The following is a 57,671-nucleotide window of genomic DNA, read 5'->3' as shown; positions in this document are numbered from 1 at the left end:
CCGATGGTCTTGCCGGCCAGCGCGTCCAGCGTGGCGGGCGCGTTCGCGTCATTGCGGGTCACGAGCACGGAGGTCAGGTCGCAGTCGCTGTCGCGCATGGCGATCGCGCGCACCTGCTGGCCGCGTGCGCGGGCCATGCGCTCGGCCCGTACCCAGGCCAGCGGCGAATTCCAGGCCAGCGCGATACTGCCGTCGAACTGGGCTTCCACCTGGCGCTCATAGTTGGAATACAGGATGTAATCGAATTCGAAGCCGTTGCGGCGGAAGTATTCCTTGAAGCCTTCCCAGATCGTCACGACTTTCGGTGCGTAGGCGACGGCGCCCATCATCAATGGTTTGGTCATCGCGTTCTCCTTAACCGAAGACCGGCATGCCGCAGACGGCCTTGCCGATAAAGTCGAACAGCACATCGGAGGTTGGTGCCATCACGGATGCGGCGCGCGCATCGCGGAAGTAGCGCTCCACGCCCAGGTCCTTGCGGAAGGCGGCGCCGCCGCACACGCGCATGGCCGTATCGCTCACTTCCAGCGCCGCTTCGGCAGCCGCCGCTTTCACTTGCATCACGCGCAGCATGGCGTCGGGCCGGCCCTGGGCCAGCGCGCTCACGGTGTCGTCGCGCAGGGTGCGCACCATGTCGGCCTGGATGCGGGCGCGGGCAAGGTAGGCGCGGATGGTGGGCAGGTCGGCCAGCGCGCTGTTGATGTGTTCCAGCTTGCTGGCGCTGACGTGGCCGCAGGCCGTTTCCAGCACGGCGTCCATCAGGCCCACCGAGCACGAGGCGATCAGCGTGGCGAACACGGGCAGGACGGCGCCGATCATGATGTCGAAGCCGCCGCCGTCCGCGCCCAGCAGGGCCGAGCGCGACACGCGCACACTTTTTGCCGTCAGCGGCGAGGAGCGGTTGCCGCGCAGGCCCAGGCCATCGAACTGCTTGACTTCGCTCAGGCCGGCGGCCTTGCTGTCGACCAGCCACAGCGAGCTGGCGCCTTCGGCGGCCATGGGGCCGGTGGACCAGACGTAGGAGTCAGCTTCGCCGGCCGAGGTGACCATGGTCTTGCTGCCGTCGAGCAGGACGGCGTCGCCATCGGCGCGGGCCGTGCCGACGGGCGCCCAGAAGTGGCTGCGCGAGCCCGTGTCGGACCAGGCCAGGGTGCTCAGGTGGCGGCCGGCGGCGATGTCGCGGCGCACGGCATCGCTGCCCGTTTTTTCCAGCACGGTGGTGGCGCAGTAGTGCATGCAGATCACCATGGCCGTTGACGGGCAGGCCTTGGCGATGCGTTCGACCACTTGCGCCGCCTCGGCCAGGCCCAGCCCCATGCCGCCGACGGTGGTGGCGCTGATCAGGCCCAGCAGGCCGGCTTCGCCCAGCGCGCGCACGGCGGCGCGGGGAAAGGCGGCCTCACGGTCGGTGGCTGGCGCCGCCGGGGCGATGGTGTTCTGGACGATGGCGTCGAGTTGGTGCAGGTAGGTCATGGCATCCCTTGTTTGAAATCGATGGGACGCTGCAGCGCGGCGGAGGGGAACAGGCAGGAGCGGCGACGGGCTGTCGCCCGCGCGAACGCGGATGGGCGGACGGAATCCGCGCATGGATGGCGCACCTCTGATATGTTCTGCTCGACCTGCTTGCTGACAGCGCTTGGAAACGGTACATGCCATCGTGTTCGTCGCTCGCACCAGCCACGCGCGGGCCGTCGGACCCGCTACAGTTCAGTCGAACATGCAAGCGGCGTTACGGCGGACCGGTTTGGAACAAATACGATGGTGCGCGCAGTGTAGCAGAGGCGGGGCGCCTGTTGCAAAGTCAGCAGTAGGGTGGCGGGGTGTTCGCCGGCGCGCGATGCGCCGGTCCTGGTGCGTGGGCGGCGCGGGCGCCATGACACTTCAGTTACACCTCAATAAAGCGCATCTTGAAATAGCGGCCCTTGATGGCGCCGAAGTCGCCGCCCAGCGGGCTGCCCTTGCTGAGCCGCTCGAACGCCTGGTAGGCGATGCGGCGATCCAGCGCCACGTAGGTCTGGAACTCGAACACGTTGATCTTGCCCACCTGTTCCTTGAGCAGGCCGGCGTCGCCCGTCAGCGCGCCCAGCAAGTCGCCGGGGCGCAGCTTGTCCTTCTTGCCGCCCTGGATCACCAGCGTCATCATGGGCGCCGGCTCGGCCACCGCGTATTCGTCTTCCTTCAGTTCGTCCAGCTTGTGCCATTCGACGGGCGCGTTCTGGTACTCCTCGATCAGCTTGACCCATTTCTTTTCATTGGGCGCGCACAGCGTCAGGGCCAGGCCTTGCTCGCCGCCACGACCCGTGCGGCCAACGCGGTGGATGTGCACTTCCGTGTCCTTGGACACGTCCACGTTGATGACCGCTTCCAGGTTGGGGATGTCCAGGCCGCGCGCCGCCACGTCGGTGGCCACCAGTACAGAACAGCTACGGTTGGCGAACAGTACCAGTATCTCGTCGCGCTCGCGCTGTTCCAGTTCGCCGTACAGTGCGAGGGCGGTGAAGCCCTGGGCTCGCAGCGCGTCGGCCAGTTCGCGGCACTGGACCTTGGTGTTGCAGAAGGCGATCGTGGAGACGGGCTGGAAATGGTTGAGCAGCCGCGCCACGGCCTGGTTGCGCTCATCGAAGCCGATTTCGTAGAAGCGCTGCTCGATCTGGCTGTTGTCGTGCTGGGCCTCGACCGTCACTTCCAGCGGATCGATCAGGAACGAGGCTGTGGCGTGGCGGATGTCGTCCGGGTAGGTGGCCGAGAACAGCAAGGTCTGGCGCCGGGTGGGGCAGGCGCTGACGATGTTGGCGATTTCGTCGTAGAAGCCCATGTCCGTCATGCGGTCGGCCTCGTCCAGCACCAGCGTCTGCACCTTGGACAGGTCCAGCGTGGCGCGGCCCAGGTGGTCGCGGATACGTCCCGGCGTGCCCACCACGATGTGGGCGCCATGTTCGAGCGAGGCGATCTGCGGGCGCATGGGCGCACCGCCCGTCAGCACCAGCACCTTCACGTTGCCCATGGCGCGCGCCAGCCGGCGCAGCTCATTGGCCACCTGGTCGGCCAGTTCGCGCGTGGGGCACAGCACCAGCGCCTGGGTGGCGAACCAGGCGGGGTTGAGCTTTTGCAGGATGCCGAGGCCGAAGGCCGCCGTCTTGCCGCTGCCGGTCTTGGCCTGGGCGATCAAGTCGCGCCCCTCCAGCACGGCCGGCAGGCTCTGGGCCTGGATCGCCGTCATCTGGTGGTAGCCCAGGGTGTCGAGGTTGGATAGCAGGGCGGGCGTCAGCGGCAGGCTGGAAAAGGAAGTCGAAGTCATGGTGGCGGAACGGATCAGGATGGCGGGGTGGGCACAGTCTAACAGGCTAACGCGGCGTTGAGCCACTGTGCGATGGATGCATCCGCGTGCGGGCGGATGCGCAAGGGTGGCTAATCGGGTGCCCAGATGGGCAGGCCGGTCAGGTCCAGTTTGTCGTCGCGGGTCCACAGGGGCAGGCCGGTGGTGTCGGTCGGTTCCAGCAGTTCAAGCTGCACTTGCTGGAGCGTGGCGCGCCTGGGGCGCGGACCGAGCGGGCGCTTGGGCTCCGGTTCGAGCGGCGCGGCGGGGCTGAAGCCGGGCAGGTCGAGCGTCGCGTTATCTTTTTTATCTCTCATGTCAAAACCTCATGCCCACCGCGCGCGCCTGCGCGGGCGATGGAGCGGCCCTGGTTGCGAACCGCTTGAACGGTGCGGCGCCTGAACGTGCGCCGCCAAAAATAAAAGCCCGGCTGCGGCAGTCGGGCTCAGTAAATAGCGCGTGCAGTGTATCACAAACCGTCAACCCTGGGGCGGGCCGGCCCGCCTGGGCGGGCGGCCGTGGCGGCGCGCGGGCCGGGAATCAGCGGAAGCTGAGCGCCGCCGTCAGGTCGCCCGGTGGCAGCGCGCCGCGCGCCCGGAAGGCGGCGTTGCGGGCAGCCAGGCCTTCCAGCAGCGGCAGGTCGTGCAGGCGCGTGATCAGGCGCAGGATGGAGGTGGTGTCGTAGAAGTTGTGGTCGACCTGGCCCTTCTTCGCATATGGCGAGACGACGATGGCCGGCACGCGCGAACCGGGGCCCCAGCGGTCGCCCTTGGGTGGAGCCACGTTATCCCACCAGCCGCCGTTCTCGTCGAAGGTGATCACCACCACCATGTCCTTCCATTGCGGGGACTTCTTCAGGTGCTCGATCACGTTGGCGACGTGCTGGTCGCCCGATTCCACGTCCGAATACCCGGCGTGCAGGTTCAGGTTACCTTGCGGCTTGTAGAAGGCCACGGCCGGCAGCTTGCCGGCCACCACGTCGGCCAGGAATTTGTTCGAGATGGGGCTGTCGCCCATGCCGCCGTCGCGCAGGTGTTCGGCGCGCGCGGTGGTGCCGGGCGCGAACTGCTTGAAGTAGTTGAACGGCTGGTGGTGATACTGGAAGTTCGGCTTGGCGCCGCCGCCGCGCGCATCCAGCGCGGCCTGGAACGCGCCGCCGTACCAGGCCCAGCTCACCGACTTGGCCGACAGCAGGTCGCCGATGGTCTGGTAGGTTTGCGGCGGCAGCGTGTTGGCGTCGGCCGGATCGGCCAGCAGCGGATCGCCGCCGGGCGCGGGGCGGATGTAGCTGGGCTGATAGGGCGGGGCCATGGTGTTGACGGCGTAGCCGTCGGGCGTGATGGCGCCATCGTTGACGAACTTGGGCGGGCCATCCAGCGCGCCGGGGCAGTCGGGCGCCACCGCCAGGCGCACGCCTTGGGGTCCGTCCGCCAGTACAGCGATTTTCTTCTTCGCCGCTGTATCGGCCGCGTTGAAATACTCGGGCGTGCGGCCGCTGATCAGGAACTGGTGGTTCAGGTAGGAGCCGCCGAATGCGGCCATGAAGAAGTTGTCGCACAGGGTGTATTGTTCCGCGATCTTCCACAGGCCCAGGTTCTTGTTCGTCTCGCCGTAGTAGCCCATCACCAGGCCGCCGGCGTTGCCCCAGGCCGCGAAGCCGTCGTTCTTGCCGCCGTTGATCTGCATCTGGTTGTGGTAGAACAGGTGCCACAGGTCGCGCGTGATGACCGCTTCTGGCAGCGGCTGGCCTTCCGCGTCCACCAGCTTGAACGGGCCATTGGGCAGGTCCTTGATCTGGTCTTCCTTGATCGCATAGTGCTTGCCGCCGATGTCCTGGCTGTTGGGCACCATGCCGCCCCAGACCTTGGGCAGCACGGGCAGCACGGCGCCGTTGCGGTCTTTTTGCAGGCACGCTTCCGGCGCCACGGCCGACAGCGGCGCCTGCGTGCCGGGGAAGTTCGCGAACAGGTTGTTGAAGCTGCGGTTTTCCAGATAGATCACCACCACGTTCTTGACGTGGGCCTTCAGTTTGGCGTCCAGCGAGCCTTTCACGGTCTTGTGGGCGGGCGCCGCCTCCGACAGTTCGGGCAGGGCGCTGGCCAGGCCCACGGCTGTCGCGGCCTGGAACATGCGCCGGCGCGAAGGATTGGCCGGAAGGTCGTCGGCTGGTTGGTGCTGGTCTTCTGGTTTGTCGTTCACGCGCTGCTCCTTGGTGAGGTCCGGATGGAAAATTACAGTAGGCGCAATTGTGACAGTTTGCCCAGAAAGTGCAATGCGGGCCGGCTTGGGATCGCCGCTACCTGGCTGGTGGCGGCGGGAAGTCGAGCAGGCCGCGCTGGTAAGTCTCGCGCACTTCCGAAAACGGCAGGTGGGCGCTGGTGTAGAGCACGGCCGTGTGTTCGAACAGGGCCGATGGCAAGTCCAGTGCCGTCGCCTGCGCGGCGGGCAGGGGGACCTGGCCGGTTTCCCATTTGTCCGGCAGCGGCGACCACAATGTGCTGGCGGCGAGGGTGCGGCGGTAGGGCGCCAGCGGCAGCACGGCCTTGCCGAACGGGGTATCCGTCTCGTCGAGCAGGCGATTCATGGCCGGCGTCAAGCGTTCGGGCACGTACCAGTTGTCCGCTTCGGACAGCAGATGCCCGCCACAGTACAGTTGGACCCGGCGATACCTGATGGGCGTGTCGGCGGCCACCTGCAGGCGCGCGCGCTGTTCGGCGCTGGCGGTTTTGGTGACGCCGCGCAGCAGGTGGGCCGTCACCTTGGGCGTGGCGCTCATGGCATGGTCGGCGCACCATTTTTCCAGCGTCAGGGTGGCGCTGGTGCTGGCCAGGATGTTGGCGTTGATGGTCTGGACCAGGGCCTGGACCTGCAGGCGGGACTGATAGTTGTCCGGCCAGGCGATGGCATCGGCGGCATGTAGCGAGCTAGATGCGGCCAGCGCAGCGATCCAGGCCGTGAACGAGGGGAGGGGGTGTTTTGCGGTCAAGCGCATGGGATGCTCCATCGACGGCCAGAAACGTAAAAGCCGCTGATTCTTTTGCAAGAATCAACGGCTTCGAATGTGGTTGCGGGGACAGGATTTGAACCTGTGACCTTCGGGTTATGAGCCCGACGAGCTGCCAGACTGCTCCACCCCGCGTCTGTGTGCCAGCATTATATAGAGGCTTGCTGCATTGCGCAAGTGCTCGAATAAGATGGGCTTATGCTTATACGCTATCCTTAAGTGGCGCTTATAGGAAGCAAGGCGCGAGGCAAGGCGCGAGGCAAGGCGCGAAGCACGGCGCGAGGCAAGGCGGCTCCCCGGCCAGGCGTCAGGCGGCGCCCAGGCGCCAGAGCGACGTCACCTCGGCCGCGCGGGCCGCGTGCAGCGGGTCGCTGGCGTCGGACGCGCGCGGATGCACGGGCTTGACGTCGTGGCGGCCCAGCACTTTGAGGCCGGCGGCGGCGATCCAGTCCAGTAATTGCTGGCGTGGCCGCAGGCCCAGGTGCTCGGCCAGGTCCGACAGGATCAGCCAACCTTCGCCGCCGGGCGCCAGATGGGCCGCCAGCCCGTCCAGGAAACCGCGCAGCATGCGGCTGTCCGGATCGTAGACGGCGTATTCGATCGATGAACTGGGACGGGCCGGTACCCACGGTGGATTACACACCACGAGCGGCGCGCGGCCTTCGGGGAACAGGTCGGCCTCGACCAGTTCCACCTGCTGGTCCAGGTCCAGCCGCGCCAGGTTCTCGCGCGCGCAGCTCAGGGCACGGCGGTCCTGGTCGGTGGCGACCACGCGGGCCACGCCCCGCCTGGCCAGTACGGCCGACAGCACGCCCGTGCCCACGCCGATGTCGAACGCCAGGCTGGCGCCGGCCGGCAGCGGCGTGTCGGCCACCAGCTGCACGTATTCGCCGCGCACCGGCGAGAACACGCCGTAGTGCGGGTGGATGCGCGCGCCCAATGCCGGGATCTCGACGCCGGTGCGGCGCCATTCGTGCGCGCCGATCAGGCCTAGCAGCTCGCGCAGCGAGGCAATGAACGGTTCCTCGCCACGGCCATAGGCTTCATTGCAGGCCAGCTTGACGTCCGGCGCGCGGCGCAGCGGGATGCTGTAGTCGGCGTCGAACGGGATCAGCAGCATGGCCAGGGTGCGGGCCCGCTGCGACTGCGCCTGGCGGTGCAGGTGGAATGCCTCGGTGGGCGTGGCGGGCACTTTCGGCGCTTTGGCCTTCTTGCCGCCCTTGCCGTGCTTGTGGTCGGCGCGCCGCGCCAGCGCTTGCAGCAGCTGACGCGCGTTCTGGAAGTCGCCGCGCCACAGCAGGGCCGTGCCCTCGCACGCCAGGCGGTAAGCCACGTCGGCATTGGTGCGGTCGTCGGCGATGACGACGCGCTTGGGCGGGGGCATGCCGGCCTCCGAACGCCAACGGGCCGTTTGTTCGGCGCCGTTCTCCTGCCAGTGGATGTGCTGGATAGTGGCGGTCATGGCGCCACCTGCTGGCGTTGCGGGGAGCGTGGAGCGGAGCAATGGAAAAGCATCTTGGGGCAATCGGTATGGTGGATATGGACTGCGCCGCCTCATGGAAGGGGCTGGCGCTGCCGCGACGGGCCGGCCAGTCCGCTGGGCAGCGGCGGTGGCGCGAATGTGGCCGCTATTATACGTGGCGGCGTGGCTTGCCCGGCGGGCGCGCCCACAACCGATGCCGCACTGGCGCGGCTTCGCGCGCCAGCGTGCGCCGGCGGTGGGCAGGGGGATCAGGCGGCCAGCGCGGCGCTGGCAGGGGAGTCGGCGCTGGCCGCATCGGTGGCGCGCGCGGCGGCTCCGGTGTCGGCACTGGCGGCGGGTGCGCCGGCCGTGGTGCTGGCCGGCGTGGCCGTGTCGGCCGGTGCGGCCACCGCTGGCGATGTGGCCACACCCGGCTGAGCCGGTTCGCCGGCGGCGGGCGCCGTGCCGTAAGCGTCCGCCACGGACTTGGCGCGCGCCTCCGCGCCGTTGGGCGGTGCGTAGGTATCCTTGTGCTTGCTGTCGACCAGGCTCAGCAGACGCAACGACAGGCTGCGCAAGGTGGTGCGGTCGATATTGTTGCCATCGCCCTTGTCGCCGGCGCCAGGATTGACGGACAGGCTCGATTGCAGGTTGCGTCCGATCAGCTGGAACAGGTCGGCCAGCGTGCCGGGGAAGTCCACGTTGGGGAACTGCACCGTCGGCAAGCCGCTGGTGTCGCCGTGACTGGTTTGTCCCTTGCCGCTGGTTGTGCCGGTGCTGCCCTGGGCGCCGCCGGCGTCCTGTGCGGCAGCTGTACTTGAACTGTGCTGCCCCGCCAGCGCCGTGTACTGGTCGCTGTACTGGACTTCGATCTCGAAGTCGAACTTGCGGCCATCGGCCGTCGTGATCGTGCCTTTGCCCAGGAAGTGGGTGCTGTCCGTCAGTTGCACGCCCGCCGCATCGGTGCTGCCATTGGGGCCGGTGCTGTGCTGCACTGCCGCGCTCACAGTCGATTGGGCATCCAGGCTGACGGAGTCGAACGAGATGGCCGCGCCCTTGCCGGCATCGCCAAACAGGTTCTGGGCGAAGCTGCCCAGCAGGCTTTGCGCCAGGTCCACCGTGGAATTGCCGAGTGAGGACAGGCGCTTTTCCAGGTCCACGCCACTGTTGGACAGGGAGATGGCGTTGTCGCCGCCCGCAGCCTTGGACGCCGGGGCATTGGCCGGCCGCGCATCGGCCTGCGCGAGTGCGGCAGGATATGCTTGCGCCGGCAACGTGCGGGCGCCGAGTGCGGAAATGGTAGACATGGCAGTTTCCTGAGGATGGTACTTAAGATAACGACCCCGGAATCAAAAACTTGAGGTCATTTTTGCAATCAGTGGTGATGCGACCAGCTGCCATCGGGCGAGGCCAGGTACGATTGCACCGCTTCCTTCTGGCCCGTGGCGTGGCGTTTGACCTCGCCGCACTGGCAGATGCCCTGGTAGGGCTGGATGTGCGAGCAGGCCGACACTTTTTGCAGGAAGACCTGGACCGATTTGCCGCATTTGGCGCATTTGAACGTGAGGGTGCGGGGAGCTTTGAGCATGATCTGGATGAATCGCGGACAAAGGGGCGATTCTACCATCAGGCCACGATATCGAGCCGGGGCAGGGCCTGGGGGGCAATATCATAGGCACGCCGCAGCGATGCAGCCGATGGCGGCTGTTGCAGCGGCGCCACTTGCGCGCCGTCGGCGATCCCAGGCACCAGCGGCCGCCCGGTCGCGGGCGCCGATACCGCCGGCGCCGCACCCTGCACCTGTGCCGCCGGCGCCTGGGCGGTCGGTGCCGGCGCCGGAGTGGCCCCGTTGTCCTGGCCTGCACCTCTGGTCAGGCGCGGGCTGGCCTCCGGTTCACGGGCGGCCCGCGCCTGTTGCGCCGCCTCGACGGCCAGTTCGGCCCTGGCCTGCTGTTCCATTTGCTGCGCCTGCGCGGCCACGGCGCGGTCGGGGCCGGACGGGTCGGCCGGCGCCAGCGCGGCGGCCTCGATGGTGCGGGCGCGGGTGATGGTTTCCCCGGGCGTGCGTCCGGGCGAGGTGTCGATGTGGACTTCGCCGCCGATGGCGTAATCGACGCCGTTGGGGCCGCGCTGGTAGGTGTAGGCCGCGCCCGAGACGGCCAGCCCGCCGGCGGCGGCCAAATGGGCCTGTTCGTGCTGGCGCACTTCCGTGTCGCGCGTCTTGAGCCGGTCGATCAGGGCCAGCGCCTGCGGCGTCAGGGTGGTGCTGCTGGAGGTGGTGGTGGAGGCGGAGGTGGAAGATGTGCGGCCGTCCGCCGCACGGTCGCCTGGGGCGCCGGCGCGCGCGTCGCCGTGGGCTTGGGGGCCGGCGGCGTTGGGCGCGCCCGGCAGTGCCACCGGCGGTGTGGCGCTTGCACTGGCGGGGATGGCGGCGGTGCTCATGGCGGTGGGGCGGATTTGCGCTGGACGGCGAATTTGTCTGAATAATAGCAAATCCGGCATCGCCCCGCTGTAGCAATTGGTTGCAATTGAAGGGCGCCGGCGGCGCGGCGCGCGTCAACTGAACGGAAGCCGTCGCGTTGAAGGTGTGTCCGGCGATGCGCGACGCGTCGCCGCCCCAGACTCACCGCCAAGAGGTCACGCCATGGAGCAGTGCAAGCAGCCGAGCAAGGAATCTGTCCGACAGTGGTTGCAAAACCAGATCGTGGAGCGCCGTCCGCCGCCCGACCCCCAGCAGATCCGGCGCGAACTGGGGTGGGACCTGATCAGGATGGCGCGCCCCGCCAACGCACGCGAACGCTGAATCCCTTAGAGGCTGGTTCAACATGATCGTGGCGAGGCGCTGCAACGAAGCCACGGGCTTTTTGAAACGGTCTCCTATTGCACGGTGACGGCACTCTTGCCCCCGGCCGATGGCTGGACCAGGATCTTGGTGGCGATACGGTCCGTCATTTCCTGCACGTGCGAGATGACGCCGACCTTGCGTCCCATCGATTGCAGGCCGTCCAGCGCATCCATCGCCACTCGCAGCGTTTCCGCGTCCAGGCTGCCGAAGCCCTCGTCGATGAACAGCGATTCCACCCGCACCCGGTTGGACGACAATGACGCCAGCCCCAGCGCCAGCGCCAGCGACACGAGGAACGATTCGCCGCCCGACAGCGAATGCACGGAGCGCATTTCGCCCCCCATGTCCTGGTCGCGCACGAGCAGGCCGAGCGACGGGGTGGCCGGATTGACGACCCGTCCGAGCTGGTAGCGGCGTGCCAGCTGCCTGAGATGGGCGTTGGCGTAGCCGAGCAACACCTTCAGCGTGAATTGCTGCGCGTAGTTGCGGAACTTCTTGCCATCGGCCGAGCCTATCAACTCGTTCATGCGTGCCCAGCGCTGTTCGGTCGCTTCCTGCGCCGCGATTTCCGCCAGCATGGCCTGGGCCTGGCGGCGTTTCGCATTGTCCTGCTCCAGCGCGAGGCGCAGCGCGATGGCCACCTCGTCGGCCTCGGCGTGGCGGGCGGCCAGCGCCTGCAGCCGAAGCGCGATGCCCGCGGCCGGGTCGTCCACCGGCGCCGCGTCTCCGGTTTCACCAGTGTGCAGCGCTGCATGCCGCGGGTCGGCTCCTGGCGCGGGGGCCGCGGCCTCGTCTTCCGGCAGCGCCGCCAGCTCGTCCGGTGCCGGCGGCGCGGCGCGCAGGTGTTGGGCGCGCTGCTGCTGGCGTTCACGCAGGACGGCGGCGGCGTCGCCGGCCGCGCTGTCGAGCGCTTGCAAGGCGGCCCGTTCGGCGTGGATGTATGGCGCCGTGTGCTGCAGCAGGGCGTGCAATTGCGCCGCGTCGGTGAGCGGCGTGTCGGGCTGGCGCTGGTTATAGGCGTGCCGCCACTGCTCGAAGCTGTCGGCGGCCGCCTGCGCGGCTTGGCGCAGCCCGGCCAGGCTCGCCTGGGCTTGCACCAACGCCTCGTCCAGGCGCGCCGCGTGGTGCGCCGCCTGTTGACCATGTTCTTGCTGGGCCGCGACGTGGTCGCGGGCGGCGTCGATGGCTGCCTGCAGCGTGGCTTCGATCTCGCGCACTTGCTTGCCGTCCCACAGCGCCATGCGCGCCTCCTGCGCCGCACGCAGCGCGGCGTCCGCATCACTGAAGGACTGGCGGGCCGCCGCCGCATCCGGGGCCGTCTTGTCCTGCGCGGTCATCAGTGCTTGCAGTTCGACGCCGGTGGTGGCCAGCGCGGCGGCGCGCTGCTCGCTCGCCTCGTGTTGCGCCAGCCAGTTGCGGCTCTCGGCCTTGCGTGCCTCGTAAAAGCGGGCCGGCCCGCTGCGCCAGTCGTCGCGCCAGTCCTCGGCCGGGATGTCGCCACCGCTGAAGGCAGGGTTCAGGTCGTCGAGCAGCGCGGCCAGTTGCAGCGCCACCTCGATGCGCTGCTCGTCCAGCGCCTTGAGTTCGGCCGATATGGCGGCCAGCGCCGCCTGGGCGGCGCCAGCCTGCTCCTGCAGCCGCGTGCATTCCGCGCCGGCCTGGTCACACGCCAGTTGCGCCTGGTCGCGTGCGGCGGCGGCGGCGCGCATGGCGGCCTCCTGGCGTTCGATCTGCTGCAGTTCGCCGCGCGCGGCGGCCAGTTGCGCCTCGAACCATGCACCGCGCTGCGCGTCGTCGGGCAGCCGGTGGTCCGGCGTGGCGTCGCGGACCAGGGCGTGGTCGCGCCAGGCCGCTTCGGCCAGTTGCAGCGCGTCGTGGACGCCGCGGGTCTCGGCCGCGATGGCGCCCAGTTGTTCGATGCAGGACTGGACGCCGGCGCGCTGGCTGGTCTGCTCGTTGGCGTTGGCCATCATCTGCTCGCGGCAGTGCACCACCTCCAGCCGCAGCCCCGCCAGCATGGCTTGCAGGGCGCCGTCGTCATGGCGGTAGGGATGCTCATTGGCGCCGCAGACGGGGCAAGGGGTGTCGTCCTCCAGCGTGGCGCGCAGCTTTTCCACGCTTTCAGCGCAAGCCGCTTCGGCCAGTTTCAACGACCGTTCGGCCTGGGCGAAGGCGGCCATGATACCCACGTGTTCCTGGCGCGCTTGCGCCAGTTGGGCTTCCGCCGTAGTCTTGGCCTGGTGCAGCTGGGCCGCCTGCGCGTCCAGCTGGTCGCTGCGGCGCCGGCGCGTGTCGAGCTCCAGCCACAGCTTCTCCGCGCCCGCCAGCAGGTCGCGCCGTTGTTCCAGCTGGCTGCGGCGTTGCGGCAGGTGCGCGTCCGAGCAGGCGGCCAGCGCGCGGATGGCTTCCTGGCGGCGCACTTCCAGCGCCTGCATGGCGGCCGTTGCCGCGGCCAGCCGCGCGCCGGCCTGCTCCTGCTGCTCGCGCTGGGCCTGGGCTGCCCGCTGCGCCCGCGCCAGTTCGCGCGCCAGCTTTTCCGCTTGCGATGCCGCCTGGCCGGCCTGCACGAACAGCACGTCCCAGCGCTCCCACGAGGTGGCCAGCGTTTGCCATTGCTGGTGCTGTTGCAGCCATGCGGCGGCGCTCTCCTGCGCCGCTTGCAGCTTGCGGCGCTGTTCCAGCCTGTCGCGCAGCGCGGCACTGGCCTGCGCGTCGGCCGCGTCGGCCTTGTCGCGCTGGCTGGCGGCCTGGCGATAGGCCGGCATCATGGCTTCGATGCGCGCATCGAGCGCCTTGGCCTGGTCCAGTTGCGGCGTGGCGGCGCGGCGGGCTTGTTCCGCTTCCAAAAGCTGCGCCGCGGCCCGCGCCAGCGCGTCCGCGGCATGCTGCTGCGCCAGCCGCGCCTGGGCCGCCTGCTCCGTGCGGGCCGCGATCGCCGCTTCGGTGCGGGCGATCTCGCCGGCGATGCGCGTCATCTCGTCGGCCAGTGGACGCGCGGCCTGCACCGCTTCGATCCGGGCCAGTGCGGCGCGGCGTGGCCCCGCCGCCTCCACTTCGGCCGCGCTGGCTTGCCAGGCTTGCTGCGCCTGGTGTTCGGCCGCGCGCAACTGGTCGGCCTGCTGGTGCCAGCGCAGTTGCTGTTCCAGCGCGGCCTTGTGCTGGCCCAGTTGCGCCAGCGTGGACTGGGCGCTGGCGTAGCGCTGTTCGTGGGCGGCCCGTTCGTCGGCGCTGAGCGGCTTCTGGTCCGCCAGGCGCAGGTTCAGCTGCTGCAGCCTCGCTTGTTCCAGTTTGGCCCGTTCGAAGGCGCGGATCGAGATGTCGCTGTAGATGGTGCTGCCGGTGAGGGTTTCCAGCAGTTCGCCCCGTTCGTTGTCTTCCGCCTTCAGGAACGTGGAGAACTCGTTCTGGGCCAGCAGCACGGCGCGCGTGAACTGGTCGAACGACAGGCCGATGCGCGCCTCGATGGCGGCCTTGACTTCGGTCTTGGTGCCGCCCACCGGCTGCAGGGCCGGCAGCAGATGCAAGCTCATGGCCGTCGGTTGCAGCGCGCCTTCGGCCCGGGTGCGCGAGCGCCGCACGCTCCACCTGGCGCGGTAGCTGGCGCCGTCGTTGCCGACGAAATCGACTTCCGCATAGCCTTCGGCGGTGCCGCGCCGCAGCAGGTTGCGCGGGTCCTGGGTGGAGATGGTCTCGGCGCCTACGTCCGGCAGCACGCTGCGGCCCTGCACCTTGAGCAGGCGCGGGGTGGCGTCGTACAGGGCCAGGCACAGGGCGTCGAGCAGGGTGCTCTTGCCGGCGCCGGTGGGGCCGCTGATGGCGAACAGGCCTGAGGAAGCCAGTGGTTCGGCCTCGAAGTCGACCTGGAATTCGCCGGCCAGCGAGGCCAGGTTCTTGCCTCGGATTTTCAGTATCTTCATGGTGTGTGTGGCGTCAGGCGCCGGGCAGCATCAGTTCGGCGAACGCGCTCAGTTGGTCGGCGGGGGCGTCGTTGCCGAATTTTTGCGCATACAGGCGCTTGAAAATATCGTCCGGCTTGAGCTGGGCCAACTGCTCCAGCGTCATCGCGTTATCGGGTTGGCCTGGTTGGCGTACCGGGCTGGAGGTTTCGATCTTCGCCAGCCGTACGGCCTTGCCTTCGAGGGCGGCTTCGATGCGCGCGCGCAGGCCCGGTTCGGGCGCCTCCAGCAACACCCGCACTTCCAGCAAGGGCTGTGCGTGCGGTTCGGCGGGCGCGGGCGCCAGCGCGGCCAGTTCTTCCAGCACATGCGCCAGCGGCGCCGGCCTGGCGGGCACGCGCAGCAGCGGCACGGCGCGTGGCGCGGGCAGCGGCGTGATCGCGCCGGCCTGTTCACCCTCCATCTCGATCAGCAGGACCTGGTGTTGGTAGCCCGTCTCCGCGAACGACAGCGGAATCGGGCTGCCGCAGTAGCGGATGTGGCGCTGCTTGCCGACCGCCTGCGCCAGGTGCAAGTGCCCGAGCGCGGCGTAGGCGATGGTGGGGCCGAAGATCCCGGCCGGCAGCATCTCCGTGCCGCCGATGACGATGCGGCGCTCCGACTGGTCCGACATCTGGCCATCGACCATGTGGCAGTGGCCCATGGCCACGATGGCTTGTCCCGGCTGGCGGCGTGCCTCGGCCAGCGCCAGCGCCTGCTGGTAGAGCAGGGCGATGCCGGCCAGGTAGGGATCGCCCGCCGGTGCTTGCGGTTCCTGTTCCGGTTCCTGTTCCGATGGCGCGTCGGCGCCGCTGGCCGTCGTCCCGGAAGCGGGCGCCGCGCGCGGCACGTCGCCCGGACGCAGGAAGGGCACGGCCAGGCACCACGCCCGCACGGCGCCGTCGCGGTCCGTCAGCGGCAGCACCAGCTGTTCCAGGTCGATCTCCCCGTCCGCGCCGCGCCGCACCTGGCCCACCACGCGCGTGCCATGCGTCTCGAGCAGCGGACCGGGCGCCTCCAGCCGCCCCGGCGAATCGTGGTTGCCGGCGATGACGATCAGGTTCAGGTGCGGCACCCGTTCGCTGGCCTGGCGCAGGAAGCGGTACAACTGGTGCTGCGAGGCGGCCGATGGGTTGGCGTTGTCGAACACGTCGCCGGCGATCAGCAGCGCGTCGACCTGCCGGGCGACGATGGTGTCGAGCAGCCAGTCCAGGAAGCACTGGTGTTCGTAGGCGCGGTCGAAGTTATGGAGTGACTGGCCCAGATGCCAGTCGGAAGTGTGCAGCAGACGCATGAAGATAGCTTGGCGCGGGCGGTAAAGCGCACAATATAGCGCAAGACGGGCCGCCGCGGTTTGATGCAGTCGTCATCGCTGCCGCGCGGCAGCGCATTCAGGCCGCGTGCACCACGGGCTGCGGCGGCCCGGCGCGGAAGGTGTTGCGGCCGGCCTGCTTGGCCTCGTACAGCAGCACGTCGGCCCGGTTGAGCAGCTCGGCCGGGGTCATGTCCTCGTCGCTGTAGAAGGTCAGGCCGATGCTGGCCGAGACGCTGACCACCGTGCCATCGAGGTTGAACGGGGCCTGCATGGCGCTGACGATCTTCCCGGCCAGCATGGCCGCGTCCTCGGTGCGGCTGACGCGCTCCATGATGATGGTGAATTCGTCGCCGCCCAGGCGGGCGATGGTGTCGCTGGCGCGCATGGTGTGGGTCAGGCGCGCCGAGAACGACTTGAGCAGGGCGTCGCCCACGCTGTGGCCGTAGGTGTCGTTGACGGGCTTGAAACGGTCGATGTCCATGTACATCACGGCCATCATGCTGGCGTTCTCGCGGCAGGCGGCCATCGCGTCGTGCAGCTTTTGCAGGAAGCCGGCGCGGTTGGTCAGGCCCGTCAGGGCGTCGATCTGCGACAGCTTGAGCAGGCGCTGCTTCTCGCGCTTTTGCGCCGTGATGTCCTGGCGCATGACGTGAAAGCCGATCACGGTGATGCCGTCCACGTCGTGCTGCGGGATATACACCACCTCGAAGGTGCGCTCGTAGCCGTGGCTGTTGTCTTCCTCCTCGAACGACAGCGTCTCGCCGCACAGCACGCGGCGGATGTAGGGTGCCAGGAAGGCATAGCGTTCCTCGCCTACCGTCTCGCGCACGGTCTTGCCCTGCACGTGCAGGCCGGCGTGGTTGAATTCGCGCTCGTAGGCGATGTTGTGGAAGCGGTAGACCTCCTCGAAATCAAGGTAGGCGATCATGGCCGGCAGCGTGTCGGCGATGGTGCGCAGCCGCGCCTCGCTTTCGCGCAGCGCCATCACCGACTTGCGCATCAGCGTGATGTCGTCCAGCGTGCCGACGTAGCCATACAGCCTGCCGTCCACCGTCATGGCCGCCACCTTGAACGAGATCCAGATGATCTCGCCATCCGGACGCAGGCAGCGTACCGTGTCCTGGAACGGCTCGCGGGTCTCGGCCATGTGTTGCAGCGAGGCGGTCAGTTCCTGGCGGTCGTTCGGGTGGACGGCGTCGAGCCAGGCGTCGCCCAGCGCCTGTTCGCGGGTCAGGCCGGTGATGGCCTCGAAGGTCCGGTTGACATAGGTGCAGTGGCCGGTGCGGTCGGCCCGTATCAGCCCCAGCGGCGAGGCGTCGTTGACGGCCGCCAGCTCGGCCTGGTTCTTGCGCATCGCCAGTTCGCTTTCCTTGCGGGCCGTGATGTCGCGCGTGGTCACGGCCACGCCGTTATCGATGGCGACGATCTGGTGCCGCAGCCAGCGCGGTGGGCCGGGCAGGAAGTCCGCTTCGAATTCCTCCTCCAGTGGCAGCCCCGTTTGCAGCACGCGCAGGTATTTTTCCAGGAAGCCCCGTTCGCGCAGGGCGGGCACGATGTCGAGCACGCGCTGGCCCAGCAGCGCGTCGCGGCTGTGGCCCAGCAACTGCGCGCCGCGCTCGTTCAAGTCGGCGAAGGTGAAGTTGACGATGGGGTGCGGCTTGGCGTGGGCGCGGCAGGCGCGCAGCAGATAGACCGCATCCAGGCTGGCGTTGGCGGCCGCGCGCAGCATCAGCTGGGCCTCGCTCACCTGGCGCGCACTGCGGCGCAGGCGTTGCGCCTGCTGCATCAGCAGGCCGACGAACAGCAGCACCAGCAGCGAGGCCACGGTGCAGGCGCCGTAATAGACGTTGCGCTGGTGGGTGAAGCGCGCCAGCGCCGCGCGCGCGGTGATGCCCACCACGGCCGTCAGGCCGTAGCGTGGCAGGTCGCGATAGCTGTAGATGCGCGCCACGGCGTCGAACGGATGCCTGAGCAGCAGCTCCTCGGCGTTGTCGGACGCCGGGCTGAAGTCGAGCGTGTCGCTGATGATCAGGCGTTCCTCCACCCGGCCCGTGGACAGCCCGTTGTCGCGGCTCACCAGCAGCACGGCACCCTGGTCCTCCACGTTGAGGCGGTCGTAATCGTCCACGAAGATGGCCGGATCGATCATGACCAGGAACACACCGGCGAAGCTGCCGTCGCGCGCGTTCAGGCGCCGTGACAGCTGGATCTGCCACTTCTTGGTGGCCGGCTGCACCACCGGCGTCGTCACCAGCGTGGTGTCCGCGGGGGTGGCCGCATGGGTGCGGAAAGACGCTTGCTGGCCGATGTCTGGCGCGAAATAGCCATGCATGCTGTCGATCACGTTGCCGCGCGCGTCGAGCAGGGCCATGGGCAATTCCAGCCGGGTTGGCAGCAGCGAATCGAGCAGGCCGTTGGGGCGGCTGAATTCGGCCAGCCGCAGGGCGCCCCCCGTTTCCTCGTATTTGAGCTTGAACAGCTGGGTGGCGTGGTCGGTCTGGCGCAGCAGGTGGTTGGCGTGTTCGGCCAGCGTGCGCGCCAGCGACTGGCTGTGCAGCACCGCCTCGCCATGCGCGTTGCGGCGTTCCTGGCCCACCTGGTACACCACGGCCGTCCACATGGCGGCCAGCAGCGCCAGCGCAAACACCGGTAGCAGTATCCAGCGATACAGGCGGCGCAGGAAGCGCAGGGCAGGGCTGAAGGCGATCCGTGTCATTGAGTGTTCTGCATTCCCCGCATCGGAGGCGGCATACCGCAGGCAGGCGGTCTTCAGGACGATGTCGCTTATTCTGCACGGATTTTTCCCCCTTGGGTGACGCGCACGGGAAAATAATGTGACGTGAGGCATCACTTTGGTGGCACAAAAAATACAGGCAATGTTGATTTCTTTATTAGAATAGGCGTTCCGCGCACCGCGCCGGGGCCGCGCGGCCGCCGGCCCACACCTGAGGAAGCAGGATTTGACCGTACCGACGTTGACACTGGCCGGCGCCCGCGCGCTGCACCTGGCCGCCCAGGGCTTGTTGCAGCCACGCCGCCGCAAGGCCGTGCAGGCCGACGTGCTGGCCGCCATCCGCCAGATGGGTGTGCTGCAGATCGACACCATCCACGTGGTCGCGCGCAGTCCCTACCTGGTGCTGTGGAGCCGGCTGGGCGACTATCCCCAGGCATGGCTGGAACAGGCGCTGGCGCGCGGCGAACTGTTTGAATACTGGGCGCACGAAGCCTGCTTTGTACCGGTAGAGGACTATGGACTGTACCGGCACAGGATGATCGATCCCGGTTCCATGGGCTGGAAGTATTCGGAGACGTGGATGCGCGAGCGGCGCGCCGACGTCGACGCCGTGCTGGAGCACATCCGCGCCCACGGGCCGGTGCGCTCGGCCGATTTCGAGCGCACGGATGGCCAGGCGGGCGGCTGGTGGGGCTGGAAGCCGGAAAAGCGCTCGCTGGAAGTGCTGTTCACGGCCGGGGTGCTGATGATCGCGCGCCGCCACAACTTCCAGCGCGTGTATGACCTGGCCGAACGGGTATTGCCGGGCTGGGACGACAGCCACATGCCATCCATGGACCAGACCCGGCGCACGCTGGTGCTGAAGGCCGTCAAGGCACTGGGCCTGGCCCGCGCGGGCTGGATCAGCGACTACTTCCGCACCCGTCCGCCGCGGCTGGACCCGCAAGCGCTGGTGGCCGACGGCGCGTTGTTGCAGGCGCGCGTGGCCGGCTGGGACGACCCCGTGTACGTGCACCCGGACCACGCCGGCCTGCTCGAGGCGGCCGCCGCCGGCGCGCTGGCGCCCACCTTGACCACCATCCTGTCACCGTTTGACCCGGTGGTGTGGGACCGCCGCCGCGCCCAGGAACTGTTCGGCTTTGACTACCGGCTCGAATGCTACACGCCGGCCCAACAGCGCCGCTATGGCTACTTTACCTTGCCCATCCTGCGCCGGGGCGCGTTGGTGGGGCGGGTGGATGCCAAGGCGCACCGCCGCGCCGGCATCTTCGAGCTCAAATCGCTGGCGCTGGAGCCGGACGCGCGCCTGAGCGAGCGCTTCGTGCGCGACGTGGCCGCCGCCCTGCAGCGCTGTGGGCTCTGGCACGGCTGTCCGTGCGTGCAAGTGAACGCCACTGTACCGGCACACTTCGCGCCATTGTTACGGGCCCAACTGAACCTCACCAACCAAGCACAGAAAGACGCATCCGCATGATATTGCCCGCCGCCCCCGCCAGCCTGATCGGCCCCGACGGCCAGCCCCTGTTTGGCCGCTACGCGGGCCAGGTCGAGCAGTTCGACTGGCCCCGGCTGGCGGCGCCCCATGCCCGTAACGCCCTGTGGCGCCGTTTCCACCACAAGCGCTGGCACTACGTGGCGCTGGGGACGGAGCACATCTTCTGCGCCGTCGCCATTGTCGACGTGGGCTGGACCAGCACCGCCTTCGCCTACGCCTTCGACCGCGATGACGGCGACATGCTGGCCAATTTCTCGCAGGACGGCTTGCCCGGCCTGTCGGCCACGCTGGCCAACAACGCGGCCGGCGCCAGCCGCTTCAGGACACGCCGCAGCGACATCGCCATCGACAGCCCGCAACCGGGCCGCTACCGCCTCGCGCTGCGCTGCGACTACCTGGAGATCGACGCCGAATTCGGCCCTGGGACGGCGCCGCTGTTGCTGGCCTGCGGCGCCGTGGACAAGGGTTCCGTGCACGCCACCCAGAAATCGACCGCCATGCCCGTCACGGGCCAGGTGCGCACCTTCCGCGACGAGTACGACCTGGCCGGCGGCGTGGCCAGCTTCGACTATTCCAACGGCTTGCTGGCGCGCGAGACGGCCTGGCGCTGGGCTTCGGGCCATGACCTGGAAGTGGGCTTCAACCTGCAGGCCGGCTATTTCGGCGCCAACGAGAACGCGCTGTGGCTGGACGGCCAGCTGCACGCCTTGGGTCCGGCCCATTTCCTGTACGATAACAGCGATCCGCTGTCGCGCTGGCATATCTTCACCGAGGACGACCAGCTGGAACTGTTCTTCACGCCGGAAGGAGCGCGGCGCGAGAACAAGAACCTGGTGGTGGCGGCCAGCCGCTACCTGCAGCCGATCGGCACCTTCAGCGGCTGGGTGCGCACGGCGCCCGATGCCCCCAAGCGCATGGTCAACCAGCTGGTCGGCGTGACGGAAGACCACAGTTCGCGCTGGTAGCCCGGCGCGCGGCATTTGTTTCAGCATCAGCATCAGCGGCGGTAACAGCATAGCGCGGCGCGAGCCGGTAAGGATCAGGCATGAGCATCAAGCACCTCAAGCATTTGTTCGCACCGGCCTCGGTGGCCGTGATCGGCGCATCCGACAAGCCACAGCGCATCGGCACCCGGGTGCTGGCCAACCTGGTTGACGGCGGCTACGGCGGCGCGCTGTGGCCCGTCAACCCGCGCCACGACCGCCTGCACGACCTGCGCTGCTACGGCAAGGTGGGGGCGCTGCCGTCCCCGCCGGAGCTGGCCATCCTGTGCACGCCGCCGGCCTCCATTGCCGGCCTGATCGCCGACCTGGGCGCGCGCGGCACCCGCGCCGCCATCGTGATGACGGCCGGGCTGGAGGCCCATCGCGCCGGCGCACGCAGCGTGCGCCAGGCCATGCTGGAGGCGGCGCGGCCGCACCGGATGCGCATCCTCGGCCCCGGCAGCGTGGGCCTGCAGGTGCCGGCGCAGGGCCTGAACGCCAGCTTCACCCACCTGGCGGCGGCCCTCGGCAAGCTGGCCTTCGTATCGCAGTCGGGCGCGCTGGGCACGGCCGTGCTGGACTGGGCCAGCCTGCGCGGTATCGGCTTTTCCACCTTTGTCGCCATGGGCGAGGGCGCCGACGTGGACTTTGGCGACCTGCTCGATTACCTGGCGGCCGACAATGACACGGCCGCCATCCTGCTGTGCGTGGAGCGCATCAGCTGCGCGCGCAAGTTCATGTCGGCTGGCCGGCTGGCCGCGCGCGGCAAGCCCGTGATCGTGCTCAAGGTGGGGCGCGACCCGCAACCGGAGGCCGAGCTGGCGTTCGATGCGGCCATCCGCCGCGCCGGCATGTTGCGCGTGTATTCGACGGAAGACCTGTTCGATGCCGTCGAAACGCTGGCCCGCGCGCGCCAGCAGCGCGGTGAACGGCTGGCCGTGCTGACCAACGGCGGCGGCCTGGGGCTGATCGCGGCCGACGCCCTGCAGACGGGCGGCGCCACGCTGGCGAACCTGTCGCCGGAGACCGCGGAGCGGCTGCGCCAGTTGCAGGCGCCCCAGTCCAACCCGCTCGACCTGCTGGCCGACGCGCCCGTGGAGCGCTACAGCGGCGCCGTCGCCGCGCTGCTGCAGGAGCCGCAGGCGGACGCCTTGCTGTTCCTGCACGCGCCCACGGCCATGGTGCCCAGCGCCCTGATCGCCGAGGCACTGGCGCCGCAACTGAAGGCGGCCAGCCGCAACGTGCTTTCGTGCTGGCTGGGCGGACGTTCCGTGGCCGCGGCCCGCCAGGTGTTCAGCGACGCCGGCCTGCCCACCTACGACACGCCGGAAAAGGCCGTGCATGGCTTCCTGCAGATCGTCCAATACCGCCGCAACCAGGACTTGCTGATGGAAGTGCCGGCCCGGGTGCCGGCCGCCGCCGCGCCCCAGCGGGCGGCGGCCCAGGCGCTGGTGTCGGCCGCGCTGGCGGCCGGCCACACGGCGCTCGACGCGCGCGACACCTGCGCGCTGCTGGCCGCCTACGGCATCCCGATGGCCGCCACGGAATTCGCGGCCGACGCGGAACAGGCGCTGGCGGCCGCGCGCCGCATCGGCTATCCGGTCGCCCTCAAGGCCGGCGCGCACGACATCGGCCGCAAGGCCGACGTGGGCGGCGTGGTGCTGGACCTGGAGGACGACGCCATGCTGCACGCGGCCGCCTGCGCCATGCGCGAGCGGGTGCGGCGGCTGCGGCCGGCGGCCGGTCCCGGCTTCGCCGTGCAGCAGATGGCGCGCCGGCCGCAGGCGCAGGAGCTGGCGATCCGGGTCCGGGTCGATGGCGTGTTCGGTCCCGTGATCCTGTTCGGCCAGGGCGGCCCGGCGGCCGAGGTGGCCGAGATGGCGGATGATCGCGTGGCCGGCCTGCCGCCGCTGAACATGGTGCTGGCGCGCGACATGGTGGGCCGCACCCGGATGGCGCGCCTGCTGGCCGGCTACGGCGACCACGCGCCGGCCGACCTGGAGGCCATCGGCCGGGTGCTGGTGCAGGTGGCCGAGATGGTGGCCGACCTGCCGGAGCTGGCCGAGCTGGAAATCAACCCGCTGCTGGCCGACGCGAATGGCGTGCTGGCGCTGGACGCCGACATCCGGCTGGCGCCGCCGCGCGCCACCGATTCCATGGCGATCCGCCCCTATCCGCAGGCGCTGGAACAGGAACTGGCATGGCAGGGCCGCACCATCGTGCTGCGCCCGATCCGGCCCGAGGACGCACCCCAGCATCTGGCGTTCTTCCGCGCGCTGGCGCCGGACGACGTGCGGCTGCGCTTTTTCTCGGCCATGCGCGAGTTGCCGCCGTCGCAGCTGGCGCGCCTGACCCAGATCGATTACGACCGCGCCATGGCCTTCATCGCCACCGGCTACGGCGCCGATGGCCAGCCTGAAACGCTGGGCGTGGTGCGGGCCGTGGTCGATGCGGACAACCAGAGCGCGGAATTTGCCATCATCGTGCGTTCCGACCTCAAGGGCCTGGGCCTGGGCCGTATCCTGTTCCAGAAGCTGGTGGACTATTTCCGCGACCGGGGCACGGCTGAATTGAGCGGCGAGGCGTTGTCGGAAAACCACGGTGTGCAGGACCTGGTGCGCCATTTCGGCGGCGCGGTGCTGCCCCATGCGGAGGCGGGCATGGTCAACTTGCGCCTGCCGTTGCAGACAGTCAACTAATGCGGCGCAGCATTTGATATTGCACAAGACGGCGCTGTCGGAATTCTTTACACTGGTAGTTCCTCGCTTGACGCTGCCGCCCCCAAGAGCGGTTCCGCGAGACAATAATTCCGAGACAATCATCGCCCGTGCCAGCGCCACGCGGGTGCCGGCCAGCCGGGGGACACATATGTTAACGGCCACATACACGCTGGTTGCTCTGTCCGTGGAGCAAGCCAAGGTGCGGATCAGCCTGCAGTCATTCCAGCACCACGTGCGCGCCACGTTGTTGCAGCAAAATTGCCTTACTATTGGACAACTCGAATATGCCTGCGAGATGCTCAACCGCCTGTACCAGACCTGCAACTGGCGCAAGACGGAAATGTACCTGATTCCCGCGATCCGCCAGGCCACGGAGCGGGCCGACCAGCTGATCGAGGAACTGAACCGCCTGAACCAGTCGGCGCTGGCCGAAATCCGCGCCATGCAGGCCCGCATGGGGGACCTGGCCGAGGGCAACCAGGCCCAGGTCAGCCAGATCTGCGACAGCGTGGACGCCTTCTGCGCGGCCCTGCTGCAGCGGCTGGAGAAGGAGGAGCAGGAGCTGTTCGCCATCGCCCGCAGCGCGATCGGGGGCGACGCCTGGTTTGCCATCGCCAACCAGTTCCTGCTGCACGACGCCAAACTCGAGGAAGTGCGGCGCGGCAAGCAACCGGCGCCGGCCACCGACACCGTTGCCGCTGGCGCCGACCGGCCCGACGACGGCATCGCCATCCCGTCCCTGGCGGTCCTGCCGCTGCCCGGCATGGACGCGGAACAGACCTTGCGGCCCCTGTTGCGGCAGGCGCCGGAGCGCCGCATGCGCCAGCGCGTGCGCGCCGGATAGGGCGCCGCCAGAGCAAAATCTGTCCGCTTTGCTATCATGGTGGTTTTAGCCCCCACCAGATAGCAAAGCCCACCATGTTCGAATTCCTCTTTAAGCGTGCGGGCGACAAGCCGGACGCCGCCGCCGCGGCCATGGCCGCCGCCGAGCCGAGCGCCGCCGCCGCCCAGAGCGCCGCCCGCCGCGACGAGCAGACCGCGCGCGCGCGCGCCCTGAACGGCGACGAAGCGGCCGCCGTCGAACTGATCTTGCACAGCGAATTTGCCGGCGTGCGCCTGGCCGCCGCCGAACACGTGCATTCTCAGCCCCAGTTGGAACAAGTGCTGCACGCCATGCGCAACACGGACCGCCGTGTCGCCAAACTGATGCAAGGCCGGCTCGACGCCATCCGCTACCAGCGCGCCGAGCAGGAGAAGGCCCAGGCCTGCATCGCCAGCGCCCAGCGCTTGTTGCAAGACGATAAACTCACCCCCAACCAGGTGGCCGAACTGGACCGTCAGTGGACCGTCACGGCCGCCGGCCCCGAGCTGGCCGCCACCTTCGACGGCGTGCGCGCCGCCCTGGCCCAGCGCCTGGAAGCCCAGGTCACCTTGCAGCGCGCCGTGATCGACGCGCTGGCCGAATTGCGCCGCTTGCCGGCCGCCGCCCTGGCGCCGGCCGAGGCGGGCGCCGCGCTGGCCCGGCTGACGGCGGCCCAGGCCACTTTCCTGGCCTCACCCGAACTAGCATCGTTGCCGCGTCATTTGCTGAGCGACTACAGCGCCGCGCTGGCACAGGCCGGCGCCGCGCTGGCCGAACTGGAACAGCACCAGGCCGCCGTCGCCGCCCGCCAGCAGGCGCTGGCCGCCTGGCAGGCGGCCGATCCGGCCACGCTGGACGCCGAGCAGATCCGCCGCGACTGGCGCGCCTTGCCGGCCGTCCCGGCCGGCGAGCTGGCCACGGCCCTGCAGGCCGGGCTGGAGGCCGTGCTGGCCCGTTTGCCGGCGCCGCCCGAAGCCGTGGCGCAGCCGGCCCGCAAGCCGGCCAGGGAAGGCACCAAGGACGCGAACAAGGAAGTGAACAAGGACGCACCGAAGCAGGTCGGCCAGCAATTCCTCGACACGCTGGCCGCGATGGAAGCGGCGCTCGAGCAAGGCTTGCTGCACGCGGCCTCCGAGCACGACAAATGGCTCAAGGAACACAAGGGCGGCCGCCTGACGCCGGCCCAGGCCGATCGCCTGGCGCACGTGCGCGCCGAACTCAAGCGGCTGGCCAACTGGGCCCGCTGGGGCGGCAACGTGTCGCGCGAGGAACTGGTCAAGGCGGTCGAGGAATTGCAGACGCTGGGCCTGTCCATGAGCGAGCTGGCCAAGAAGGTGGGCAGCATGCGCGAACGGTGGAAAGGGCTGGACGCCGTATCCGGCCACGCGCCCAAGAGCTTGTGGGAGCGTTTCGACGCCGCCTGCACGGCCGCTTACGCGCCGGCCGCCGCCCACTTCAAGCACCTGGCCGACGAACGTCACAGCAACGCGGCCAAGGCCCAGGCCCTGATCGAGGAAACCCAGGCCCTGGCGGCCGGGGTCAGCGAAGGCGCGGAATGGAAGAACATCGCCGCCGCCGCGCAGCGCCTGCGCCAGATGTGGGGCCGGCTGGGCGCCATCGACCGCAAGGACAAGAAAAAGCTCGACACCGCCTTCGAGCAGGCGCTGGCCCAGCTGCTGGCGCCGCTGTCGGAACAGCGCCAGATCGAAATGGACCGGCGCGAGCACCTGATCGCGGAAGTGGAAAAGCTGCAGCCGTCGGACCGCCACACGCTCGATAACCTGCGCCACTTGCAGGAGCGCTGGCAGGAACAGGCCAGGGCGCTGCCGCTGGAGCGCAAGGCCGAACAGGCCCTGTGGCTGCGCTTCCGGGCCGCCTGCGACGCCATCTTCGCCAAGCGCAAGGAGAGCGCCCACGCGGCCGACCACGAACGCAAGGCTCACCTGCACGTGCGCGAGGACTTGTGCGCGGCGCTGGAAACGGCCACTTTCAGCGGTGAGGACAAGGCGCAACTGGCGGCCATGGCCAAGCTGCTGCGCGACACGGCCGCCGCCTGGCATGGCGCCGGCACGGTGCCGCGCGCCAGCGAGCAGCGCATCACCCAGCGCTACCAGGCGGCCGTGGCGGCCGTCCAGGCCCAGGCCGATGCCATCCGCCGGCGCGCCGGCGCGGCCCAGGCCAACGCCTTGCGTGACAAGCTGCGGCTGGTGCAGGCGCTGGAACAGGTCATCGCCGGCAGTGAAGCGATCGATGGCGCCGAGTGGGAAGGGCGCTGGCGCGCGCTGCCGCCGCTGGCGGCCGAGTACGACAAGACGCTGCACGGGCGCTTCGCGGCCGGCCTGGCCGCGCTCGAGGACCAGCGCGCCGCCTACGGCGAGCAACTGGCGGCCAACCGCGCCCGCCTGCTCGATGAGGTGCTGCGCCTGGAAATCGTGGCCGGCGTGGACAGCGGCGCCGAGTTCGCCCGCGAGCGCCTGAAAATGCAGGTGGAAGTGCTGCAATCGTCGCTCAAGTCCGGCCACAAGCCGCAGACCCAGGCCGACCAGTTCCTGCAACTGTGCGCCATGCCGGCCCTGGCCGATGCGCGCACGGCCAGCCGTATCGAAACCCTGTTCCGCCGCATCGGCGCGTCGGAGGCGGCATGACGGTGCCGGCCTTTCGCAGCGAGGTACGCATCCAGCAGGCCGACTTCGACCTGACGGCCGAAGTGGCGGCCCTGCGCGCCGGCCAGCCCGGCGTGGGCGGGCTGGTGACCTTCGTGGGCACGGTGCGCGACCTGAACGAGGGCGCCAGCGTGGCCGAGATGGAGCTCGAACACTATCCGGGCATGACGGAGCAGTCGATTTCCACCATCATCGGGCAGGCCCGGCAGCGCTGGCCCATCTTTGGCGCGCTGGTGATCCACCGCGTGGGGCCGCTCACGCCGATGGAGCAGATCGTGCTGGTGGCCGTCACCTCGGCGCACCGGGGCGAGTCGTTCGCCGCTTGCGAGTTCATCATCGACTACCTGAAGACGGAAGCGCCGTTCTGGAAGAAGGAGCAGACCCCGGACGGTGCGCGCTGGGTCGATGCCCGCGTAACGGACGAGACGGCGCTCGATAAATGGCGCAATGGTTGAGGTTTGACGTGGATCATTGATTGTTTAATTAATTAGGAGTCTCCTTGAAAACGGACGGCCAAGCCCTACTTGGCAGGTAAGTTAAAAATTCTGTGGAGCACTCCCATGCGTCAAGACAAGCTCACTACCAAGTTACAAGAAGCCCTGGCCGATGCCCAAAGCCTGGCCGTCGGCAACGACAATCCCTACATCGAACCGGTCCACCTGCTGACGGCCCTGCTGAACCAGGACGACGGCGCGGCCCGCTCGCTGCTGCAGCGGGCCGGCGTCAACGTCAATGGCCTGGCCAACGCCCTCAAGTCGTCGATCCAGCGCCTGCCCAAGGTGTCCGGCACGGGCGGCGACGTGCAGGTGAGCCGCGAATTCGTGGCCGTGCTCAACCTGGCCGACAAGGAATCGCAGAAGCGGGGCGACCAGTTCGTCTCCAGCGAAATGGTGTTGCTGGCGTTGACGGACGACAAGTCCGACGCCGGCAAGCTGTCGCGCGAGAACGGCCTGACCCGCAAGGCGCTGGAAGCGGCCATCTCGGCCGTGCGTGGCGGCAACAAGGTCGATTCCCAGGAAGCGGAAGGCCAGCGCGAAGCGCTCAAGAAATACACGCTGGACCTGACCGAGCGCGCCCGCGCCGGCAAGCTCGACCCTGTGATCGGCCGCGACGACGAGATCCGCCGCGCCATCCAGGTGCTGCAACGCCGGACCAAGAACAATCCCGTGCTGATCGGCGAACCGGGCGTGGGCAAGACGGCCATCGTGGAGGGCCTGGCCCAGCGTATCGTCAACAACGAGGTGCCCGATTCGCTCAAGGGCAAGCGCGTGCTGTCGCTGGACATGGCGGCCCTGCTGGCGGGCGCCAAGTACCGCGGCGAGTTCGAGGAGCGCCTGAAGGCCGTGCTCAAGGAACTGGCCATGGATGAAGGCCAGACCATCGTCTTCATCGACGAGCTGCACACCATGGTGGGCGCCGGCAAGGCCGAAGGGGCGATGGACGCGGGCAACATGCTGAAACCGGCCCTGGCCCGTGGCGAGCTGCACTGCATGGGCGCCACCACGCTCGACGAATACCGCAAGTACATCGAGAAGGATGCCGCGCTCGAGCGCCGCTTCCAGAAGATCCTCGTCGACGAGCCGACCGTGGAAGCGACCATCGCCATCCTGCGCGGCTTGCAGGACAAGTATGAGCTGCACCACCAGGTGGCCATTTCGGACGCCGCCATCATCGCCGCGGCCGAGCTGTCGCACCGCTACATCACGGACCGCTTCCTGCCCGACAAGGCGATCGACCTGATCGACGAGGCCGCCTCCAAGATCAAGATCGAGATCGATTCCAAGCCGGAAGTGATGGACAAGCTGGAACGCCGTTTGATCCAGCTGAAGATCGAGAAGGAAGCCGTCAAGAAGGAAACGGACGAAGGTTCGCGCCGCCGCCTCGGCTTGATCGAGGAGGAAATCACCAAGCTGGGCCGCGAACTGGCCGACCTGGAGGAAGTGCTGAAGGCCGAGAAGGCCGTGGTGCAGGGCAGCTCCCACATCAAGGAGGAGATCGACCGCATCAAGCTGCAGATGGAGCAGGCCACGCGCGAGAGCAACTGGCAGCGCGTCTCCGAGCTGCAATACGGCCGCCTGCCGGAACTGGAAGCCCAGCTCAAGCAGGCCGACGCCGGCGCGTCCGCCGGCAAGGAAGGCCAGCCCAAGCTGCTGCGCACCCAGGTCGGCGCCGAGGAGATCGCGGAAGTGGTGTCGCGTGCCACCGGCATTCCCGTGTCGCGCATGATGCAGGGCGAGCGCGACAAGCTGCTGCACATCGAGGAAAAGCTGCACGAGCGCGTGGTGGGCCAGGACGAGGCGATCTCGGCCGTGGCCGACGCCATCCGCCGTTCGCGCGCCGGCCTGTCGGACCCCAACCGTCCGTATGGTTCGTTCATGTTCCTGGGCCCGACGGGCGTGGGCAAGACCGAGCTGAGCAAGGCGCTGGCCGGCTTCCTGTTCGACACGGAAGAATCGATGATCCGCATCGACATGAGCGAGTTCATGGAGAAGCATTCCGTGGCCCGCCTGATCGGCGCGCCACCGGGCTACGTGGGCTACGACGAGGGCGGCTACCTGACCGAAGCCGTGCGCCGCAAGCCCTACAGCGTGATCCTGCTCGACGAGGTGGAAAAGGCGCACCCGGACGTGTTCAACGTGCTGCTGCAGGCGCTCGACGATGGCCGCATGACCGATGGCCAGGGCCGCACGGTGGACTTCAAGAACACGGTGATCATCATGACCTCCAACCTGGGCTCGCACAAGATCCAGTCGATGGAGGATGCCGATCCGGGCGTGATCAAGCTGTCCGTGATGGCCGAGGTACGGTCGCACTTCCGGCCCGAGTTCATCAACCGGATCGACGAGATCGTCGTGTTCCATGGCCTCGATGAGAAGAACATCGGCGCCATCGCCAAGATCCAGCTGAAGATCCTGGAAGACCGCCTGGCCAAGATGGAGATGGCGCTGACGGTCACGCCGGCCGCGCTGCAGAAGATCGCGGAAGCGGGCTACGATCCCGTGTATGGTGCGCGGCCGCTGAAGCGGGCGATCCAGCAGCAGATCGAAAATCCGCTGTCCAAGCTCATCCTGCAAGGCAGCTTCGGGCCCAAGCAGACCATCCAGATCGACGCCCGCAACGGCGAACTGGTGTTCGAGGCCGGCCAGTAAAACAGCACAGCCCGCCTGCCAGCCGGGGGCGGGGCGCTTTTTCCGGGGATATTTGTCCGGCAATCGCGCCCCGTCCCCGGCTTTTCTTTTGACGACAGGAAACTGTTGCTTACCCTCATATTTGCGATTGCTCCCCTGCGCAAATTTCTTGCAATCCGTCATGTGACCATGACATGATATGGATCACGGTTTGGCTTTCATTGCTGCGCATTTCTTGGGGAGATGTGATTTCGATGACCTTCATGTTCGGGCGTCCGTCCGGCCACATGCTGCCGCCGTGCCCATCCTTGTCCGCGACGTCCTGTCGCCGCTCCACACTCCGCATCCAGGGTTTTTACCGTCACGTCAGATGACGTTTATTACATTACATGGGAGTCATGATGTTCGCTAAGATGAAAGTGGCCACACGCCTTGGCCTGGGATTTGGCGCCGTCGTCGTACTGTTGTTGGTGTTGTCGGTCGTGAGCGTCATGCGCCTGGGGGCCATGAACGAGGGGATCAGGAAAATCACGACCGACCGTTACCCGAAAGTGGTGCTGTCCAACGAAGCGATCAAACGCACCATCGACAATGGCCGTTTGCTGCGCAGCATGTTGCTGTCCACCAGCGATGAGGAGCGCGAGAAGTTCCGCCGTTCGGTCGAGGCTAACCGGCCCAAAATCTCGGACGCGCTGGCCAAGATGGAAAAGCTGATCAGCACGGAGAAGGGGCAGACGCTGTTCAAGGACATCACGGACAAGGCCGCTGTCCTCACTCCCAAGTACGAGCAGTTGTACGCGCTGGCCAAGACCGACCCGAAGCGGGCGGCCGAATTTCTGCGCGGTGAGTTCGCGGACGCCAACAATGCCTATTGGGCGTCGCTGGAGACCATGGCCAAATTCCAGAGTGAGCTGATGGAACAGGAATCGGCGGCGGCCGACGCCAACTACATTGACACGCGCCGGCTGGTGATCGTGTTGTCCGCCGTGGCCGTGCTCGCGGCCGTTGTCATTGCCTGCATGATCACCTTTGACCTGGTGCGCCGCCTCGGCGGCGAACCGGGTTATGCGGCCAGCCTGATGGAAAAAGTGGCCAATGGCGACCTCACCGCCGAAGTCCACACCAAGCCCGGCGACACCACCAGCATGCTGTTCGCGGTCAAGCAAATGGTGGGCAAGCTGCAGCAGGTGGTCAACGGCCAGCGCGCCGTGGTGGCGGCGGCCAACCGCGGCAATTTCGACGCGCGCGTGGACCTGAACGGCTTGCAGGGCTTCCAGCGCGAGATGGGCGAAGGCTTGAACCAGCTGGCCACCACCACCGGCGCCAGCATCGCCGACGTGGTGCGGGTCATGGGCGCCGTCTCCGATGGCGACCTCAGCAAGACGATCGACCAGCACTACGAAGGCACGTTCGGTGAACTCAAGGAGTATGCCAACAACACCGTGGCCAAGCTGGCCCAGGTGGTTGATGGCCAGCGCGCCGTCGTGGCGGCCGCCAACCGGGGCGATTTCGACGCGCGCGTGGACTTGAACGGCCTCAAGGGCTTCCAGCGCGAAATGGGCGAAGGCTTGAACCAGCTGGCCACCACCACCGGCGCCAGCATCGCCGACGTGGTGCGGGTGATGGGCGCCATGTCCGACGGCGACCTGACCAAGACCATCGACAAGGATTATGAAGGCGCGTTTGCGGAACTGAAGGAATATGCCAACAACACGGTGGCCAAGCTGGCCCAGGTGGTGAATGAAGTCAACAACAACGCCGAGGCGCTGGCGGCCGCCTCCGAGGAAGTGAGCGCGACGGCCCAATCGCTGGCCCAGGCCGCCAGCGAGCAGGCCAGCAGCGTGGAGCAGACCTCGGCCTCGGTGGAGGAAATGACGGCGTCCGTGGCGCAGAACACGGAAAACGCCAAGGTGACGGATGCCATGGCCAGCAAGGCCGCCAGCGAGGCCAGCGAAGGCGGCGAAGCGGTGCGCTCCACCGTGTCGGCCATGAAGCAGATCGCCACCAAGGTGCTGATCATCGACGACATTGCTTACCAGACCAATTTGCTGGCCCTGAACGCAGCCATCGAAGCGGCGCGCGCGGGCGAGCATGGCAAGGGCTTCGCCGTGGTGGCAGCTGAAGTGCGCAAGCTGGCCGAACGCAGCCAGGTGGCGGCGCAGGAGATCGCGGAAGTGGCCACCAGCAGCGTCAACCTGGCCGAGCGGGCCGGGCAGATGCTGGGCGCCATGGTGCCCAACATCAAGCGCACCTCGGACCTGGTGCAGGAGATCACCGGCGCGTCGGAAGAGCAGTCGGTGGGCCTGGGGCAGATCAATTCGGCCATCGGCCAGCTGAGCCAGACCACCCAGCAGAATGCCTCCGGTTCCGAGGAGCTGGCGTCCACGGCCGAGCAGATGAGCAGCCAGGCCGAGGAACTGCAGCAGACCATGGGCTTCTTTAAGCTCAACAACAACCTGAAGCGGCGTGCCCAGCGCGACGTGATCAAGGTGGTCAAGCCGCGCCAGTTCGCCAACCACATCCTGGCCAGCAGCATCGGCGAGCCCGACGAGGCGGACTTCGTGCGTTACTGATCAGCGAAGAAGGCCGACGGCGAGCAGCCGAACGTCTTCTTGAACATGGCGGAAAACGCCGACTGGCTGGTGTAGCCCAGTTCCTGGGCCACCACCAGCAGCGGCGTGCCGTTGGCGATCATGGGCGCGGCATGCGCCAGCCGCACTTGCTGGCGCCACTGGCCGAAGCCCATGCCCAGCTCGCGCTCGAACAGGCGCGCCAGCGTGCGCTCGGAGGCGCCCACCTGGGCGGCCCAGTCCTTGAGCGTGTGTTCCGCGCCGGGTTCGGCGATCAGGGCCGCGCACAGCGCCTTGAGCCGCTTGTCCTCCGGCAGCGGCACCCGGATCGGGCGTGTGGCCGAACGGGCCAGCTCATCGAGGATCAATTCTCCCAGCAGCGCTTCGCGCGCCGATTGTTCGTGCTGGTCGTGCTGCTCCAGGGCCACGATCAGCTCGCGTAGCAGGTCCGACACTTCCAGCACCTGGCACTCGGTGCCCGCGAACGGAGAACGATCGGCGTGCACGCACAGCGGCCGCAGTCGCGCGTTTTCCAGCACGGTGATGGCGTGCTCCACATCGGGCGCGATCCAGATGGCCCGCAACGGCGGCACGATCCAGCTGCTGTTGTTGGCCGTCACCCGCATTACCCCTTCCAGCGCATACGTCACCTGGCCCCACGGGTGGGAGTGGGGCAGCAGCGTGTCGTCGGCCTGCAGGTTGCGGCCGGACATGGTGACGGGCCGGGCTGGAGTGGGAAAATCGCAGTTCCAGTTGAACTGGGTATGGGTGACGATGGAAATGGCCATGGGATGCGTTTGTCAGATTTTCGATAAAGATTGTCGTTCTATCTTAAATCAGACGTGCCCGGTTTGCTTACACTGGCTTACCTTTTTTGTCAGTGGAGCGACTCTATGCGTAGCAATACTTCTCCCGCCGGCCCGGCTGCCGCCTCCGCCACGCCAGACGGCAACGGTGCGCTGCGGCGCGACGCGCGCGTGATCGGCCTGGTGGGCCTGGCGCACGGCACCTCGCACTTTTACCACGTGATCCTGGCCGCGCTGATTCCCTGGCTCAAGCCGGCCTTCCAGCTCAGCTACGCGGAACTGGGCTTGCTGATGACGGTGTTCTTCACCGTGTCCGGCGTGGGGCAGGCCATGGCCGGCTTCGTGGTTGACCGGCTGGGCGCGCGCAGCGTGCTGTTTGGCGGCATCAGCCTGTTGGGCCTGTCCGCGTTACTGCTCTCGGGCGCGCACAGTTATGCGATGCTGGTGCTGGGCGCCTTCGTGGCCGGTTGCGGCAACAGCGTGTTCCACCCGGCCGACTACACCATCCTCAACGAGCACGTGACCCGTACCCGGCTGGCGCATGGCTTTTCCGTGCATGCCATCAGCGGCAATATCGGCTGGGCCGTGTCGCCGTTGTTCCTGACCTTTGTGGCCAGCCGCACGGATTGGCGCACGGCGCTGCTGTGCGCGGCCGCCGTGCCATGCGCCGTGCTGGCGCTGCTGGTCTGGCAACGCCATGCGCTGCGCTCGATGCCACACGCCGTGCACGCTGCCGGCACGACCGAAGGCTCGTTCGCCTTCCTGCGCCTGCGCGTGGTGTGGCTGTGCTTCGCGTTCTTCCTGATTTCCGCCGTCGCGCTGGCGGGCATCCAGTCGTTCGCCGTCACCAGCCTGGTCACACTGTACGGCATGCCGCTGGCCTGGGCCGCGTCCGGCTACACGGCCTACATGGTGGCGTCGGCCGCGGGCACGCTGTACGGCGGCTTCCTGGGGGCGGGCTCGGTGCGCCATGAGCGCGCCATCATGCTCGCGTTCGCCCTGGCTGCGCTGATGGCGCTGGTGCTGGCCACGGCCGCTGTGCCGGCCTGGCTGGCGCTGGTGCTGATGGGATTGATCGGCCTGGTGACGGGCGTGGCCGGCCCGTCGCGCGACCTGATGATACGGGGCGCGGCGCCGGCCAACGCCACCGGCCGCGTGTTCGGCGTGGTCTATTCGGGCCTGGACAGCGGGCTGGCGCTGGGGCCGCTGCTGTTTGGCGCGCTGATGGATGGTGGCCACCCGGCGGGCGTGTTCGTTGGCATCGCCGTGTTCCAGGCGCTGGTGATCGTCACGGCGCTGGGCGTGGGTGGCCAGGTTCGCCCAACCCGCGCGCAAACGGCTTAGAATGATCGCCATCTTAACCACCGACTGGAAATGACGATGAGCTTTGCAACCACCGATCTGTGCGACGACAATGCCGCCATGCTGGAAGAGGGCCGCCTGGCCGTGCTGCCGCCCGTGTTCCGCCACTATGGCCAGCACGTGCGTTTCGCCGGCCGTGCCACCACCCTCAAGGTATTCGAGGACAATGCGCTGGTGCGCAGCACGCTGGAGACGCCCGGCAATGGCAACGTGCTGGTGATCGACGGCGGCGCCAGCCTGCGCCGCGCGCTGGTCGGCGGCCAACTGGGGCTGCTGGCGCAGGACAACGGCTGGGCCGGCATCGTCGTCGATGGCTGCATCCGCGATACCGATGAGATCAACGCCTGCGCCATCGGCGTGCGCGCGCTGGGCGCCCATCCGCAAAAGAGCAGCAAGCGCGGTGCGGGCGAGCGCGACATTCAGGTCCAGATCGCCGGCGTGACCGTGCGTCCGGGCGACTGGATCTACGCCGATGCCGATGGTGTGCTGGTGGCGCAACAGAAGCTGGCATAAATCGTCGTTTTTCTTTTCCCGCCTAACGGACGGCGACGCCGCCGTGGGGCGGCGACTTCAGGGCCCGCTGGCCGGCCCGCCTTTCCCTTCCATATTTCATCTGGCGAGAAGTGCGTTTCATATCGCAAAACGCGCTATGGGTTTGCAGCAACGCTTTCTTTCACGGGAAGAAATTCCGTCCCGTATCCTGAAAAATAATTTCTAACTATCTGATTTGTAGAGCATTTAATTTGCTTATGTGTCTTATATAAGAGTATTGTTGCACGGCACAAGCGGGGCTATGATGGTTTCAACGGATTTCGTTTTAACGCTGCTACGCAATTGAGGAGAACACCATGGCCACCCGTGACGAGCAAATCGCCGCCCTGCGGCAAGACTGGGATAGCAATCCACGCTGGAAAGGCGTGACCCGCAGCTACAGCGCTGAAGACGTGGTGCGTCTGCGCGGCTCGCTGCAGATCGAGTACACGCTGGCCAGGCGCGGTGCCGAGAAGCTGTGGCATCTGCTGCACCACGAATCCTATGTGAACGCACTGGGCGCGTTGACGGGCAACCAGGCCATGCAGCAGGTGAAGGCGGGCTTGAAGGCGATTTACCTGTCGGGCTGGCAGGTGGCCGGCGACGCCAACCTGGCCGGGGAAATGTATCCCGACCAATCGCTGTATCCGGCCAATTCCGTGCCCATGGTGGTCAAGCGCATCAACAACACCTTCCAGCGCGCCGACCAGATCCAGTGGTCCGAAGGCAAGGACGACATCGATTATTTCGCGCCCATCGTGGCCGACGCGGAAGCCGGTTTTGGCGGCGTGCTGAACGCCTACGAGCTGATGAAGTCCATGATCGACGCGGGCGCGGCCGGCGTGCACTTCGAGGACCAGCTGGCGTCCGTGAAGAAATGCGGCCACATGGGCGGCAAGGTGCTGGTGCCCACGCGCGAGGCGGTGGAAAAGCTGACGGCGGCCCGGCTGGCGGCCGACGTGATGGGCGTGTCGACGCTCGTGATCGCCCGCACGGATGCGGAAGCGGCCGACTTGCTGACCTCGGACGTGGATGACAACGACAAGCCCTATTGCACGGGCGAGCGCACCGTGGAAGGCTTCTACAAGGTCAAGCCGGGCCTGGAGCAAGCCGTGTCGCGCGCGCTCGCATACGCGCCGTACGCCGACCTGGTGTGGTGCGAGACGGGCAAGCCGGACCTGATCTACGCCAGGCGCTTCGCCGAAGCCGTGCATGCGAAATTCCCCGGCAAGATGCTGGCCTACAATTGCTCGCCCTCGTTCAACTGGAAGAAGAACCTGGACGACGCCACCATCGCCAAGTTCCAGCGCGAGCTGGGCGCCATGGGCTACAAGTTCCAGTTCATCACGCTGGCCGGTTTCCATGCGCTCAACTACGGCATGTTTCACCTCGCGCATGGCTATGCGCGGCGCCAGATGTCGGCCTTCGTGGAATTGCAGGAAGCGGAATTCGCGGCGGCCGAGCGCGGCTTCACGGCCGTCAAGCACCAGCGCGAAGTGGGCACCGGCTATTTCGACGCCGTCACCCAGTGCATCCAGAACGGCCAGAGCTCGACCACGGCGCTGCATGGCTCGACCGAGGACGAGCAGTTCTTCGACGCCAAGAAGGTGGCCTGAGCGGGCAGGGCGCGAAAACCGGGGACGTAACACGGTTTTGGCAAATAGCAAAATCGGGGACGTAACACGGTTTTGGTAAATGGAAAGCCGCGGGGGGCGCAAGGCCCGCCGCGGCTCGTTGCTGGCCCGTGTTTAATGCTTGGGCAGATGCTGTTTGAGCCGTTGCTGGAACACGTCGGCATCGTCGATGGTGGCCATGTCGTCATCCACTTCGACCATGTGCATCTGGTGGCCCGGCGCGAACGTCACCGTGGCCTGCACGCCGTTCTTGGTTTCCGACATGGAGTGGCCCTGGACGGCGCCCAGGATGTTGCCGCTGTCGTCGGTCACGATCGTCATCTTCATGACATCCCCCCGCCTTGCAGATTGTGGAAGCAGCCGCCGGCGCCCTGGTTGTGGATGTCGACGAAGTAGGTGGCCACGCCATTGTTGTCCTTGCGCTTGCGTTGCTGGTCGGCCAGGTGGACCGCGCCCAGGTTGGGCGTCTTGACATCGGCCGACGCGAATTGCGTGCCGTGGTCATCGCCGTAGCTGTAGCTCCAGAACGCGGTCTGTCCGGGCGCCAGGAAGGTCAGCGGACCGACATTGTTGAATGCCATAATATCCTCCATTAAGAACGCCTTGCTTGCGGGTGCAGCCTGGCAGCTTCATCTTAGCTAGTATGGCCAAGCCCGCTTTGACGCATTCGGCATCGAGGGAGGCCGGGCGCGGTTTTTTGGCGCGGCCGGGTTTCTGGGCGATAATGATGGCTGTCGCGCGCCATCGCGCGCGTCCCGCTTTCGGCTGGTGGCCAACCGCCGCCGCCCACCTATTTGAGGAATTACCAAGCTTATGTTGAGTTACCGCCACGCCTTTCACGCGGGGAATCACGCCGATGTATTGAAGCATTTCGTGACGATCCAGTTGCTGCAGTATCTGAACCAGAAGGATACGGCCTACAGCTACATCGACACCCATTCCGGCGCCGGCGTGTATGCGCTCGACGGCACGTACGCGTCCAAGAACGCGGAATACGACACCGGTATCGGCCCGCTGTGGGACCGTACCGACCTGCCCGCGCCGCTGAAGGAATATGTGGACTTGGTCAAGGAAATGAACCCCAGCGGCAAGATGCGCTACTATCCCGGCTCGCCGTACTGCGCCGACAAGGTGGCGCGTGAGCAAGATCGTTTGCGCCTGTTCGAGCTGCACCCGGCCGACGCCAAGATCCTGGCCGATAACTTCCGCAAGGTCGAAGCCCACGCTGCCGCCCAAGGCGTGCGTCCCACCACGCGCGGCAAGCGCGTCATCATCACCAAGGGCGACGGCTTCCTGGGACTGAAAGCCTTGCTGCCGCCGCCGTCGCGCCGCGCGCTGGTGCTGTGCGATCCGCCGTATGAAGACAAGATGGATTACCGCAAGGTCAAGGACATGCTGGCCGAGGCGCTGGGGCGTTTCCCCACCGGCATTTACGCCGTGTGGTATCCGATCCTGCAGCGCATGGAATCGCGCCAGTTCGCCGACAAGCTCAAGCAATTGCCGGCCGAATGGCTCAACGTGACGCTGACCACGCATACCCCGATGCCGGACGGTTTCGGCCTGCACAGCAGCGGCATGTTCATCCTGAATCCACCGTACACGCTGGAGCCGATGTTGAAGCAGGTGATGCCTTACCTGGTGCAGGCGCTGGGCAAGGATGAGGGCGCCCGCTTCACGCTGGAATCGGGCACGCAGGTAACGGGGCGCGGCGCGCGGTCGGGCGCGCGCGACGCACAGGCCGAAGGTCGTGGCCCGCAAGCTGGTGCGCGCGGTCCGCAGTCGCTGGCACGTGGGCCACAAGCGGGTGCACGTAGCCCGCAGGGCGGCGCAGGCGCGCCCCAGTCGGGCGCGCGCGGCCAGCAGGCGGGCGGCCGTGGCGCGCAGGGTGGACCGCAGGGCGGCGCACGCGGCCCGCTAAGCAGTCCGCGCAATGGGCCCGCGGGCGGCCGTGGCGCCGCCGGCGGCGGCCGCGGCCCGGCGACGGCTGCGCGCAACAGTGGCCCGCGCAAGCCCTGATTTAAGCAGGAAAATATTGTCAAGACTATACGGCTGGGTATAGTCTTATATCAACGGGTGCGTTGCATTGACGTACCCGCCGGGCTTGCCGCGGACCGGCCGCGGCCCCTAGCGCTGATCTGAGGTATGCCCATGACCTTGTCGCAGCCAGCCACCGCGGTCCCGCCGTATGCCAACAATTTCTTCCTGGCGCGGCAACCTATCCTCAACCGGCAACAACGCCTGGTTGCCTACGAATTACTGTTCCGTACGGCCGCCGAGCGTAACGATGCCAGCTTCGTCGACCACACCGAAGCGACCGCCACCGTGATCGCCCACGCATCCGAACTGGGCATGGGCAGGGTGGTGGGCGACCAGATGGCCTATGTCAATGTGGACACGGTGGGATTGATGAGTGACTTCATCAACTTCCTGCCCACCGACAAGGTGATCCTGGAAATCCTCGAATCCGTCAAAGCCACGCCGGAAGTGCTCGAACGGGTGCAGGAGCTCAAGCAAGCCGGCTTCAAGTTCGCGCTCGACGATGTGGTGGCCGAGTCGGATGACGTGCGCAAGTTGCAGCCGCTGTGCGACGTGATCAAGATCGACATCAAGGATGTGCGGCCGGGCGCGCTGTCCGCATTGACGCAGGGGTTGCGCCATCCCAGGCAGAAACTGCTGGCGGAAAAAGTGGAGACGATGGAGGAGTTCCAGCAATGCATGGCGCTGGGCTTCGAGTACTTCCAGGGTTATTACTTCGCCCGGCCCGTGATCCTGAGCGGCAAGAAGATCGCGCCATCCCAGCTGACCATCCTGCATTTGCTGGACTTGCTGAACCAGGATGCGGACACCCAGGCCATCGAGCGCAGCGTCAAACACGATGCCGTGATCACGCTCAGCCTGCTGCGGCTGGTGAACACGCCAGCCGTGGGCGCGCGCTACCGCATCAATTCCGTGGGACACGCATTGGTGGTATTGGGACGGCGCCAGTTGCAGCGCTGGCTGCAGATCCTGCTGTACGTGAAGACGGGGCAGCAGCAGGAATTCACGTCGCCGCTGCTGCAACTGGCCACCACGCGCGGCAAGACGATCGAGCTGCTGATGGAAAAGCTGCGCCCCGGCCAGCGCGTGTGCGCCGATATCGGCTTCACGGTGGGCATCATGTCGCTGATGGATACGCTGTTCTCGATCCACATGAACGACGTGCTCAACAGCGTCAACGTGCTCGACGACGTGCGCGCGGCCTTGCTGCACCACAGTGGCGAGTACGGCAGCATGCTGAGCCTGATCGAGCACCTGGAAACCGATGGCGATGGCCATCACCTGAGCCGCATGCTGCACGAGTTGCAGTTATCGCCATCGGAGCTGTATGCGATCCAGTTGGCGGCGTTTGACTGGGTCAATGACTATGCCCATGGCATGCAATAGGCCACGCCAGGCCCGGTGAAAGCACGCGGCGCCGCAGCCACGTCCGGCGGATGCGGCTTTAGAGTTGTCACTCCAGTTATTTTTCTTGCAGCTTGGCATGAAAGCTGCTTATCTCCCTTTGCCAAAAGCTGTTTCCGCACACAATACCGGCCCCATGCCATCAGCATCGGGGACTGATTCGACCAGCAGAGCATCTCCTAAGTATCAACATGCATGTCTGTGGTGCATAAGCTGCACACTTCGGTGCATTTGATCGTCGATCGAGCACGTTCGCATGTCCTGGCTCAGTCGTCATTCGAGGAAGACATGCTATCGAACAGGACTCCGCTTTGAATATTCAGCTCAAACAGCTACTCCCCGCCAGCCCCCAGGCGGACCCGATGGATGAAATCGCCGGACTGGGCCGCTGGAACCTGGACCGGGACACCGCGCACTGGTCATTCTCGCCCATTGCCTCGCAGTTGTTGGGCATCGACGCCGGCCCGCTGGCCGAACATTGGCTAAGCGGCGTGTTGGCGGAGGATAAGCAAGAATTGTTAGCCGCGATGTCGGCCATCATGCGTGACGGCGCCGCGGTAACGTGCGAATTCCGGACCGTCGAGCGCGAGCATGGCATGCAGTGGCTGCGCCTGCAGTCGCTGGCGGCCGGGGATGGCCTGGTCGCCAGCGGCATCCTGACCGATATCACCGAGGCCAAGCGCGCCGCGATCCGGGAGCGCTTCAATTTCGCGTTGACGCGCTACCTGATCGGAACGGATACGTTTGACGATGCGGTCGACAAGATATTGCACCTGGTGTGCGAGGAACTCGGATGGGAGTGGGGCGCGTTCTGGGCCAGGGAGGGTGATGGCGGCGCCGAGACGCTGCGTTGCCGCCATGTCTGGCATCAGCCGGAGCACGACTACGCGCAATTTCGCGGCGGCGCGATGCGGCTCGCCGTCAAGCCGGGCCAGGGGCCGGTGGGGGAAACCTGGCTCACGGGGCGCTCGCAATGGATCGAGACCTCGGCCACCCATGCCGATATGGTGCGGGTGCGCGCCGCGCGCCGCTGCGGTTTGCGCTCAGGCTTCTTTTTTCCCGTAACGTATGTGGCCGCCGACGGTGAACTGCACCGTGCCGGCGTGCTGGAATTCTTCAGTGCCGCGCCGCGCCAGCGTGATGCCCAGTTGCCCGGCCTGGCCGAATCGATCAGCGCCTTGATCGCGCAAACGGCGCAGCGCCTGGTGCAGCAGGAGCGGGTCCGGGTGCTGGCGCAAACGGATGACATGACCGGACTGGTCAACCGCGCGCATTTTCATACGCTGCTCGATGCCGCCTGCGCCAGGGGGCGGGAGTTCGGCCTGTTGTACATCGATCTCGACCAGTTCAAACCGATCAACGACTGCCTTGGGCATGCGGCCGGCAATGCCGTGCTGTGCCAGTTCGCGGCGCGCTTGCAGGCGCTGGCTGTGGGCGGCGCCGTGGTGGCGCGGTTGGGCGGCGATGAATTCGCGCTGCTGGCGCCCGCCGGACTGAGCCAGGCGGGACTCGATGCCCTGGCCGGCGAGGTGCTGGCGGCGGCGCGGACCCGCTTCCACTACCAGGGCCATGCACTGTCGGTATCGGCCAGTGTCGGCATCAGCCAATTCCCGCAGCATGGCGACAATACGGCGCAGCTGCTGCATGCAGCCGATGCCGCGATGTATGTCAGCAAGGGCAACGGCCGCGACCTGGTCAGCTATTTCAGTCCCGGCCACGATAGCCAGCGGCGCACCACGGCCCAGTTGCTGATGCATTCGGCGCTGCGCGAGGCGTTGCAGCGCGATGAGTTCTTCCTGGAGTACCAGCCCATCTGCGACACCCAGAGCACGCGCATGGTGGCACTGGAAGCGCTGATCCGGTGGCGCAGGGCCGATGGCAGCATAGTTCCCCCCGACCAGTTCATCCCGATGGCCGAGCAGAGCCGGCTGATCATCCTGATCGGGCGCTGGGTCATCGCCCGCGCGTGCCGCGACCTGTCGGCGCTGCGCGCGGCAGGCATGCCGGCGCTGCAGGTTCACATCAACATGGCCGCGCCCGAATTCCTCGACAGCGAGCTGCCGGCGCAACTGGTCGCCATCACCGCCGCCGCTGGCGTCGATCCCCGGCAAATCTGCCTGGAGCTGACCGAGAGCGTCATCATGCAGCGCATCGACAAGGCGCTGCCCGTCATGCGCGAGCTGGCGCGGCTCGGATTTGACATCAGCCTGGACGATTTTGGGACTGGTTATTCGTCCCTGTCGCGCCTGAAGGCCTTGCCCATCGCTTCGTTGAAGATCGACCGGCTGTTCCTGCGGGGCGTGCCCCATGATGGCAATGACTGCGCGATTGTGCGCTCCATTATCGACCTCGGTTGCAATATGAATTTGCGCGTCATCGCCGAGGGTGTGGAACAGGACGCGCATCTTGGTTTTCTGCGCCAGTTTGGCTGCACCCTGGTCCAGGGCTACCTGCCGGGCCGTCCCATGCGACTGGCCGACCTGATGGCCGCACATGGCGACCCGGCCAGGTTGCCGGCGCCTGTTCCGATTCCCGCATTTCACTAGAGGACACGCAGATGGATATGTATCCTGTATTTCCGCTCGACCGTTTTCTGCCCTATATGCCAGACGTGGGCAAATGCGAACGCTCGCTCCATGAGCTCAACCTGATGTGGCGCATGATCGAAGCGTCCGCCAAAATGAACTGCCCGGCCGAAGCGCGGATGATCTTGCCGACCATGGCGGCCACACGCGCCGGCATCAGCCAGCTGGAGCAGGACCTGGTCACCAGCCTGGCACGTGAAAAGACCAACACGGTGTTGGCCGAACTGGCGACCAAGTCGCGTTACATCATCGAGATCGTGGTGCGCAACCTGTACGAGCGCACGGCCGACGTGGGCTTCCTGGCCACCGACCAGGAACTGTGTTCGTTCGTGGCCGGTCTGGGCGGCGACGCGGCGGCGATCCGGCAACGTCTGCGTTCCTACCGCAGCAAGTATTCCGTCTACGATGAAGTGATGTTGCTGGCGCCCGATGGCACGGTGCTGGCGCAGATCGACGAGGCGGCGCCGGTGTCGCGCAGCGACGACCCGCTGATCGCCGCGACCCTCGCGACGGACGGCTACCTCGAGACCTTCCGCGCCAGCGACCTGCGTCCCGGCCAACGCGACGCCTTGATTTACTCGCGCCGCATGCATCACCCTGAGACTGGTGCGGTCATTGGCGTGTTGTGCCTGTGCTTCCGCTTCGAAGAGGAGATGGCGCGCATTTTCCGGACCCATCGCGACCAATCGGGGCGCTCCATCATGCTGCTGCTCGATGCCGACGACCGGGTGATCGCCAGCGCCGATCCGTTGTGGGTGCCGCTCGGTGTCCAGGTGCCCGTCAACCGGTCCGCCACGCCGGTGCTGATGAAGTACGCGGGCCGTGATTACTTGCTGCGCACCGCGGGCTCGGTCGGCTACCAGGGCTATCCGGGACCCGGCGGCTGGCAGGGGCAGGTGATGATTCCGGTCGACGTGGCGTTCGGCCGCGCGGACAGCGACGTGCTGGCCGGTCTGGCGCCGGAATGGGCTGAGGGATTGCTGTCGCACGCGCACACGTTTTGTCCGCCGCTGCACGAGATCATCGGCGCGGCCGACATGATACGGCGGGTGGTATGGAACGGCCAGGTCATGAGCGCCGGCCAGGAGGGCGACCTGGCCCGGCTGCAGAGCGTGCTGGAGCAGATCAGCGAGACGGGCGCGCTCAGCGATGCCTTGTTTTCCCGTTCGATCGGCGAGCTGTTCGAGACGGTGCTGGCGTCGGGACTGCGCGATGCGGAATTCGCCTCGCACCTGCTGGTCGACCTGCTGGACCGCAACCTGTACGAACGGGCCAACGATTGCCGCTGGTGGGCATTGTCGCCGGAACTGGCGGCGTTGTTGGCGGGCGCGCTGCCGGACCGCGGCGCGCGCATGGAACGACTCCTCGAATACATCCATGGCCTGTACACCGTCTATTCATCGCTGCTGGTGTACGACCTTGAGGGGCGCATTATCGCCCGTTCCGGCCCCTGCGGCGCGGCGATGATCGATGCCGAATCGCTGGCGGCGGTCAAGCGACTGCGCACGGAGCAGGACTACCACGTGACGCCATTTGTCGCCTCGGACCTGTACGACGGCAAGCCAACGTATGTCTACCATGCCGCGCTGCGCGCGCCCGCCGATGCCCGGACGGTGATTGGTGGCATTGCGATCGTGTTCGATGCGGCCACCGAGTTTGACGCCATGCTGCGCGGTACCTTGGGCGGCCAGGCGGGCCTGCAGGGCTACTTCCTGGACCGCTCGGGCGCCATCATCGCCAGCACCGACCCGGCCCGGCCGGTGGGGGGGCGGTTCGAGATCGCGCCGCATTTGTCGGCGATGGAAAACGGCCGCAGCGGCTCATGCTTGCTGACGCACGATGGCCATTACGCGCTGATGGGTTGCACGGTCTCACACGGCTATCGCGAGTTCAAGGTGTCGGACGGCTATCCGGCCGACGTGTTGGCCGTGGTGGTGGAATCGTTTGGTCCCGTCAGGGACGACTTGCAGTCGCGGCTCGCCGCCGCGCCCGCGCGCAAGGCGCCCGTGGGCGGAGGACAGGGGGCTGAGTTTGCCACCTTCTTCGTCGGCGGCACCTTGTTCGCGCTGTCGGCCGCGGCAGTGCAAGAGGCTCGCGCGGCAGCCAGGTTGACCTCGGTCTCCATGGCCGGCGGCACCGCTTGCCTGGGCCTTGTTGCCCTGGGGGACGGCGAAGCGGATGCGGCGGACTTTGTCTGGGTCTACGATCTGGGGCTGCTGGTATCGGGGCAGCGGACCTCGCCAGATGGCCGTTCCCAGATCGTCGTGGTGCGACACGGCGCGCGCACGGTTGGGTTGCTGGTCAGTGAGCTGCACGGCGTGGCGAAATTCCATCCGGACGACTTGATCGCGGTGCCCTTGGCCGGCGGGGATGGCGGCGCGCTCGTCAGGCAGGTGATCAAGGCGGAGCAGGGGGAGCGCCTGATCCAGCTGATTGATACGGCGCGATTGTTTTCCTTGCTGACAAGCGCTGAAGCGCGTTGTTGATTGGCTGGTTCGCAACGCCGGCCCAAGGTCGTTCACTGTCCCAGCAACAGGAACACCGTCGGTTTCTTGTGGAAGTCCGGCCCCTTGCCCTCCGCGAGCTGGCTCTTCCACTTGGCGCCGGTCATGGTGCGGATGGTTTCCGTCGGCAGGCTGAGGTCGGTCGCCACGCAGAGCAATGTGCCGGGCTGGCAGGCGGTCACCAGCGCTTCCAGCATGGCGGCGTTGCGGTACGGCGTTTCGATGAACAACTGAGTCTGTCTTTCCGCGCGCGAGCGCTTTTCCAGTTCCTGGATGCGCTTGGCGCGCTGGGCCGCGTCCGTGGGCAGGTAGCCATTGAAGGCGAAACTCTGGCCGTTCAGGCCGCTGGCCATCACGGCCAGCAACAGCGACGAGGGACCCACCAGCGGCCGCACGGGAATGCCGTGCTGGTGCGCCAGGCGCACCAGGTCGGCACCGGGATCGGCCACGGCCGGTACCCCCGCTTCCGACACCAGTCCCGCGTCGCGCCCGGCCAGCAGCGGCGCCAGCAGGCCGGCCAGCGCAGCGGCCGGGGTGTTCACGTTCAGTTCGGCGATCTGGATTTCCTGCAGCGTCTTGCGCAGCGGATGGTTGGCGCCCACCAGCTTGAGGAAGGCGCGCGCCGTCTTGGCGTTCTCGGCCACGAAATAGTCGAGGCTGGCCGTGGTGGCTTGCACGTGTTCGGGAATGACGTGGGACAGCGCTTCAGTGGCGCCCAGGGTGTTGGGAATCAGGTAGAGAGTGCCTGGCATGGATGCTTGCTTTTCTTGTTAGTGGTACGGATGGGGTCAGGCGAGGCCGAAGAAGGGGACGCCAATCTGGCGCAGCATGCCAGTGAGCGCGATCAGAGGCAAGCCCGTCAGTGCGGTCGGGTCGCTGTTGTCGATGCGCTCCAGGATGGCGATGCCCAGCCCTTCATTCTTGGCGCTGCCGGCGCAATCGTACGGTTGTTCGATGCGCAGGTAGGCGTCCAGTTCCGCGTCGGGCAAGTCGCGGAAGGTGACGACGGTCTGGATATCCTGCACCTGGGCGGCGCTGGCCGGATCAGTGGCGCGGCCGTCCCACACGCACAGGGCCGTGTGGAACACGACGCGCCGGCCCCGCATCTGCTGCAACTGGCGCAGCGCGTTGGCGTGGTCCCCCGGCTTGCCGATCTGCTGGTCGTCCAGCGTGGCCACCTGGTCCGAGCCGATCACGATGCTGCCGGGCAGGCGGGCGGCCACGGCGGCCGCCTTCTCGCGCGCCAGCCGCAGGGCCGTGGCGCTCGGCGATTCGCCGGGCAGGGGGCTTTCATCGATGTCGGGCACGGCCACCTCGAACGGCAGGCGCAGGCGCGACAGCAATTCTTTACGGTAGGCGGAGCTGGAGGCTAATACGAGACGGACGGGCAGGGTATCGAGAGGCTTCATGCAATTTGTTGGCCGCAGTGCTGGCTTGATGGGGAGAAATGTTATATGCTCTGTCGCCGGACGAAAAAGCGAAAAAAGGGCGCAAAATTGCGCCGGACTTTGACTCGCTGGCGAAAACCCTGTTATTATCGCAGGTTTTCCGGGGAAGCTAGTCCATGAGCGCTGTTGTGATCGACGCATTTGAATTTTGTCGCACGAACGGGATCAGCGAGGGTGTCACGCCTGTCGCCGAAATGACCCGCTTGACGAAAGATTGCGCGGACCAGTCCGGCACGATCAGCTGGAAGCTCGAAGGCAGCACCAGCAAGCAGGGTTTTCCGCAGATCCGTCTGTCGGTGAGCGGCACGGTGCAGCTGGTATGCCAGCGTTGCCTGACCCCCTATGCATACAAGATCGACTCTTCGACGTTGCTGATGCTCGGTAAAGACGACGCGCACGCCGACGAGATCGAAGAGATGATCGATGATGAAACCATCGATGTGATCGTCGGCACGCGCAGCATGAGCGTGGCCGACCTGGTCGAAGACGAGGCCCTGCTGGCCTTGCCGCATACGCCCAAGCACGACGTCTGCCCGGACGTCGCGCTGGTGAAGGCGGCACAGAGCGCGAAGCCATCGCCATTCGACGCCCTCAAGGGCCTCAAATCCGAATAAGCAGTAGGTAACAGACGTGTCAAACGCGTGTAGTAATCGAGTATGGCATTGTGCAGTGAAGCGTAGTAAAAGCAATTTAACGATGTCGGCAAGGCAAGTATGACCAGTTTTGCCGCTGGGATACTCGATTCGCATGAATTTGCCAGTCGAATGTGTTAAAATTTAAGAACTTATGTATTAGGAGTCATCATGGCCGTTCAACAGAACAAGAAGTCCCCTTCGAAGCGCGGTATGCACCGTTCGCACGATTTCCTGGTTGCTCCGCAACTGGCAATCGAGCCTACCACCGGTGAAACCCACCTGCGTCACCACATCAGCCCTAACGGCTTCTATCGTGGTCGTAAAGTCCTGAAAACCAAAAACGACGAGTAATCGACGTTTTTAGTGGGCTAAGATAAGCGGTGCGACGTGGTGCATAACCTGCGTGGCGCCGCTTTTTCTTTTTTCATCGGCTGCAATCCTGTTTGCACACCGTCATTTTGAATCGCGTTGACCCAGCGTCACCGAGGTCCGCATCTTGCCGCGACTGGCCCCAGAAGGGCAGAGCGTGGTACTGAATCAAAACAATGACAATCAAAATTTCTATCGACTGTATGGGCGGAGACCATGGCCCCTCGGTCACCATTCCCGCAGCTATTTCCTTCGTAAATTCTGAGCCGGACGCTGAACTGATCCTTGTTGGACTGGAGGATGTGATCCGCGCCGAGCTGAAAAAACACCATGCGGACGCGCACCCGCGCCTGTCCGTGCTGCACGCCTCCGAACAGGTGACGATGGACGATCCGCTGGAAGTGGCGCTGCGCCGCAAGAAGGATTCGTCGATGCGCGTGGCGATCGAGCAAGTCAAGGAAAGCCGCGCGCAGGCTTGCGTGTCGGCCGGTAACACGGGCGCGCTGATGGCCGTGTCGCGCTATGTGCTCAAGACCATGGCCGGCGTCGACCGTCCCGCCATCTGCAGCGTCATGCCGAACCAGAAGAACGGTCCCACCTACATGCTGGACCTGGGCGCCAACGTCGATTGCGAACCGCACCACCTGCATCAGTTCGCCATCATGGGTTCCGTGCTGGTGGCCGCGATGGAGCACATCGCGCGTCCCACGATCGGCCTGCTGAACGTGGGCACCGAAGACATCAAGGGCAATGAAGTGGTCAAGGCCACCAGCAAGCTGCTGCAGGCTGACCATGAGCGCGGCGCGCTCAACTTCTACGGCAACGTGGAAGGCAACGACATCTTCAAGGGCACCACCGACATCGTCGTGTGCGACGGTTTCGTGGGCAACGTCACGCTCAAGGCGATCGAAGGCGTGGCCCGCCTGTTCGCCGACACCCTGCGTGCCGAATTCAAGCGCAACTGGCTCAGCATGCTGGGCGCGCTGCTGGGCATGGGCGCGCTGAAAGCCGTGCGCAACCGCGTCAATCCTTCGCGCTACAACGGCGCCAGCCTGCTCGGCTTGCGTGGCCTGGTGTTCAAGAGCCATGGCGGCGCCGATGCGTATTCCTTTGAATGGGCGATCCGACGCGCGTATGATGCTGCAAAAAATGACGTGCTGGCCCATCTGGCGACCATGATCGCTGAATTGATGCCGCGCGAAACGACGACACAGGAAGCACCTGGCTCAACTATTTAGTGGACGGTATAGCGGTATGACTTTGTATAGCAAAATTATCGGCACCGGCAGCTATCTGCCACCCAAGCGGGTCACCAACCAGGACCTGGCGGACCAGTTGGCCGCCAAGGGCATCGAAACCTCGGACGAATGGATCGTCACCCGCAGCGGCATTTCGGCCCGCCATTACGCCGAGCCCGAGCAGAAATCCTCGGACCTGGCCGTGCACGCCGCCAGGAACGCGCTCGACATGGCTGGCATGCAGCCCAACGATATCGACCTGATCATCGTGGCCAGCTCGACGCCGGACTTCTTCGGCAGCTTCCCCAGCACGGCCTGCATCGTGCAGCGCAAGCTGGGCATCACCAACAACGGCGCGGCCGTGGACGTGCAGGCCGTGTGCAGCGGCTTCGTGTACGCCGTGTCCGTGGCCGACAGCTTCATCAAGTCGGGCGCCCACAAGAACGTGCTGGTGATTGGCGCCGAAGTGTTCTCGCGCATCCTCAATTTCGATGACCGCGGCACCTGCGTGCTGTTCGGCGACGGCGCCGGCGCCATCGTGATGACGGCGTCGGACACGCCTGGCATCCTGGCCACCCAGTTGCACGCGGACGGCCGCCATGCGGACGTGCTCAGCATTCCCGGCAGCATGGACGGCGGCGCCATCGCCGGCAGCGGCTTCCTGTACATGGATGGCCCGGCCGTATTCAAGCTGGCCGTCTCCGTGCTGGAGAAGGTGGCGCACGAGGCGCTGGACAAGGCCGGCATGACGTCCGACCAGCTCGACTGGCTGATCCCGCACCAGGCCAACATCCGCATCATGAACAGCACGGCCAAGAAGCTGGGCATGCCGCCGGAAAAAATGGTGGTGACGGTGGACCAGCACGGCAACACCTCGGCCGCCTCGATCCCGCTGGCACTCGACATCGCCATGCGCGACGGCCGCATCCAGCCGGGCCAGAACGTGATGATGGAAGGCGTGGGCGGTGGTTTCACCTGGGGTGCGGTGCTAGCGAGAATGTAATTTTTTGGTCGCAATTTAGAATTAGAATTCTAAGCGCGCATGAGGCCGCCACGCCGGACGGCGGCCCGGTGTAAGGTTCCGGGGTTGTGCCCCACTTAACAAACGGATAACGTATGACTCAATTTGCATTTGTATTCCCAGGCCAGGGTTCGCAAGCGATTGCGATGCTGGACGGTTTCGCCGGCAATCCCATCGTGGCCCAGACGGTGGCCGAAGCGTCCGACGCGCTGCAATTCGACCTGGGCAAGCTGATCGCGGAAGGCCCGAAAGAGGAACTGGACCTGACCACCAATACCCAGCCCGTGATGCTGACGGCCGCCGTGGCCGTGTACCGCGCCTGGCTGGCGGCCGGCGGCCCGGCGCCGACGGTGGTGGCTGGCCACAGCCTCGGTGAATACTCGGCCCTGGTGGCCGCCGGCGTGATCGCGTTCAAGGATGCCGTGCCGCTGGTGCGTTTCCGCGCCCAAGCCATGCAGGAAGCCGTGCCCGTGGGGCAGGGCACCATGGCCGTGGTGCTGGGCCTGTCCGACGACGACGTGCGCGCCGCCTGCGCCGAAGCGGCCGCGGCCGATCCGGCTTCGGTGGTCGAGCCCGTCAACTTCAACGCGCCGGCCCAAGTGGTGATCGCCGGCCACACGGCCGCCGTCGAGCGCGCCTGCGAACTGGCCAAGGCCAAGGGCGCCAAGCGCGCCATGAAGCTGCCCGTGTCGGCGCCGTTCCACTCGTCGCTGCTGAAACCCGCTTCGGACCGCCTGCGCGAATACATGGCCGGCCTGGCCTTCGCTGCGCCGCAGATCCCGCTGATCAACAACGTCGACGTAGCCGTCGTCAACGACCCGGTTGCCATCAAGGATGCGCTGGTGCGCCAGGCGGCCAGCCCCGTGCGCTGGGTGGAAACCATGCAGAAGGTGGCCAACGACGGCATCACGCAAGTGATCGAATGCGGTCCCGGCAAGGTGCTGATGGGCCTGACCAAGCGCATCGATGCGCGCCTGGTGGGTGACGCCATCGTCGACCAGGCTTCGCTGGAACGGGTTTTGACGCTGCTCAAGTAAGCGCGGCCCCGCTGGGGGCAGTATCGACATTTACCAAAGGATAAGCATGAATTTAGCAAATCACATCGCCCTGGTGACGGGCGCATCGCGCGGCATTGGCAAGGCCATCGCACAGGAACTGGCGCGCCAGGGCGCGCGCGTGATCGGCACCGCCACGTCGGAAGCCGGTGCGCAAGCCATCAGCGCCTACCTGGCCGAGATCGGCGCGCAAGCGGGGCAGGGCATGGTGCTCAACGTGACCGACGCTGAACGCTGCGCGGCCGTTATCGACGAGATCGGCAAGACCTGGGGCGCCGTCGGCATTCTGGTCAACAACGCCGGCATCACGCAAGACCAGCTGGCCATGCGCATGAAGGACGAGGAGTGGGATAACGTTATCGCCACCAACCTGACGGCCGTGGGCCGTCTGTCGCGCGCCGTGCTGCGCGGCATGATGAAGGCCAAGACCGGCCGCATCATCAACATCACGTCCGTGGTGGCGTCGGCCGGTAATCCGGGCCAGATGAACTATGCTGCCGCCAAGGCCGGCGTGGAAGGCATGAGCCGCGCGCTGGCGCGCGAGATCGGCAGCCGCAACATCACCGTCAACAGCGTGGCGCCCGGTTTCATCGACACCGATATGACCAAGGCGCTGGGCGAGGAGCAGCACGCCGCCCTGTTGACCCAGATCCCGCTGGCCCGCCTGGGCAAGCCCGAAGACATCGCCGCCGCCGTGGCCTTCCTGGCCTCGCCGCAAGCGGCCTATATCACCGGCACGACCCTGCACGTGAACGGTGGTATGTACATGAATTGAGGCGGGCAGGCGGCATTAAACCGCCCGTTCGCATCATTTAGCAGTGATTTCGGTAGAAATAGCAGCAGACGCCGAAATTAGTTTTTCAGTGCGCAAACCTGATAAAATGCGCGCTTTCCGTAACAAACATAATGGAGCCATAACATGTCGGATATCGAACAACGCGTTAAGAAAATCGTCGCTGAGCAACTGGGCGTCGCTGAAGCAGACATCAAGACGGAATCCTCGTTCGTCGACGACCTCGGCGCCGACTCCCTGGACACCGTGGAACTGGTGATGGCCCTGGAAGACGAATTCGAAATGGAAATCCCTGACGAGCAAGCCGAGAAGATCACCACCGTGCAGCAAGCGATCGACTACGCTACTGCCCACGTCAAGGCCTAAGCCTGTCCGATCGACTCCAGGAGAATCGCTTGAGCCGTTCTAAAAACCGTCGTGTTGTGATCACCGGCCTTGGCTGCGTGACGCCCGTCGGCAATAACATTGCCGAAGCGTGGAGCGCAATCACCGAGGGGAAATCGGGTATCGCCAACATCACCAAGTTTGACGCGCAACCCTTTAGCACCCACTTCGCCGGCGAAGTCAAAGGCTTCAACATCGAGGATTACATCCCCGCCAAAGAAGCGCGCCACATGGATACCTTCATCCATTACGGCATGGCCGCCGGCATCCAGGCGGTCCAGGACTCCGGTGTGGTCGTCACCGAGGAAAATGCCGATCGCATCGGCGTGATCATCGGTTCCGGTATCGGCGGCCTGCCGCTGATCGAAGAAACCAAGGAAGATTACGACAAGCGTGGTCCACGCCGTATCTCCCCGTTCTTCGTGCCCGCGTCGATCATCAACATGATCTCGGGTAACCTGTCGATCAAGTACGGCATGCGTGGTCCTAACCTGTCGATCGTCACGGCCTGCACCACTGGCCTGCACAGCATCGGCGCGGCCGCTCGCCTGATCGAGTATGGCGACGCCGACGTGATGGTGGCCGGCGGCGCGGAAGCGACCGTGTCGCCGCTGGGCCTGGGCGGTTTCGCCTCGGCCCGTGCCTTGTCCACCCGCAATGACGATCCGGCGACCGCTTCGCGGCCGTGGGACCGCGACCGCGACGGCTTCGTGCTGGGCGAGGGCGCGGGCGTCATGGTGCTGGAGGAGTATGAGCACGCCAAGGCGCGCGGCGCCAAGATCTACGCTGAACTGCTGGGCTTTGGGATGAGCGCCGATGCTTATCACATGACCTCGCCATTGGAAGATGGCAGCGGTGGCAGCAAGTCCGTGGTCAACGCCCTGCGTCATGCAGGCGTCAATCCGGACCAGGTCAACTACCTGAACGCGCACGGCACGTCCACCCCGCTGGGCGACGTGGCGGAAGTGCAGGGCATCAAGCGCACCTTCGGCGCGCACGCCAAGAACATGGTGATCAATTCGACCAAGTCGATGACCGGTCACCTGCTGGGCGGCGCCGGCGGCCTGGAAGCAGTGTTTACGGTCCTGGCAGTGCACCACCAGGTGTCGCCTCCGACCATCAACATCTTCAACCAGGACCCCGCTTGCGACCTGGACTTCTGTGCCAATACGGCCCGTCCGATGAAGATCGAGTATGCAGTGAAGAACTCGTTCGGCTTCGGCGGCACCAACGGCAGTCTCGTGTTCGGAAAAGTGTGAACCTTTCAGCGCCCGCCCTGTCCAATCAGGGTAGGCGCTGATTCGGCGCCGGCATTCGCCGGCGCCTGAATTGCCCGGCCTTGCCGGCGCGTCTGTTTTATTCCCTTTGAATCAGTAGCGTATTGCCTTCATGCGGCGTGCTCGCACGTCGGTTGCCATGTCGATTGCGGTGTCGGCCGTCGTGCGGCCCTCGTCTGTTGTCCGCTTGTTGCGCGTGCTCGTTTGCGCCGGCGTGATGCTGTCGGCCTTGTCCTGTCCGGGGCGGGCCTGGGCGGTCGCGTGCGTGGTGGCCGGCGCGGCAGGCTTGCCCTGGCGCGGCGGCAATCCTAAGCCGCGCCGGATTGATATATCCCCGGTTGGCCAGATACGGCTGACGGTATACCAGCAGACAGGGGCGGGCGCGATGGCGCCGGCCCTGCTTGCGCAGGCGCCCGCGCCGCTGGCCCTGCTCGCGGGCTCGACCCTGTGGCCAGCGCTGTTGTGCCTGCGCCTGGGGCGGGCGGGCGAGCCCGTGCGGGAAGTGCTGGTGGCGCCGGGTTGCGTGGGGCGGGCCGCGTTCCGTCCGCTGGCGCTGGCTTGTCGCGCCGTGGCCGCCCGTGGCAGCGGCATGGCGGACGGGACATGAAAAAAATGACGCAAACCGTGAACTTCTTGCAGCCGGCAAACTCTATTGCTATATACGCCCACGCTGCAGGTCACCGAGGATAACGGGCGTGACAACAGAACGTGAGTGCGATCAGCTGCTGGTCGAACGGGTCCAGGCTGGCGACAAACAGGCATTCGACTTGCTGGTGGCGAAGTATCAGCGCCGCTTGATGCGCCTGCTGTCGCGCATCGTGCATGACCCGGTGGAGGCGGAGGATGTGGTGCAGGAAACGTTTATCAAGGCTTACCGCGCGTTGCGCATGTTCCGTGGCGACGCCGCGTTTTACACCTGGTTGTACCGGATCGGCATCAACACGGCCAAGAACGCGCTGGCGCTGCAGGCCCGGCGCACACCCACCACCACCGAGGCCAATGCCGAGCGCGCCGAGGGCTACGATGATGGCGAGCATTTGCGCGACATCAACACGCCTGAATCCGTGTTGGCCAGCAAGCAAATCGCCCAGACCGTCAATGCCGCCATGGACACCTTGCCTGTGGATTTGCGCACGGCCATCGCCTTGCGGGAGATCGAGGGCCTGAGCTATGAGGAGATTTCCGAGATCATGGCTTGTCCCATCGGCACCGTGCGCAGCCGCATCTTCCGCGCGCGCGAAGTGATCGCGGAAAAGTTGCGGCCCTTGCTCGATATGCCGGTTGACAAGCGCTGGTGAGGCGGCAATGATGGCGGGACAGGTACTGCAAGTTACAGTTCCTGGCAGCATCCCCGCGTGGCAGGTTGGTGTCAACATGGCAGGATAGGGAATGGATACTTCCAAGCGATTGCGTGAAAACATCTCGGCACTGGCCGACGGGGAATTGCCCGACGGCGAGCGGGAACTGGCGCTGGCCGCGCTGGCCGGCGAGGATGGCCGCGCCGCCTGGCGGGCCTACCAAATGATAGGTGACACCCTGCGGGCCGATGCCAGCGGCGCGCTCAGCGACGAGTTCGCGGCCCGGCTCGGCCACCGGCTGGCGGCCGAGCCGCCACTGGCCGGGGGCGCGCCGGCGCCATTGGCCGCCGGGGCCGCTGCGGAACCTGCCGCGTCCGGCGGCGAGGGCGCGTCGCCGGACGTGGTCGTTTCCGCGTCCTGAGCCGCCGGCCACGTCCCCCATCTCTTGAAAAAGTAGCGATTAGTAACATCTTGCCGATACAGCAGCACCCGTTTTCGCTTACCATCGGTGATGCTGCCGAGGTGCGTGCCGCCCGCGGCGGCGAAGTTCCCTGAACTCGACAAAGACAACTGCTTTCCATGAAAAATTACCTCTCCACTGGTAGTAAGACTCTTTCCGCGCTGATGGTCAGCGCGGGCGTATTGTTCGCCCCCGCCATGCTGGGCCTGGCGCCGGCCGCCCACGCGGCGGCCACGTCGGCCGTGGCCGGCTTGCCCGATTTCACGGAACTGGTCGACAAGGCCGGGCCGGCCGTCGTCAACATCCGCACCACCGAGCGCCTCAAGATGCAGGGCGGGCAGGGCATGCCCGGCGACGAGGAGATGCAGGAATTCCTGCGCCGCTTCTTTGGCGGCGCCATCCCCACGCCCAGCCCCGGCGGCAAGGCGCCGCGCGGACGGCGCCAGGCGCCCGATGAGCAGGTGCAGCGCGGCATCGGTTCCGGCTTCATCATTTCGGCCGACGGCTATGTGATGACCAACGCCCACGTGGTCGACGGCGCCGACGAGGTGTATGTGACGCTGACGGACAAGCGCGAATTCAAGGCCAAGGTGCTGGGCGCGGACGCCCGCACCGACGTGGCGCTGCTGAAGATCGACGGCAAGAGCCTGCCCACGCTGACCATGGGGGACTCCAACAAGATCCGCGTGGGCGAGTGGGTGATCGCCATCGGTTCGCCGTTCAACCTGGAGAACACGGTGACGGCCGGCATCATTTCGGCCAAGGCGCGCGACACGGGCGACTACCTGGCCCTGATCCAGAGCGACGTGGCCGTCAATCCCGGCAACTCGGGCGGTCCGCTGATCAACATGCGCGGCGAGGTGATCGGCATCAATTCGCAGATCGCCACGCTGTCGGGCGGCTATAACGGCATCTCGTTCGCCGTGCCCATCGACGAAGCCATGCGCGTGGCCGACCAGATCAAAAAGACGGGCAAGGTGACGCGCGGGCGCATCGGCGTGCAGATTGGCGAACTGAGCAAGGAAGTGGCCGAGTCGCTGGGCCTGAAGTCGGCCCAGGGGGCGGAAGTGTCGCTGGTGGAGCCGGGTGGCCCGGCCGACAAGGCCGGCATCCGGGCCGGTGACATCATCCTCAAGTTCAATGGCACGGTGATCAACCGTTCGTCCGACCTGCCGCGCCTGGTGGGCGGCTCGGCGCTGGGCAGCCAGGCCACCGTCACGCTGTGGCGCAAGGGCGCGCAGCAGGACGTGCAGGTCACCATCGCCGAACTGGAGCCGGACAAGACGGCCAAGGCCAGGGCCAAGGGCGAGAGCGCCAAACCCAAGGCTGAGTCCGCCAACGCGCTGGGCTTCAAGGTCAGCGACCTGACGCCACTGCAAAAGCGCGAGCTGGACGTGGAGGGCGGGGTGGTGGTCGATGCGACCGAAGGCGTGGCGGCCCGCGCCGGCCTGCGCCAGGGCGACGTGATCTTGCAGCTCAATAACATCGACATCCGCGACGCCAAGCAGTTCAACGCGGCCGTCGCCAAGCTGGACCCGAAAAAGGCGTCCGTGGTACTGGTGCGGCGCGGTGACGTGACCCAGTTCGTGTCGTTGCGGCCCACGGCCAAGTAAGCGCGGCCAGCTTTTATTGGTCCGCGACACGGGCCGTCCTGTATCATGGGGCGGCCCGTTTTTTTGGTGCGCCCAGCATGGGCGCACTCCTGTGGGTGCAAGTCCCGCCGCGAGCTGACCACAGTGAGCGAAGTGAAGCGCAACTGCGGAAGGGTAACTGACTGTGGGAAGGAAGCGTGGAGCAT

The 57,671-nt window shown here is 66.5% G+C and carries 45 protein-coding genes and 1 tRNA gene (1 of these 46 running past the window's edge); 27 read left to right on the top strand and 19 right to left on the bottom strand.

Annotated features, from left to right (window positions below):
- The 14 genes from H3H36_RS23870 to H3H36_RS23805 form a co-directional block, all read right to left on the bottom strand.
- A protein-coding gene (locus H3H36_RS23870; protein ID WP_182220558.1) for a phosphate/phosphite/phosphonate ABC transporter substrate-binding protein crosses the window boundary here: on the bottom strand, positions 1 to 344 show its 5' end (the start). Its footprint begins 517 nt before the window's first position; the window shows 344 of its 861 coding nt (coding positions 1–344); its start codon is at positions 342 to 344; the stop codon falls past the left edge of the window.
- Between the two features lie 10 nt (positions 345 to 354).
- Positions 355 to 1,473, bottom strand: a complete 1,119-nt coding sequence (locus H3H36_RS23865; RefSeq protein ID WP_182220557.1) for an acyl-CoA dehydrogenase family protein — start codon at positions 1,471 to 1,473, stop codon at positions 355 to 357.
- A 412-nt stretch (positions 1,474 to 1,885) separates the two neighbouring features.
- Entirely contained in the window at positions 1,886 to 3,298 is a 1,413-nt protein-coding gene (gene dbpA / locus H3H36_RS23860; RefSeq protein WP_182220556.1) for an ATP-dependent RNA helicase DbpA, read from the bottom strand.
- A 110-nt stretch (positions 3,299 to 3,408) separates the two neighbouring features.
- Complete coding sequence (locus tag H3H36_RS23855; RefSeq protein WP_182220555.1) at positions 3,409 to 3,633, bottom strand: hypothetical protein; 225 nt, start codon at positions 3,631 to 3,633, stop codon at positions 3,409 to 3,411.
- A gap of 223 nt (positions 3,634 to 3,856) precedes the next feature.
- Positions 3,857 to 5,515: an acid phosphatase gene (locus H3H36_RS23850; RefSeq protein ID WP_311196685.1), complete on the bottom strand. Its 1,659-nt coding sequence runs from the start codon at positions 5,513 to 5,515 to the stop codon at positions 3,857 to 3,859.
- Positions 5,516 to 5,612: 97 nt separating this feature from the next.
- The gene (locus H3H36_RS23845) at positions 5,613 to 6,308 is read right to left on the bottom strand and encodes a hypothetical protein (protein ID WP_182220554.1); all 696 of its coding nucleotides are present in this window, start codon (positions 6,306 to 6,308) and stop codon (positions 5,613 to 5,615) included.
- Between the two features lie 70 nt (positions 6,309 to 6,378).
- Positions 6,379 to 6,455: transfer RNA gene (locus H3H36_RS23840), tRNA-Met, on the bottom strand.
- A 172-nt stretch (positions 6,456 to 6,627) separates the two neighbouring features.
- The gene (locus H3H36_RS23835) at positions 6,628 to 7,782 is read right to left on the bottom strand and encodes a methyltransferase (protein ID WP_182220553.1); all 1,155 of its coding nucleotides are present in this window, start codon (positions 7,780 to 7,782) and stop codon (positions 6,628 to 6,630) included.
- Positions 7,783 to 8,051: 269 nt separating this feature from the next.
- Complete coding sequence (locus tag H3H36_RS23830; protein WP_182220552.1) at positions 8,052 to 9,089, bottom strand: hypothetical protein; 1,038 nt, start codon at positions 9,087 to 9,089, stop codon at positions 8,052 to 8,054.
- A 68-nt stretch (positions 9,090 to 9,157) separates the two neighbouring features.
- Complete coding sequence (locus H3H36_RS23825) at positions 9,158 to 9,370, bottom strand: hypothetical protein (RefSeq protein WP_182220551.1); 213 nt, start codon at positions 9,368 to 9,370, stop codon at positions 9,158 to 9,160.
- Between the two features lie 38 nt (positions 9,371 to 9,408).
- The gene (locus H3H36_RS23820) at positions 9,409 to 10,224 is read right to left on the bottom strand and encodes a putative metalloprotease CJM1_0395 family protein (RefSeq protein WP_182220550.1); all 816 of its coding nucleotides are present in this window, start codon (positions 10,222 to 10,224) and stop codon (positions 9,409 to 9,411) included.
- A 435-nt stretch (positions 10,225 to 10,659) separates the two neighbouring features.
- A complete protein-coding gene (locus H3H36_RS23815) occupies positions 10,660 to 14,544 on the bottom strand; it encodes an AAA family ATPase (protein ID WP_182220549.1) in 3,885 nt (1,294 codons plus the stop codon).
- Positions 14,545 to 14,557: 13 nt separating this feature from the next.
- On the bottom strand, positions 14,558 to 15,856 hold the full coding sequence (locus H3H36_RS23810) for an exonuclease SbcCD subunit D C-terminal domain-containing protein (protein ID WP_182220548.1): 1,299 nt from the start codon (positions 15,854 to 15,856) through the stop codon (positions 14,558 to 14,560).
- 97 nt (positions 15,857 to 15,953) lie between these two features.
- Positions 15,954 to 18,593, bottom strand: coding sequence for a sensor domain-containing diguanylate cyclase (locus H3H36_RS23805; protein ID WP_182220547.1), 2,640 nt, complete (start codon positions 18,591 to 18,593; stop codon positions 15,954 to 15,956).
- A gap of 244 nt (positions 18,594 to 18,837) precedes the next feature.
- On the opposite strand from H3H36_RS23805, the gene H3H36_RS23800 reads away from it, so the two are divergent.
- The 8 genes from H3H36_RS23800 (at position 18,838) to H3H36_RS23765 (ending at position 33,035) form a co-directional block, all read left to right on the top strand.
- Positions 18,838 to 20,085 (top strand): winged helix-turn-helix domain-containing protein, encoded by a 1,248-nt coding sequence (locus H3H36_RS23800; RefSeq protein ID WP_182220546.1) that lies wholly within the window; start codon positions 18,838 to 18,840, stop codon positions 20,083 to 20,085.
- On the top strand, positions 20,082 to 21,071 hold the full coding sequence (locus H3H36_RS23795; RefSeq protein WP_182220545.1) for a DUF2804 domain-containing protein: 990 nt from the start codon (positions 20,082 to 20,084) through the stop codon (positions 21,069 to 21,071). The genes H3H36_RS23800 and H3H36_RS23795 overlap by 4 nt, the downstream gene beginning before the upstream one ends.
- An 80-nt stretch (positions 21,072 to 21,151) precedes the next feature.
- Positions 21,152 to 23,788: a bifunctional acetate--CoA ligase family protein/GNAT family N-acetyltransferase gene (locus H3H36_RS23790; protein ID WP_182220544.1), complete on the top strand. Its 2,637-nt coding sequence runs from the start codon at positions 21,152 to 21,154 to the stop codon at positions 23,786 to 23,788.
- Positions 23,789 to 23,957: 169 nt separating this feature from the next.
- Positions 23,958 to 24,653 (top strand): hemerythrin domain-containing protein, encoded by a 696-nt coding sequence (locus H3H36_RS23785; protein WP_182220543.1) that lies wholly within the window; start codon positions 23,958 to 23,960, stop codon positions 24,651 to 24,653.
- A 74-nt stretch (positions 24,654 to 24,727) separates the two neighbouring features.
- The gene (locus H3H36_RS23780; protein WP_182220542.1) at positions 24,728 to 27,316 is read left to right on the top strand and encodes a DUF349 domain-containing protein; all 2,589 of its coding nucleotides are present in this window, start codon (positions 24,728 to 24,730) and stop codon (positions 27,314 to 27,316) included.
- Entirely contained in the window at positions 27,313 to 27,789 is a 477-nt protein-coding gene (locus H3H36_RS23775; RefSeq protein WP_182220541.1) for a molybdenum cofactor biosynthesis protein MoaE, read from the top strand. Before H3H36_RS23780 ends, H3H36_RS23775 begins: the two co-directional genes overlap by 4 nt.
- Positions 27,790 to 27,894: 105 nt before the next feature.
- A complete protein-coding gene (gene clpB / locus H3H36_RS23770; RefSeq protein ID WP_182220540.1) occupies positions 27,895 to 30,483 on the top strand; it encodes an ATP-dependent chaperone ClpB in 2,589 nt (862 codons plus the stop codon).
- Between the two features lie 377 nt (positions 30,484 to 30,860).
- Entirely contained in the window at positions 30,861 to 33,035 is a 2,175-nt protein-coding gene (locus tag H3H36_RS23765) for a methyl-accepting chemotaxis protein (RefSeq protein ID WP_375539616.1), read from the top strand.
- Here H3H36_RS23765 and H3H36_RS23760 read toward each other — a convergent pair.
- Positions 33,029 to 33,820 carry an AraC family transcriptional regulator gene (locus tag H3H36_RS23760; RefSeq protein ID WP_182220539.1) on the bottom strand — a complete coding sequence of 264 codons (792 nt, stop codon included), beginning with the start codon at positions 33,818 to 33,820 and terminating at the stop codon, positions 33,029 to 33,031. The two genes, H3H36_RS23765 and H3H36_RS23760, sit on opposite strands and share 7 nt — an antisense overlap.
- Before the next feature lie 105 nt (positions 33,821 to 33,925).
- Here H3H36_RS23760 and H3H36_RS23755 point away from each other — a divergent pair, with 105 nt between their 5' ends.
- From H3H36_RS23755 to aceA, 3 genes are all read left to right on the top strand, one after another.
- Entirely contained in the window at positions 33,926 to 35,182 is a 1,257-nt protein-coding gene (locus H3H36_RS23755; protein ID WP_182220538.1) for an MFS transporter, read from the top strand.
- A 36-nt stretch (positions 35,183 to 35,218) separates the two neighbouring features.
- On the top strand, positions 35,219 to 35,713 hold the full coding sequence (gene rraA / locus H3H36_RS23750) for a ribonuclease E activity regulator RraA (RefSeq protein ID WP_182220537.1): 495 nt from the start codon (positions 35,219 to 35,221) through the stop codon (positions 35,711 to 35,713).
- A gap of 335 nt (positions 35,714 to 36,048) precedes the next feature.
- Positions 36,049 to 37,347, top strand: coding sequence for an isocitrate lyase (aceA, locus tag H3H36_RS23745; protein WP_182220536.1), 1,299 nt, complete (start codon positions 36,049 to 36,051; stop codon positions 37,345 to 37,347).
- 132 nt (positions 37,348 to 37,479) lie between these two features.
- Here aceA and H3H36_RS23740 read toward each other — a convergent pair whose 3' ends face one another.
- Complete coding sequence (locus H3H36_RS23740) at positions 37,480 to 37,692, bottom strand: hypothetical protein (protein ID WP_182220535.1); 213 nt, start codon at positions 37,690 to 37,692, stop codon at positions 37,480 to 37,482.
- On the bottom strand, positions 37,689 to 37,946 hold the full coding sequence (locus H3H36_RS23735; RefSeq protein WP_182220534.1) for a hypothetical protein: 258 nt from the start codon (positions 37,944 to 37,946) through the stop codon (positions 37,689 to 37,691). Before H3H36_RS23735 ends, H3H36_RS23740 begins: the two co-directional genes overlap by 4 nt.
- 292 nt (positions 37,947 to 38,238) lie before the next feature.
- Here H3H36_RS23735 and H3H36_RS23730 point away from each other — a divergent pair, with 292 nt between their 5' ends.
- The 4 genes from H3H36_RS23730 (at position 38,239) to H3H36_RS23715 (ending at position 45,877) form a co-directional block, all read left to right on the top strand.
- Positions 38,239 to 39,381 carry a 23S rRNA (adenine(2030)-N(6))-methyltransferase RlmJ gene (locus H3H36_RS23730; protein ID WP_311196684.1) on the top strand — a complete coding sequence of 381 codons (1,143 nt, stop codon included), beginning with the start codon at positions 38,239 to 38,241 and terminating at the stop codon, positions 39,379 to 39,381.
- Between the two features lie 132 nt (positions 39,382 to 39,513).
- A complete protein-coding gene (locus H3H36_RS23725; protein ID WP_182220533.1) occupies positions 39,514 to 40,788 on the top strand; it encodes an EAL and HDOD domain-containing protein in 1,275 nt (424 codons plus the stop codon).
- A 380-nt stretch (positions 40,789 to 41,168) separates the two neighbouring features.
- A complete protein-coding gene (locus H3H36_RS23720; protein WP_182220532.1) occupies positions 41,169 to 43,352 on the top strand; it encodes a putative bifunctional diguanylate cyclase/phosphodiesterase in 2,184 nt (727 codons plus the stop codon).
- Between the two features lie 11 nt (positions 43,353 to 43,363).
- A complete protein-coding gene (locus H3H36_RS23715; protein WP_229220072.1) occupies positions 43,364 to 45,877 on the top strand; it encodes a chemotaxis protein CheW in 2,514 nt (837 codons plus the stop codon).
- Positions 45,878 to 45,909: 32 nt separating this feature from the next.
- On the opposite strand, the gene H3H36_RS23710 is transcribed toward H3H36_RS23715, so the two are convergent.
- Together H3H36_RS23710 and H3H36_RS23705 are read right to left on the bottom strand one after the other, a co-directional pair.
- Positions 45,910 to 46,647 carry an SAM-dependent methyltransferase gene (locus H3H36_RS23710; RefSeq protein WP_182220531.1) on the bottom strand — a complete coding sequence of 246 codons (738 nt, stop codon included), beginning with the start codon at positions 46,645 to 46,647 and terminating at the stop codon, positions 45,910 to 45,912.
- Between the two features lie 36 nt (positions 46,648 to 46,683).
- Positions 46,684 to 47,304 carry a Maf-like protein gene (locus tag H3H36_RS23705; RefSeq protein WP_182220530.1) on the bottom strand — a complete coding sequence of 207 codons (621 nt, stop codon included), beginning with the start codon at positions 47,302 to 47,304 and terminating at the stop codon, positions 46,684 to 46,686.
- A gap of 155 nt (positions 47,305 to 47,459) precedes the next feature.
- On the opposite strand from H3H36_RS23705, the gene H3H36_RS23700 reads away from it, so the two are divergent.
- The 12 genes from H3H36_RS23700 (at position 47,460) to H3H36_RS23645 (ending at position 57,486) form a co-directional block, all read left to right on the top strand.
- Positions 47,460 to 47,957, top strand: a complete 498-nt coding sequence (locus H3H36_RS23700; protein ID WP_182220529.1) for a YceD family protein — start codon at positions 47,460 to 47,462, stop codon at positions 47,955 to 47,957.
- Between the two features lie 189 nt (positions 47,958 to 48,146).
- Positions 48,147 to 48,329: a 50S ribosomal protein L32 gene (rpmF, locus tag H3H36_RS23695; protein WP_072783806.1), complete on the top strand. Its 183-nt coding sequence runs from the start codon at positions 48,147 to 48,149 to the stop codon at positions 48,327 to 48,329.
- Positions 48,330 to 48,523: 194 nt separating this feature from the next.
- Positions 48,524 to 49,585 (top strand): phosphate acyltransferase PlsX, encoded by a 1,062-nt coding sequence (gene plsX / locus H3H36_RS23690; protein WP_182220528.1) that lies wholly within the window; start codon positions 48,524 to 48,526, stop codon positions 49,583 to 49,585.
- Between the two features lie 16 nt (positions 49,586 to 49,601).
- Complete coding sequence (locus tag H3H36_RS23685; protein WP_182220527.1) at positions 49,602 to 50,588, top strand: beta-ketoacyl-ACP synthase III; 987 nt, start codon at positions 49,602 to 49,604, stop codon at positions 50,586 to 50,588.
- Positions 50,589 to 50,701: 113 nt separating this feature from the next.
- On the top strand, positions 50,702 to 51,643 hold the full coding sequence (gene fabD / locus H3H36_RS23680; RefSeq protein ID WP_182220526.1) for an ACP S-malonyltransferase: 942 nt from the start codon (positions 50,702 to 50,704) through the stop codon (positions 51,641 to 51,643).
- A 46-nt stretch (positions 51,644 to 51,689) separates the two neighbouring features.
- Entirely contained in the window at positions 51,690 to 52,436 is a 747-nt protein-coding gene (gene fabG / locus H3H36_RS23675; protein ID WP_182220525.1) for a 3-oxoacyl-ACP reductase FabG, read from the top strand.
- Positions 52,437 to 52,580: 144 nt separating this feature from the next.
- Positions 52,581 to 52,820, top strand: coding sequence for an acyl carrier protein (acpP, locus tag H3H36_RS23670; protein WP_055936274.1), 240 nt, complete (start codon positions 52,581 to 52,583; stop codon positions 52,818 to 52,820).
- 29 nt (positions 52,821 to 52,849) lie between these two features.
- A complete protein-coding gene (fabF, locus tag H3H36_RS23665) occupies positions 52,850 to 54,097 on the top strand; it encodes a beta-ketoacyl-ACP synthase II (RefSeq protein WP_182220524.1) in 1,248 nt (415 codons plus the stop codon).
- Between the two features lie 157 nt (positions 54,098 to 54,254).
- Positions 54,255 to 54,722 (top strand): hypothetical protein, encoded by a 468-nt coding sequence (locus H3H36_RS23660; RefSeq protein WP_182220523.1) that lies wholly within the window; start codon positions 54,255 to 54,257, stop codon positions 54,720 to 54,722.
- 88 nt (positions 54,723 to 54,810) lie between these two features.
- Entirely contained in the window at positions 54,811 to 55,413 is a 603-nt protein-coding gene (gene rpoE, locus H3H36_RS23655) for an RNA polymerase sigma factor RpoE (protein WP_182220522.1), read from the top strand.
- Positions 55,414 to 55,504: 91 nt separating this feature from the next.
- Positions 55,505 to 55,834: a sigma-E factor negative regulatory protein gene (locus H3H36_RS23650; protein ID WP_182220521.1), complete on the top strand. Its 330-nt coding sequence runs from the start codon at positions 55,505 to 55,507 to the stop codon at positions 55,832 to 55,834.
- 158 nt (positions 55,835 to 55,992) lie between these two features.
- Complete coding sequence (locus H3H36_RS23645; RefSeq protein ID WP_182220520.1) at positions 55,993 to 57,486, top strand: DegQ family serine endoprotease; 1,494 nt, start codon at positions 55,993 to 55,995, stop codon at positions 57,484 to 57,486.
- Positions 57,487 to 57,671: the final 185 nt, after the last annotated feature.

The organism is Rugamonas fusca (assembly GCF_014042365.1).
Taxonomy (GTDB): domain Bacteria; phylum Pseudomonadota; class Gammaproteobacteria; order Burkholderiales; family Burkholderiaceae_D; genus Rugamonas; species Rugamonas fusca.
The sequence above is the reverse complement of the archived record's forward strand: the minus strand, read 5'-3'. Positions and strand labels throughout refer to the sequence as shown.

Bases quoted from the DNA above. Each gene is read 5' to 3' on its own strand.
- H3H36_RS23865 (WP_182220557.1), bottom strand. From the start codon at position 1,473: ATGACCTACCTGCACCAACTCGACGCCATCGTCCAGAACACCATCGCC.
- dbpA (WP_182220556.1), bottom strand. From the start codon at position 3,298: ATGACTTCGACTTCCTTTTCCAGCCTGCCGCTGACGCCCGCCCTGCTA.
- H3H36_RS23855 (WP_182220555.1), bottom strand. From the start codon at position 3,633: ATGAGAGATAAAAAAGATAACGCGACGCTCGACCTGCCCGGCTTCAGC.
- H3H36_RS23845 (WP_182220554.1), bottom strand. From the start codon at position 6,308: ATGCGCTTGACCGCAAAACACCCCCTCCCCTCGTTCACGGCCTGGATC.
- H3H36_RS23835 (WP_182220553.1), bottom strand. From the start codon at position 7,782: ATGACCGCCACTATCCAGCACATCCACTGGCAGGAGAACGGCGCCGAA.
- H3H36_RS23830 (WP_182220552.1), bottom strand. From the start codon at position 9,089: ATGTCTACCATTTCCGCACTCGGCGCCCGCACGTTGCCGGCGCAAGCA.
- H3H36_RS23825 (WP_182220551.1), bottom strand. From the start codon at position 9,370: ATGCTCAAAGCTCCCCGCACCCTCACGTTCAAATGCGCCAAATGCGGC.
- H3H36_RS23820 (WP_182220550.1), bottom strand. From the start codon at position 10,224: ATGAGCACCGCCGCCATCCCCGCCAGTGCAAGCGCCACACCGCCGGTG.
- H3H36_RS23815 (WP_182220549.1), bottom strand. From the start codon at position 14,544: ATGAAGATACTGAAAATCCGAGGCAAGAACCTGGCCTCGCTGGCCGGC.
- H3H36_RS23810 (WP_182220548.1), bottom strand. From the start codon at position 15,856: ATGCGTCTGCTGCACACTTCCGACTGGCATCTGGGCCAGTCACTCCAT.
- H3H36_RS23805 (WP_182220547.1), bottom strand. From the start codon at position 18,593: ATGACACGGATCGCCTTCAGCCCTGCCCTGCGCTTCCTGCGCCGCCTG.
- H3H36_RS23795 (WP_182220545.1), top strand. From the start codon at position 20,082: ATGATATTGCCCGCCGCCCCCGCCAGCCTGATCGGCCCCGACGGCCAG.
- H3H36_RS23790 (WP_182220544.1), top strand. From the start codon at position 21,152: ATGAGCATCAAGCACCTCAAGCATTTGTTCGCACCGGCCTCGGTGGCC.
- H3H36_RS23785 (WP_182220543.1), top strand. From the start codon at position 23,958: ATGTTAACGGCCACATACACGCTGGTTGCTCTGTCCGTGGAGCAAGCC.
- H3H36_RS23780 (WP_182220542.1), top strand. From the start codon at position 24,728: ATGTTCGAATTCCTCTTTAAGCGTGCGGGCGACAAGCCGGACGCCGCC.
- H3H36_RS23775 (WP_182220541.1), top strand. From the start codon at position 27,313: ATGACGGTGCCGGCCTTTCGCAGCGAGGTACGCATCCAGCAGGCCGAC.
- clpB (WP_182220540.1), top strand. From the start codon at position 27,895: ATGCGTCAAGACAAGCTCACTACCAAGTTACAAGAAGCCCTGGCCGAT.
- H3H36_RS23765 (WP_375539616.1), top strand. From the start codon at position 30,861: ATGATGTTCGCTAAGATGAAAGTGGCCACACGCCTTGGCCTGGGATTT.
- H3H36_RS23760 (WP_182220539.1), bottom strand. From the start codon at position 33,820: ATGGCCATTTCCATCGTCACCCATACCCAGTTCAACTGGAACTGCGAT.
- H3H36_RS23755 (WP_182220538.1), top strand. From the start codon at position 33,926: ATGCGTAGCAATACTTCTCCCGCCGGCCCGGCTGCCGCCTCCGCCACG.
- rraA (WP_182220537.1), top strand. From the start codon at position 35,219: ATGAGCTTTGCAACCACCGATCTGTGCGACGACAATGCCGCCATGCTG.
- aceA (WP_182220536.1), top strand. From the start codon at position 36,049: ATGGCCACCCGTGACGAGCAAATCGCCGCCCTGCGGCAAGACTGGGAT.
- H3H36_RS23740 (WP_182220535.1), bottom strand. From the start codon at position 37,692: ATGAAGATGACGATCGTGACCGACGACAGCGGCAACATCCTGGGCGCC.
- H3H36_RS23735 (WP_182220534.1), bottom strand. From the start codon at position 37,946: ATGGCATTCAACAATGTCGGTCCGCTGACCTTCCTGGCGCCCGGACAG.
- H3H36_RS23725 (WP_182220533.1), top strand. From the start codon at position 39,514: ATGACCTTGTCGCAGCCAGCCACCGCGGTCCCGCCGTATGCCAACAAT.
- H3H36_RS23720 (WP_182220532.1), top strand. From the start codon at position 41,169: ATGGATGAAATCGCCGGACTGGGCCGCTGGAACCTGGACCGGGACACC.
- H3H36_RS23715 (WP_229220072.1), top strand. From the start codon at position 43,364: ATGGATATGTATCCTGTATTTCCGCTCGACCGTTTTCTGCCCTATATG.
- H3H36_RS23710 (WP_182220531.1), bottom strand. From the start codon at position 46,647: ATGCCAGGCACTCTCTACCTGATTCCCAACACCCTGGGCGCCACTGAA.
- H3H36_RS23705 (WP_182220530.1), bottom strand. From the start codon at position 47,304: ATGAAGCCTCTCGATACCCTGCCCGTCCGTCTCGTATTAGCCTCCAGC.
- H3H36_RS23700 (WP_182220529.1), top strand. From the start codon at position 47,460: ATGAGCGCTGTTGTGATCGACGCATTTGAATTTTGTCGCACGAACGGG.
- rpmF (WP_072783806.1), top strand. From the start codon at position 48,147: ATGGCCGTTCAACAGAACAAGAAGTCCCCTTCGAAGCGCGGTATGCAC.
- plsX (WP_182220528.1), top strand. From the start codon at position 48,524: ATGACAATCAAAATTTCTATCGACTGTATGGGCGGAGACCATGGCCCC.
- H3H36_RS23685 (WP_182220527.1), top strand. From the start codon at position 49,602: ATGACTTTGTATAGCAAAATTATCGGCACCGGCAGCTATCTGCCACCC.
- fabD (WP_182220526.1), top strand. From the start codon at position 50,702: ATGACTCAATTTGCATTTGTATTCCCAGGCCAGGGTTCGCAAGCGATT.
- fabG (WP_182220525.1), top strand. From the start codon at position 51,690: ATGAATTTAGCAAATCACATCGCCCTGGTGACGGGCGCATCGCGCGGC.
- acpP (WP_055936274.1), top strand. From the start codon at position 52,581: ATGTCGGATATCGAACAACGCGTTAAGAAAATCGTCGCTGAGCAACTG.
- H3H36_RS23660 (WP_182220523.1), top strand. From the start codon at position 54,255: ATGTCGATTGCGGTGTCGGCCGTCGTGCGGCCCTCGTCTGTTGTCCGC.
- H3H36_RS23650 (WP_182220521.1), top strand. From the start codon at position 55,505: ATGGATACTTCCAAGCGATTGCGTGAAAACATCTCGGCACTGGCCGAC.
- H3H36_RS23645 (WP_182220520.1), top strand. From the start codon at position 55,993: ATGAAAAATTACCTCTCCACTGGTAGTAAGACTCTTTCCGCGCTGATG.